Here is a 54,336-nt window from a genome sequence, read left to right as displayed (position 1 = left end):
GAAGCGCCATGGCACCGCAATGGATCTGGCAGCAACCGGATTGGCCCAATACCCTGTTGTTGGGCCATCCTTCTCGCGATGTCGGTGTGTCAGTCAACATTGAGCTGCAAGACACTCCGCTATCGCGAGCAAGCTCGCTCCTACAGGGGAAGGGTCGCGATTCACACCCGTCAATTTGCCCATAACCCCCCTATCTGCTAGTGTCCCGCCGGTTTAACGTCAACCGGAATTAGCCGCCATGGCCCGCAAAAAAGCTGCACTGGATTTCGAACAATCCCTCGCCGACCTGCAAACGCTGGTGGAGCGACTGGAGAACGGCGAATTGTCGCTGGAAGACTCGCTGACGGCTTTCGAGCAAGGCATCGGTCTGACCCGTGATTGCCAGGCGGCGCTGGCCCAGGCCGAGCAGAAAGTGCAAGTGCTGCTCGAGCGAGACGGCGAGCTGGCCGAAGAACCTTTCGACGCGGACCAGCCAGAATGATTGCTGCGTACTCCGCGACCAGCCAGGCCCGCGTCGACGCGGCACTGGAAAGACTGTTCACCGCGCCGAGCCCTGAGCTGGCACGGCTTTACGAAGCCATGCGCTACAGCGTGATGAACGGCGGCAAGCGCGTTCGTCCATTGCTGGCCTATGCCGCTTGCGAAGCGCTGGGTGGCGAGGCCGAGCAAGCCAACGGCGCCGCTTGCGCAGTTGAACTGATCCACGCCTATTCCCTGGTGCACGACGACCTGCCGGCTATGGACGACGACGATCTGCGTCGCGGCCAGCCGACCACCCACAAGAAATTCGACGAAGCCTGCGCGATTCTCGCCGGCGACGGCTTGCAGAGCCTGGCCTTCAGCGCTTTGTTGGATCCGGACCTTAGCTCGGTCAATGCCCAAATCCGCCTGCAAATGGTCAGCGCGCTGGCATTGGCCGCAGGTCCCGCGGGCATGGTTGGCGGTCAAGCCATCGACCTCGGTTCGGTGGGTTTGAAACTTGACCAGAAAGCCCTCGAATACATGCACCGGCACAAGACCGGCGCGCTGATCGAGGTCAGCGTCAAACTCGGTGCCCTGGCCAGCGGCCGTGCCGAAAAAGACGAACTGAAGTCGCTGAAGACTTATGCACAGGCCATCGGCCTGGCGTTCCAGGTGCAGGACGACATTCTCGACGTCGAAAGCGATACCGAGACCCTGGGCAAACGCCAGGGTGCCGACATCGCCCGCGACAAGCCGACCTACCCGGCCTTGCTGGGGCTCGACGCGGCCAAGGCCTACGCCTTGGAACTGCGCGATCAGGCGCTGCACGCGCTGCGACCGTTTGACGCGGACGCAGAACCATTGCGCGACTTGGCCCGGTATATCGTCGGCCGCCGCAGCTGACGGCGTATCGGCCAAAAAAGACCAACGCGTGGGCAGGGGGCGATGCATCAGGTAAACTGCCGCATCTTTTATACCTATAACGATTCGCCTGATGCCCACGACGTTTCATGAGATTCCCCGCAAGCGCCCGACCACGCCCCTGCTCGACCGCGCCAACACGCCGGACGGCCTGCGCCGGCTAGGTGAAGCCGAGCTGGAAACCCTGGCCGATGAGTTGCGCCTGGAATTGCTCTACACGGTCGGCCAGACCGGTGGGCATTTCGGTGCCGGCCTGGGCGTCATCGAGCTGACCATCGCGCTGCATTACGTCTTCGACACCCCGGACGACCGGCTGGTGTGGGACGTCGGTCATCAGGCCTATCCGCACAAGATCCTCACTGGCCGTCGCGAGCGCATGGGCACGCTTCGCCAGAAGGACGGCGTAGCCGCCTTTCCGCGCCGCTCCGAGAGCGAGTACGACACCTTTGGCGTCGGTCACTCCAGCACCTCGATCAGCGCCGCGCTGGGCATGGCCATTGCCGCTCGCCTGCAAAACAGCGAGCGCAAGGCGATTGCGGTGATCGGCGACGGCGCGTTGACCGCCGGCATGGCCTTCGAGGCGCTGAACCACGCGCCGGAAGTGGACGCCAACATGCTGGTGATCCTCAACGACAACGACATGTCGATTTCGCGCAATGTCGGTGGCCTCTCGAACTACCTGGCGAAAATCCTTTCCAGCCGCACCTACGCCAGCATGCGCGAGGGCAGCAAAAAGGTCCTGTCGCGCCTGCCGGGCGCCTGGGAAATCGCCCGCCGCACCGAAGAATACGCCAAGGGCATGCTGGTCCCCGGCACCCTGTTCGAAGAGTTGGGCTGGAACTACATCGGTCCTATCGACGGCCACGACCTGCCGACGCTGATCGCCACCCTGCGCAACATGCGTGACCTCAAGGGCCCGCAGTTCCTGCACGTGGTCACCAAGAAAGGCAAAGGCTTCGCCCCGGCGGAAGTCGACCCGATCGGTTACCACGCGATCACCAAGCTTGAGCCGGTCGATGCCCCGGCCACCGCGCCGAAAAAGGCCGGCGGGCCAAAGTATTCCGGTGTGTTCGGCGAATGGCTGTGCGACATGGCCGCCGCCGACCCTCGCCTGGTGGGCATTACCCCGGCGATGAAGGAAGGCTCCGACCTGGTGGCGTTCAGCGAACGTTTCCCGCTGCGTTATTTCGATGTGGCGATTGCCGAGCAACACGCCGTGACCCTCGCCGCCGGCATGGCTTGCGAAGGCGCCAAACCGGTGGTGGCGATTTACTCGACGTTCCTGCAACGCGGTTACGACCAGTTGGTGCATGACGTCGCGGTGCAAAACCTCGATGTGCTGTTTGCCATTGACCGCGCCGGCCTGGTAGGCGAAGACGGCCCGACCCACGCAGGCAGTTTTGACCTGTCGTTCCTGCGCTGCATTCCCGGCATGCTGGTGATGACCCCAAGCGACGAAAACGAACTGCGCAAGATGTTGACGACCGGCCATCTGTACAACGGCCCGGCGGCGGTGCGCTATCCGCGCGGCACCGGTCCGAACGCAACCATCGAGAAAGACCTGCAACCGATCGAGATCGGCAAGGGGGTGGTTCGTCGCCGCGGTCAAAAAGTCGCGCTGCTGGTGTTCGGCGTACAACTGGCCGAAGCCCTGAAAGTCGCCGAGACGCTGGACGCGACCGTGGTCGACATGCGTTTCGTCAAACCGCTGGATGAAGCCCTCGTGCGCGAAATCGCCGGCAACCACGATCTGCTGGTGACCATCGAGGAAAACGCGATCATGGGTGGCGCCGGTGGCGCGGTCAGCGAATTCCTCGCCCAGGAAAACATCCTCAAGTCGATCCTGCACCTGGGCCTGCCGGACACGTATGTCGAGCACGCCAAACCGGCGCAGATGCTGGCTGAGTGCGGCCTGGACGAAGCGGGGATCGAGGCGTCGGTGCGCAAGCGCCTCGCATTGTTGAACACTTAAATTTCACACCCAATGCAAAACCTGTGGGAGCGGCGGTGCGACGGTTCGACATTTGTTTTTAGTGCCAAATGGATTACCCATGAACCTCCCCCGCCTCGCCCTGGCGTTGACCCTCGTGCCATCCGCCCCGCTGCTGGCCGACACCTTCGAACGCGACCAGGCCCTCAAGCTGCCAGACGTGTTGATCAGCGCCAATCGCCAGGTCGAGGCACGCAATGACAGCAGCGCCGCCAATACCGTATTTACCCGCGAAGACATCGACCGCCTGCAACCGAGTAGCGTGACTGATCTGCTGCGACGCGTGCCGGGCGTGCAGGTAGGGCAAACCGGCGGTCGCGGCAGCCTGCCGGGCGTCTACATTCGCGGCACCAAATCGGCACAGAGCCTGGTATTGGTTGATGGCCAACGCATCGGCAACTCGACCTCCGGCGACAGCAACCTGCAACACATCAACATTGAGCAGGTCGAGCGCGTCGAAGTGCTGCGCGGCTCGCGCTCGGTGATCTATGGCAGTGACGCGATTGGCGGGGTGATTCAGATATTCACCCGGCGCGGTGGCGAGCAGGGCCTGCAGCCGCGCCTTCACGTGGGTTGGGGCAGCAACCAGACCTGGGAACGCAGCGTGGGCTTGTCCGGAGGTGACGAGCAAACCCGTTTTAATCTCGGCGCCAGTCTCGATGAAACCGCCGGGATCGATCGCACCCGGGAGTCCTATCCCAACGATGGCGATCATGATGAGTACCGCAACAAATCCATCAGCCTTTCCTTGAGCCATGCGGTCAACGAAGACCTGGAAGTGGGCGCCAACCTCCTGGATAACCGCGGTAAAAGCGCGTTCGACAGCCCCTTTGTCCAGCAGCAACCCTACAACCGCTTCACCGTCAGCAGCCTGAGCAGTTACATCGATGGGCGTGTCAACGAAAGGTGGAAAACCCGAGTCGAATTCGGCCACAGCGAAAACCGTGAAAAAACCTTCGATGAGCTCAGCGACGAACGCAGCGTATTCAACACTTACCGCGATTCGGTGACCTGGCAGAACGATCTCACGCTCGACGCCCGCAACAGCCTGATCCTGGGCGGGGACTGGTACGAGGACCGCATCAATAGCAGTACTGCCTTCGATGAAGACAGTCGCTGGAACCGTGCTGCGTTTGTGCAACATCGCTTCGAGGCCGACAGTTTTTCCACGGAATTGGGACTGCGCCGCGACCAGAACCAGCAGTTCGGTAGCCAGAACAGTTGGAGCGGCACCTTCACCCTGCCGCTGAACGCGGACAATGACCTGCTGCTGACCTACAGCGAGGGCTTCCGCGCCCCGACCTTCAACGACCTGTACTACCCGGATTTCAGCAACCCGGACCTCAAGCCGGAAACCTCGAAAAGCTACGAGCTGCAATGGCGCAGCCAACTGACCGATACCAGCCGGCTCGAAGCCTCGCTGTACCGCACCGACCTCAAGGACGCGATCATCTTCGGCAGTAACAATCGCCCGCAGAACGTCGCCTCGGCGCGGATCAACGGCTTTGAGGCGGGATTAAAGCAAGAACTGTTCGGTTGGCAGAGTAATCTCGGGGTCGCGATCATCGACCCGCGCGACCGCGACAGCGGCCACACCCTGGCCCGGCGTGCGCGACGCACCTTAAGCCTGGACCTGGACCGTCAGTTCGGTCGCCTGGGTCTCGGTGCCAGCTGGCAAGCGGTGAGCAGCAGTTTTGACGATGAGAACAATCGGCAGCCGCTGGGAGGCTACGCGCTGCTGGGACTGCGCAGCAGTTGGGCGCTCAATCGCGAAGTCACGCTGGAGCTGAAGGTGGATAACCTGCTGGACAAGGGTTACAGCCGGGCGCTTTACAGCCATGACGGCGGTGAGTACGGGTATCGTGAGGAAGGTCGGGCGTGGATGTTTGGGGTGACCTGGACGCCGCAGCTCTGATCCGGATTGTTCGGTGTATTGACTGGCCTCATCGCGGGCAAGCCCGCTCCTACAGATTTCAAGAGCGCCACAACCCCCTGTAGGAGCGAGCTTGCTCGCGATAGCCGCACCTCGGTTCAACGGTCAGGCGCAATCACCCGGCACAACCTGGCCGTCGCCTCAACCATCTGCCCACTCGGCCGCTCCAGGCCTTTGTCAGTCACCAGCAGCAACCTGTCACCCGCCACCGCAGCCACCTGCGGCCAGGCCCGCCACGCATTGAGCTGCGCCTGATCACCGGCCAGGATCACCTCGGGATTACGCTGCAACACGGCCTCGACACTGACCTGCGGCGCCGGCAGCGTCAGGTCGGCGAACACGTTGCGTGCCCCGCAAACCTGAAGCGCATCACTGATGATCTGTCCGCCGCCGACGGTATACAGCGGGCGATCCCAGACCTGATAAAACACTCGCAGTGGCTCATCACGCCGATACCGCTGGCGCAGCGATGCCAGGCGTTCGCGCAAGCCGCTGGCCAATGAAGCGCCACGCTCGGGTCGACCCAGTTGCACGGCAATGGATTCGATTTGCGCGGTCATTTGCTCAAGGTCGTGCGGTTCGGCGACGTAGGTGGGGATACCCAGGCGCTTGAGCTGGTCAAGTTGGGCCGGACCCACGCTGCCAGGCCAAAGCAGCAGCAAGTCGGGTTGCAGGCTGAGCAGGCGCTCGATGTTCAATTGGCCATAACGACCCACGGACGGCAGCGACCTGATTTCAACCGGGCGCTCTCCAGCATCCAGCACACCAACGAGAAGGTCGGCGGAGCCCAGTTCAATCACGATTTCGGATAATGACGGCGCAAGGCTGACGACACGCTCGGCAGCGCTGGCCAAACCGCTGGCAGCCAGTAACAGAACCGCCAGCCAGGCACGCGGCATCAGCTGAGTTGACGCGGGATGCGGTAGAGGTAAAACAGCACGGCAGTCGAAATGGCCAACAGCACCAGGGGCACCGCCTCCAACCCCACGAACACGGCCAGGGCGCCGATCCAGGCGGGCAGGCCAGCCGCGAGAAAGGCCGCGCGACGTCGGGCGGCCAGGATGATCCAGGCAGCGGGCTCTTCAGGCGTATCGAGGGCTTTCCCGGTGGCAATCAATGCATGTTTGTAGCGATTGAAAAACTTCAAGCTGACAAACATCGATGCCATGCCGGCGATGAACATTGGCATCGCCAGCACCGGCAGAAATGGCTCACTGGTGCCAAACACGCCATTGATCACGAACAGTGGCAACAGACCCAGCGCCAGGTATTGCCACCAACTGACGGCCAGTCGCCGTCGCACTTGGCCACGGGTCACGCCCGATCTACCTCGCCTTGGTGCTCGTTCCCCATCATATGGTCGAGCTTTGTCGCCTTGGTCGCCAGATAGAGTTTGTTGTGCGGGTTATGGCCGGTGTGCAGCGGCACACGCTCGGCGACCACGATGCCCATGTCGGTCAGGGCTTTGACCTTGCGCGGGTTGTTGGTCATCAGGCGCAGGGACTTCACCCCCATGTGTTCAAGCATCGGCAGGCACATGGCGTAGTCACGCTGGTCGGCGGCGAAACCCAGGCGCTCGTTGGCTTCCACGGTATCGGCGCCGCCATCCTGCAATTCATAGGCGCGGATCTTGTTCAAAAGACCGATGCCACGGCCTTCCTGGCGCAGATACAGCAATACGCCACGGCCTTCACGGGCGATGGCCCGCAGCGCGGCTTCGAGTTGCGAGCCGCAGTCGCAGCGCTGGCTGAACAGAGCGTCACCGGTCAGGCATTCGGAGTGCAAACGCCCGAGTACCGGCGTGCCGTCGTCGAACTCACCCAGGCTCAGCACGACGTGCTCTCGCCCACTTTCCTCATCGAGGAAACCATGCATGGTGAATTGCGCAAAGGGCATTGGCAGCTTGCAAGCGGCGACAAAAACGACGGACACCGGGGTGCTCCTGATCTAGGTACTGGAGTTTCACAGAGGCGGCATTGTAACAGCACGTTCCGAGAGACGCTTAGGCTGAATTATGGGGCATAACGATCCAAATGTTTGATCGCTGCTCGCTCATCGCTCCTACAGGGATGGCGGGCTATTCAAAGGGGTATGGCTGCTTCCAGCGCTCGAAGATCGGCTTCAACTGGCCGTTTTTCACCAACAAGTCCATACGTTGGTCGAACAGCGCCATCAATTTTCGCGCCTTGGGGTTGTCGGCAAAGCACAAGTACAGCGGCAGCTCGGCAACGTGCGTACGCCGGAAAAGCGACGGGTCCTTGGCCCGGCGGATCACGTAATCCACCTCTGTCAGCGCGTCGATGTAGTAGTCCACGCGGTTGTGCAGGAGCATCGAAAGAATGCCGGTACGGCGCACGACTTCGTTATAACGAGTCACGTTGGGCAAGCGATCCTGGTAATCGTAGCCACGAACCCAGGCCAGTCGATAATTGCCCAGGGTCTGCGCTGTTGGCACCGGACTGCTCGCCAGGCCCAGGGCATAGATGTGATCGGTATCGAAGTTCCAGCGTGGGTACAGCAGGTCGCTGACTTCCTTATGGTAGGAACCCACGCACGCGTCCACTTCGCCGTGCTGAGCCAGGCCGATGGAGCGGGTGTAGGGTTCGGTGCGGATGTCCAGTTTGACCCCGGCCGGTTCGAACACCTCGCGCAGAACGTCCCAGCCCAGGCCATGGCCGTCGGCGGCGGTGTAGTCCTCCCAGTCTTCGCTGGCCAGATGAATGACCGTGGGCGTCGTCATGTCCTCTCCCGCCTGGGCGAGAGCGCCGAACACCGCAAATACCATCACCGCCAACCAGCGCCGAGCCATCCCAGCCCTCCTTTTCTCGCCAATCAGGCGAAGATCCATACCAACCCTTGCATCGCCAGCCATGCAAACACCCCGGCCAGTACGTCGTCGAGCATGATCCCGACGCCGCCATGCACATGCCGGTCGACCCAGTGTATCGGCCACGGTTTGAGGATGTCGAAGAAACGGAACACGACAAAACCCGCGAGCAACCAGTACCAGCCTTCAGGCACCAGCCAAAGGGTGATCCACATACCGACCATTTCGTCCCAGACGATGCCTTCGTGGTCGTGCACTCGTAAATCGTCGGCCACCTTGCCGCACAGCCAGAAGCCGAACAGCATGGTGATGCCCAACATCAGCCAGTAACCCCAGTCTGGCAACATTTGCCACAACGGGATGAAGGGTAGCGCAACTAGCGACCCCCAAGTGCCTGGCGCCTTGGGCAAGGTGCCCGAACCGAAGCCAAACGCGAGAAAATGCCAGGGATTGCGCCAGACCGACGGCGGAACGAACTCTGCCGGCACCTGTTTGGGATGATCTGTCACGTTGTCTCCCGAAAATGTTGATAACCCCGTGTCTGCGGGGTGATGTCTTGTCCATCGGTATCGAGCAGCACAACGCCCTGCCCCGCTATGACTTGCCCGATCACATGGATTGGCCAGCCATCTGCCAACAGGCGCGGCAACTCGACGGACGGCAAGGTGAAGGCCAGCACGTAATCGTCGCCACCGCTCAGTGCCGCCTCTTGCGCACCAGACGCGCCGAGAAAGGCCACCAAGGCTTTCGACAACGGCAATCGGTCCCGTTCAACCTGAATGCCGACCTCCGACGCAAGCGCGATATGCCCGCAGTCGGCGAGCAGGCCATCGGAGATGTCCAGCGCTGAAGTGGCTTTGCCACGCAGTGCCTGCCCCAGCGCCAGTTGCGGACTTGGCGACCAGTAATGTGCCAGCAGGGCATCGGCTACCTCAGCGGGCGCCATGCGTTGGCCGAGCACCAGTGGCAACGCGCCTGCGGCATTACCCAGATCGCCGCCAACGCACAACAGATCGCCCACCCGGGCGCCGCTGCGGGTCAACGCCTGGCCGGCAGGCACGCGACCGAACACGGTCACGGTCAGGCTCAACGGCCCGCATGTGGTATCGCCGCCCACCAGCGCCACGCTGCATTGCTGCGCCATCACGTTCAAACCACGGGCATAGGCTTGCAGCCAATCGGCGGTCACCGTCGGCAAGGTCAGGGCAAGGGTAAAGGCAACGGGCGCGGCGCCCATGGCCGCCAGGTCGCTGACGGCCACGGCCAGCGAGCGCTGGCCGAGCAGAAACGGATCGCAAGGATCGGCAAAATGCACACCGGCCACCAGGGTGTCGGTGGAAATCGCCAGTTGTTCCCCGGCGGGAACAGCCAGCAGGGCGCAGTCATCGCCGATCCCGAGGGCAACACCTTCGCCGCCCTGCGCACAAGGCGCGGCGGCGAAGAAGTTGCGAATCAGCTCAAACTCACCCATCGCAGATGCAAGCGCGGATCAGCGCTTGAACGCCTTCACTTCAGCTTCACGCAGGCTTGGGGCCAGCTTGTCGAGTACGCCGTTGACGAATTTGTGGCCGTCGGTGGAACCGAAGACTTTCGCCAGCTCGATACCTTCGTTGATGACAACGCGGTACGGCACGTCGACGCGCTTGAGCAGCTCCCAGGTGGACAGGCGCAGAACGGCCAGTTCAACCGGGTCCAGCTCTTCGATGGTCAGGTCCAGGCAAGGCTTGAGCGCGGTGTCGATTTCAGTCTTGAACTGCGGAACCCCGTGGAGGATTTCGCGGAAATACGCGCCATCGACATCGGTGAAATCGTTATCGACCCGGAACTGAGCTTCGATCTCGTTCAACGACTGCTTGGCCATGTGCCATTGATACAGCGCCTGGGTCGCGAGCTGACGAGCTTCGCGACGCTTGGCGCTTTTCGATGGTTTGCCAGCATCCGCAGGCTTGGGATCGCGCGGGTTGAAACGATCGCTATCGTCGCTAATCACTTGGCCTCCAACTGCGCCAGCAGGCTGACCATTTCCAGAGCGGACAGGGCAGCTTCAGCACCTTTGTTACCGGCCTTGGTGCCGGAACGTTCGATGGCTTGCTCGATGGAATCAACGGTCAGTACGCCGAAAGCGACCGGTACACCGAACTCCATGGACACCTGGGCCAGGCCCTTGGTGCATTCGCCAGCCACATATTCGAAGTGCGGAGTACCGCCACGAATGACCGCACCCAGGGCGATGATTGCCGAGAATTCGCCCTTCTGAGCGACTTTCTGCGCAACCAGCGGAATTTCGAAGGCGCCAGGGGCACGGATGATGGTGATGTCGCTTTCGCTCACGCCATGGCGAACCAGGGCGTCAACGGCACCGCTGACCAGGCTTTCAACGACGAAGCTGTTGAAACGGCCTACTACCAGAGCGTAGCGGCCTTTAGGGGCGATGAACGTACCTTCGATGGTCTTCAGGGTCATTCGATAGATCTCTTAAAGAGCCGGGACGCGTCTAATGCGCGTCCCTCAGTGATATTTGAACCGCGAATACAGGGCCGGGAACAACCGGTCCTTATTCGGAGGGCACGTATTCTACAACTTCCAGGTCGAAACCGGATATCGCATTAAACTTCATCGGCGCACTCATCAGGCGCATTTTGCGCACACCCAGGTCCCGCAGGATCTGAGAACCGGCACCGACGATGCTGTAGGTGGTCGGTTTTTTCACGACGGCCTGATCGGTGCTTTCGCGAATATGCGCCAGCAACACGTCACCATCGAGCGGGTGACCGAGCAGCAGTACCACGCCACTGCCGGCTTCGGCTACCGCGGCCATGGCGGCACGCAGGCTCCAGCGGCCGGGTTGCTTGACCATCAACAGGTCGCGCAGCGGGTCCATGTTGTGCACCCGCACCAGGGTTGGCTCCTCGGCGCAGACATTGCCCAGGGTCAGGGCCATGTGCACGTCGCCTTCCACGGAATCACGATAGGTCACCAGGTTGAATTGGCCCAGTTCGCTGTCCAGCGGCTGCTCGGCAATCCGCTGAACGGTACGTTCATGGATCATCCGGTAGTGAATCAGGTCGGCGATGGTGCCAATCTTGATGTTGTGCTCGGCGGCAAAGGTTTCCAGTTCAGCGCGACGGGACATGGTGCCGTCGTCGTTCATCACTTCGCAGATCACGCCGCTTGGCTCGAAACCGGCCATGCGCGCCAGGTCGCAGGCCGCTTCGGTGTGGCCGGCGCGAGCCAGCGTGCCACCGGCCTGGGCCATCAGCGGGAAGATGTGACCTGGGCTGACAATGTCTTCAGCCTTGGCATCCTTCGCAGCGGCAGCCTGCACGGTGCGCGCGCGGTCGGCGGCGGAGATGCCAGTGGTCACGCCGGTGGCGGCCTCGATCGACACGGTGAACTTGGTGCCAAAACCGGAACCGTTGCGCGGCGCCATCAGCGGCAGCTTGAGCAACTCGCAACGCTCGCGGCTCATCGGCATGCAGATCAGGCCACGGGCGTGCTTGGCCATGAAGTTGATGTGCTCGGGCTGGCAGCACTCGGCGGCCATGATCAGGTCGCCTTCGTTCTCGCGGTCTTCGTCATCCATGAGGATGACCATCTTGCCTTGGCGGATGTCTTCAACCAGTTCTTCGATGCTATTGAGCGCCACAGGGCACCCCCTTCTTTCAGGATTTGAGGTAGCCGTTGGCGGCCAGAAAGCTTTCGGTAATGGTGCTTGAAGCGTTTGGCTCGGCGGCCTTGTCGCCCAGCAGCAGACGCTCCAGGTAACGGGCCAGCAAGTCGACTTCCAGATTCACCCGGCGACCCGGCTGGTAAGACGCCATGATCGTTTCGCTGAGGGTGTGCGGGATGATGGTCAGCAGGAACTCGGCGCCATCGACTGCGTTTACCGTCAGGCTGGTGCCGTCGACGGTGATCGAGCCTTTGTGGGCGATGTATTTGGCCAGTTCTTTCGGTGCGCGGATGCGGAACTCCACGGCGCGCGCGTTCTCGGTGCGGGCAACCACTTCACCCACGCCATCGACGTGACCGCTGACCAGATGCCCGCCGAGGCGAGTGGTGGGTGTCAGGGCTTTTTCCAGATTGACGGGGCTTCCGCTTTTCAGATCGTTCATGGCGGTACAGTCGAGGGTTTCGCGGCTGACGTCTGCTGCAAAACCATTGCCCGGCAGTTCGACTGCGGTCAGGCACACACCGTTTACCGCAATGCTGTCTCCCAGTTTGACGTCGCTCAGATCGAGCTTGCCGGTTTCTACATGTACCCGCACATCTCCGCCTTTTGGGGTCAATGCACGAATACTGCCGATGGATTCGATGATGCCGGTAAACATGGAGTTCTCCTCGAGAACAGGGCCGTCGTGTGGCGCAGCCGGGGATTATACGCTCGCCTTGGGTGCAGGAATGGCAGTGACTCGCCAGTCATCGCCCACCGCGCGAATGTCAGTGATTTTGAGCTCGGGTGCATCCTTCATGTGCACCAGTGGCCAGTCCAGCAGCGGCCTGGCCGTGGACCCGAGAAACTTGCCGGCAATGAATATCTGGAATTCGTCCACCAGGCCTTGTTGAGCGAAGGCACCGGCCAGGCGCGGGCCGGCCTCGACCAACACTTCGTTGACACCTCGACGGGCCAGTTCGACCAGCAACTGATGCAAGTCGACCAAGCCATCGCCGCCGGCCACGATCAGGCACTCCGGACCGTTGGCGTACTGTTCCTCAACGGCCATGCAGGTAGCGACCAGCGCCGGGCCGGCCTTGAAAAACGGCGCATCCAGCGGCACCCGCAGACGGCCATCGATCAACACCCGCAGCGGCGGACGACTCATGACCTGCGCGGTTTGCCCGGCATCGAGGCCCAGCTCATCGGCGCGCACGGTCAAGCGGGCGTTATCGGCCAGCACGGTATCGGCGCCAGTCAGGACGACGCTGGCCTGGGCACGCAGGCGTTGCACCGCCGAACGTGCGGCTGCGCCCGTGATCCATTGGCTCTCGCCGTTTTCCATCGCCGTGCGGCCATCCAGGCTCATGGCCAACTTGACCCGCACAAAAGGCAGTCCGTGCTCCATGCGCTTGAGGAAACCTTGATTGAGGTGTCGTGCCTCGCTTTCCAGCACGCCGCTTTCGACAGCGATCCCGCCCTCTGCCAGGCGCTGCAGGCCGCGTCCGGCGACCGACGGGTTCGGGTCCTGCATCGCTGCCACCACGCGGGCGACGCCGGCATTCACCAGCGCATCGGCGCAAGGCGGCGTGCGACCGTGGTGGCTGCACGGCTCAAGGGTCACATAGGCGGTGGCGCCTTTGGCCTTGTCACCCGCCGCGCGCAGGGCGTGAACCTCGGCATGGGGTTCGCCAGCGCGCTCGTGCCAGCCTTCGCCGACAATCTGCCCATCACGCACCACCACACAGCCGACCCTTGGGTTGGGGTGAGTGGTGTAATGACCCTTGCGCGCCAGTTCGAGGGCGCGAGCCATGTAATGGGCATCGAGGATGGCTTGCTCGGCAGACGCGCTCATTCTTTCTCCGGCTCACTGGCCAGGCGATCGATCTCTTCGCGGAACTCGTTGAGGTCCTGGAAGCGGCGATACACCGAGGCGAAACGGATGTAGGCGACTTCATCGAGCTTTTTCAGCTCGGTCATCACCAGTTCGCCGACTACGAGGGATTTGACCTCGCGCTCGCCGGTGGCGCGCAGTTTGTGCTTGATGTGCACCAATGACGATTCAAGGCGTTCGACACTCACCGGGCGCTTTTCCAGCGCCCGCTGCATGCCCGCACGCAGTTTATCTTCGTCGAATGGCTGACGGCTGCCGTCAGTTTTGATCAGGCGCGGCAACACCAGCTCAGCGGTTTCGAACGTCGTGAAACGCTCGCCGCAGGCCAGGCATTCGCGCCGGCGGCGCACCTGTTCGCCCTCGGCGACCAGACGCGAGTCGATGACCTTGGTGTCGTTGGCACCGCAGAAGGGACAGTGCATGGTGGCAGGCAACAAAAAAAGGGAGGGCCATGGTAGCGCATCCCCGTGGCAAGACAAGCCATAGGGTTTGCGGTATACAGACTGGCAATCGTGTCAATTCATGGATTTCATCTTGCTGGAGCACCTAATGCCCCTAAAACCGCTCGTACTGCTCAGTGTTTTCAGCTTGCTGGTGGCCTGCGGCAGTGACGCCCCCAAGCCCCAGCCGCCCACTCCCGGCCCTGCCCCCCAGGCGGCACAGAAGAAAGCCCGACAGGCAACAGAGCTCGGCCCGCTGCCCGCTTACCAACGCGAACTGAGCGGCACGCTGCAAGGCGTCCCGGAGGGCGCCGAGGTAGAACTGGCCCTGCTGGTGATCGACGAAAAGGACCGTCCGCAACAATTGCTCGCCAGTTCCAGCCTGATCGGCACCAACCAGGTGCTGCCCTTTCACCTGCGCTTCAACCCGGATGCCTTTCCCGTCGGAGCCCGGGTTGAACTGCGCGGTCGCGCCAGCCAATCTGGCCAATTGATTCTGCATCTGCCCTCGCAGCTCATTACCCAGCCGACGACCCAGGCCCTGGGCGAACTGCAATTTGTCAAAGCACCATGACGGCACCGCAGGACCTGCAACAGGCATTGAGTGAACTGTTGGGCGATGCCCGACTGGTGACGTGTGAGTTGCCGGACACCGAGCTCAAGCTTTGGCTGATCGACGGCGACCGCATGGACCGCGCCTTCAGTCCCGAAGAAACGCGACGGATTCTGCATGAACCGCCGTACTGGAGTTTCTGTTGGGCCAGCGGGCTGGCGGTGGCCCGTTACCTCGCCGAGTTCCCCCATTGGGTCAAGGGCAAGCGCGTGCTGGATTTCGGCGCAGGCTCCGGGGTCGCGGCGATAGCGGCGGTGAAAGCGGGTGCGCTGGAAGTGGTGGCCTGCGACCTCGACCCGCTGGCACTGGCCGCTTGCCGGGCGAACGCCGAACTCAACAACGTGCAGCTGGAATATTCGGCGGACTTTTTCGCCGAAACCGACCGCTTCGACCTGATCCTGGTGGCCGACGTGCTGTATGACCGAGCCAACCTGCCGCTGCTCGATCAGTTCCTGAGTCGCGGCAAGGAAGCACTGGTGGCTGATTCGCGCGTCCGGGACTTTCGTCACCCGATGTATCAGCGCATCGAGATGTTGCAGGCATTAACCCTGCCGGACCTGGCCGAACCCGAGGAGTTTCGGCATGTGAGCCTGTATCACGCACGCCGGCGTTAAAATCCCCCTGCAGGAGCGGACTTGTCCGCGATGGATTCAGCACCACCGCTGGGCATCAGGTACCCCGCGTCATCGTTGGCCACCATCGCGGACAAGTCCGCTCCTACAGGGGCGCTTCCGGCCACCCCCCGCCAAGCCGTATAGTGAACCCAATCTAGCTTGCCAAGAGATCCCCCATGAGTCAGGAAACGCCCTACATCTTCGACGCCACGACCGCCGACTTCGAGCAGTCGGTGATCGAGAACTCCTTTCACAAGCCGGTGCTGGTGGACTTCTGGGCCGAGTGGTGTGCGCCCTGCAAAGTGCTGATGCCGATGCTGCAGACCATTGCCGAGAGCTATCAGGGCGAGTTGCTGCTGGCCAAGGTGAACTGCGATGTCGAACAGGACATCGTGGCCCGCTTCGGTATTCGCAGCCTGCCGACCGTGGTGCTGTTCAAGGATGGCCAGCCTGTAGACGGTTTTGCCGGTGCTCAACCGGAGTCGGCCGTGCGGGCGATGCTCGAGCCGCATGTGCAGATGCCGCCTCCGGCCGCAGCCGACCCGCTCGAACAGGCCCAGGCGCTGTTCGACGAGAGCCGTTTCGCTGATGCCGAAGCCGTGCTCACCGTGCTGCTGGGTGAAGACAATACCAACGCCAGGGCGCTGATTCTCTACGCCCGCTGCCTGACCGAGCGCGGTGAGCTGGGCGAGGCTCAAACCGTGCTCGACGCGGTCAAGACCGATGAGCACAAAGCGGCCCTGGCAGGTGCAAAGGCGCAGATCAAGTTCCTCGGCCAGGCCAGGGATCTGCCGGACGCCGCGGTCCTGAAGGCGCGCCTGGCGAAAAATCCGCAGGACGATGAAGCGGTGTATCAACTGGCGATCCAGCAACTGGCGCGCCAGCAGTACGACGCGGCCCTGGATGCGCTGCTCAAGTTGTTCATCCGTAACCGCAGCTACAGCGAGGGCTTGCCACACAAGACCTTGCTGCAAGTGTTCGAACTGCTGGGCAATGATCACCCACTGGTGACCACTTATCGCCGCAAACTGTTCGCTGCCTTGTATTAAGCCTGACCGATCCAGCTATAGAGCGGCGTGTCCCCGCCGCTCGACACTTTCACCTCGGCACAATGGCGCAGGCGCACCAGCAGGCGTTTGCCTGACGCCCCGTTGCCGGTCAGCCCTTGCAACTGATCGAGCAAATCCGGCCCGGTCAATTGCCCTGCCTTGCGCAGCAGATCCTTCGCGATTTGCCATTGCGTGTCGTCCTGGCTTTGCGCTCGGGTCGGCGCCGCACTGGCTTCAGGTTTGTCCACCTGAACCTGTGCTCCGAGCCGTGCCCAGTCGGCGTCGTCCATCTCCAGGGTCAAATCCACCGGCCAGTCGCCGATGGTTCCGCGTATCCGCACCATAAGTCTGCTCCCGCACATTTCTGGCTCACATGCTCCCATGGGACTTGTGCAACGCCAAGCAGACAGTCAAACTCTGCGCACCAACGTTATAAGATTACATAACAAATTATTCATCTCAGGTTCCGGAGACTTCCCCATGCGTCGTTTGCTCCTCGCTTTGCCGTTCGCCCTGTTGCCACTTGCTGTCGCTCAGGCGGCGCAAGAACATGACCACGACCATGAGCACGGCAGCCTCGGTGCCCACGAACATGGCGTCGGCCGCCTGAATGCCGCGCTCGATGGTCAGACCCTGGAGCTTGAGCTGGAAAGCCCTGCGATGAACCTGGTGGGGTTCGAACACGCCGCCACGACCGACGCCGACAAGGCCAAGGTCGCTGCTGTCCGCGCACAGCTTGAAAAGCCATTGGCCCTGTTCAGTCTGCCGAAAGCTGCCGGTTGTGTGGTCGCGAGCCAGGCACTGGAAAGCCCGTTGTTCGGTGACAAACCCGAGGCCGACGATGATCACGACCACGACGAGGACGCCAAGGGCGAGCACCACCACGAGCACAGCGAAATCCACGCTCACTACCAGTTCACCTGCGCCACGCCTGGCGCGCTGAACACCCTGGATCTGGCAAACATCTTCAATACCTTTCCAGCCACCCAGAAAATTCAGGTACAACTGATCAGCCCGAGCGGCCAGCAAGGTGTTGAAGTGACGTCCAAGGCAGCGGCGCTGAAGTTCTAACTCCTGACGCTTGAATGCTCCCGATGGAGGTCAACGATAACGCGGGCTGGAATGATGCCCTGCGCAAGTCTTGAGTCCATCGCGAGCAAGCTCGCTCCTACAGGGTAAGTAACGAGTCATTCACCCAATCGGTTTCACATGACCCAAGCACTCATCGAACTGTCAGACCTGGGCTTCAGCTGGCCCGGTCACCCGCCACTGCTGGACATCCCGGCGTTTCGCCTGGAGCCCGGAGAAACCCTGTTCCTCAAGGGCCCCAGTGGCAGTGGCAAGACCACCCTGCTCGGGCTGCTTGGCGGCGTGCAGAAGCCGGATCGCGGCAGCATCCGCCTGCTCGGCCAGGAACTCACTGAACTGGGCGCCGGAGCCCGTGATCGCTTCCGTGTCGACCACACCGGCTACATCTTCCAGCAGTTCAACCTGCTGCCGTTTCTTTCGGTGCGCGAGAACGTCGAGTTGCCCTGCCACTTTTCCAGGCTGCGCGCCGAACGCGCGAAGCAGCGCCACGGCAGCGTCGACCAGGCCGCAGCGACGCTGCTCGCGCATCTGGGCTTGAAGGATGAAAGCATCCTGGGTCGGCGCGCCGACTCGCTGTCCATCGGCCAGCAACAACGGGTGGCTGCCGCTCGCGCGTTGATTGGTCAACCGGAACTGGTGATCGCGGACGAACCCACTTCGGCCCTGGACTACGACGCGCGGGAAAATTTCATCCGCCTGCTGTTTGCCGAGTGCCGTGAAGCGGGATCGAGCCTGCTGTTCGTCAGCCATGACCAGAGCCTCGCGCCGCTGTTCGATCGCAACCTGTCGCTGGCCGAACTCAATCGCGCCGCCACGCCCGCAGAGGTCTGAGATGTATTTGTTTCGTCTAGCGATGGCCAGCCTGGCTAACCGCCGTTTCACCGCGATCCTCACCGCCTTCGCCATCGCCCTGTCGGTCTGCCTGCTACTGGCAGTGGAGCGTGTGCGAACCGAGGCCAAGGCCAGCTTCGCCAGCACCATCAGCGGCACCGACCTGATTGTCGGCGCCCGCTCGGGCTCGGTGAACCTGCTGCTGTATTCGGTGTTCCGCATCGGCAACGCCACCAACAACATTCGCTGGGACAGCTTCGAACACTTCGCCAACAACCCGAAAGTGAAGTGGGCGATCCCGATGTCCCTGGGCGATTCCCACCGCGGCTATCGCGTCATGGGCACCACCGAGGCGTACTTCGAGCATTATCAATATGGGCGCCAGCAGCATCTGGAGCTAGCGGACGGACGCGCCTTCGCCACCGATCCGTTTGAAGTGGTACTGGGCGCCGAAGTGGCCGAGGCACTGCATTACAAACTCGGTGACAAACTGGTGCTGGCCCACGGTGTTGCCGCGATCAGCCTGGTCAAGCACGACGATAAACCCTTCACCGTGGTGGGCGTTCTCAAACGCACCGGCACCCCGGTAGACCGCACGTTGCACATCAGCCTCGGTGGCATGGAGGCGATTCACATCGACTGGCACAACGGTGTCCCGGCACGGGGCAACGGACGGATCAGCGCCGATCAGGCACGCAACATGGACCTGACGCCCCAGGCGATCACAGCGTTCATGCTGGGCCTCAACAGCAAGATTTCCACCTTCGCCCTGCAACGCGAGATCAACGAATTTCGCGGCGAGCCGATGCTGGCGATCCTGCCGGGCGTGGCGCTGCAAGAGCTGTGGAGTTTGATGAGCACCGCGGAAAAAGCCTTGTTCGTGGTGTCGTTGTTCGTGGTGCTGACCGGGTTGATCGGCATGCTGACGGCAATTCTCACCAGTCTCAATGAGCGCCGTCGCGAGATGGCGATTTTGCGCTCGGTTGGCGCCCGGCCATGGCACGTCGCGACATTGCTGGTGCTGGAGGCGTTCGCCCTGGCGCTGTCGGGGGTGATTGCCGGCGTGGCATTGCTGTACGTGGGCATCGCCGCTGCACAGGGTTACGTGCAGGCCAATTACGGTTTGTATCTGCCGCTGGCCTGGCCAAGCGAATATGAATGGACGCTGCTCGGTGGCATCCTGATCGCTGCTCTGCTGATGGGCAGCGTGCCGGCCTGGCGCGCGTATCGCCAATCCCTGGCCGATGGCCTGTCGATCCGTTTATGAGGAAGTTGAACATGCCCCGCGCTTTGCTTGCGCTGTTGATGCTGGTCGCCCTGCCGCTCTGGGCCGCCGAGCCGAAAGAACTGACCTGGTCGGAAATGATCCCGCCGGATGCCATGCCCGAAGTGCCGGACATGAGACCCCTGCACGACCTTTCGCAGATGAGCAATGCGCTGTCCGCCGAGTCGGCGCCAGCGGCCAAACAGGCGATGCCCAACGCACCGGTGGTGATGAGTCTGGATGGACAGAACATTCGACTACCGGGCTACATCGTGCCGCTGGAAGTCAGCGAGGAGGGCCGCACCACGGAGTTCCTGCTGGTGCCGTATTTCGGCGCCTGCATCCACGTGCCGCCACCGCCGTCGAACCAGATCGTGCACGTGAAAAGCGAAGTGGGGGTCAAGGTCGACGAGCTGTATCAGCCGTACTGGGTGGAAGGAGCGATGCAAGTGAAAGCGTCCACCAGTGAACTGGCCGATGCTGGATATCAGATGGAGGCGGACAAGATTTACATGTATGAGTTGCCGGAGTGAATCGAGGCGCCGGTATCCTCTGTAGATGCGGGCTTGCCCGCGATGGGGCCCTCGAAGTTCCGCAAAAATTTCACCCATCACTGTTTCATTGAGCTGAATCAAAAGACCGTATCAGGCGGCTCCGTACCATTGGGACATCAAACATTTAAAACGTCCTTTGGGAGCCTCCATGCACAAGTCTTTGCTCAGCGCTTCGTTGTTCGCCCTCGCACTCGCCGCCCCGATCGCACACGCCCACGAAGCGGGCGACATCCTGATCCGGGCCGGTGCCATCACCGTCAACCCGAAAGCCGACAGTTCCAGCGTCAAGGTCGATCAGGGCCCGCTCAAAGGTGCTGACCTGGGCGGCAAGGCAACCATGGACAGCGACACCCAACTGGGTCTGAACTTCGCTTACATGCTCGACAGCCACTGGGGTATCGAGCTGCTGGCCGCTACCCCGTTCCAGCATGACGTGAAACTCAAGAACACCGCGCTGGACGCAGCCAACGGCAAACTCGGCAGCCTGAAACACCTGCCGCCTACCCTGAGTGTCGTGTACTACCCTCTGGATTCGAAGTCGGCGTTCCAGCCTTATGTCGGCGCCGGCATCAACTACACCTGGATCTTCGATGAAGAGCTGAGCAGCGATGCCAAGTCCAGTGGCTTCAGCAACTTCAAGGCGAAAAACTCCTGGGGCATGGCGTTCCAGGTCGGTGCCGACTACATGATCACCGACAACATCCTGGTGAACGCCCAAGTGCGTTACATCGACATCGATACCCAGGCGACCGTTGAAAACAATGCCGTCGCACCGGGTACTCGGGCGAAGGTCAACGTGGATGTCGACCCGTTCATCTACATGGTCGGCCTGGGCTACAAGTTCTAAAATCGTTCACGTGGTGGGAACGAGCTGCAAAAAAAGGCGCCTGTGAAGGCGCCTTTTTCTATTGACGCGGCGGCCGTTCAACGTCCGAGCAAACGCGCCAAACCGACACTCATCAACGTGCGGGCAGGCAAGACAAAACGCGCCTGCAAGCGTTGGTTATTCGCCCGTGAGTGGCGGATATCGCCAGAACGCGCCGGACCGTAATTCACCGGTGGCAGTTCGCCGACCACTTCTTTCAGGGCATCGAGCATCTGCTTGAGACTGGTGGCCTGGTTCCAGCCAACATTGACCGCTCCCGCCTCGGGCTGCGGTTGCTCGATCGCCTGCACCAACACGTCGACAAGGTCAGCGACGTAGACAAAATCCCGCGTCTGCTCACCGTCGCCGAACACGCTGATCGGCAAGCCCTTCTGCGCACGCTCGCTGAAAATGCTGATGACCCCGGAGTACGGCGAGGACGGATCCTGGCGCGGGCCGAAAATGTTGAAGAAGCGGAAAATCACCGGTTCCAGTTTGTGCGCGCGGCGGTAGAAATCGAAGTAATGTTCGCTGGACAGTTTGTCCGAAGCGTAGGGCGTCAACGGCGCCTTGGGCGTGTCCTCGTCAATCGACTCCCCTTCACCGTTGTTGCCATAGACCGCTGCGCTCGAGGCAAACAGCACACGCTTGACCCCGGTCTGGCGCATGGCCTCGCAGACGTTGAGCGAGCCGATGAAATTGCTTTGGTGGGTCCTCACCGGATCGTCCACCGAAGCTTGCACCGACGCGACCGCTGCCAGGTGCGCCACCGCGCTGCAACCACTCATCGCCTGCGCAACCAGCGTCGCATCAGCGACATCGCCGACGATCAGTTCGACCCTGGGGTTATCCAGCGGCAGATTGCTGCGCTTGCCCGTGGACAGGTCATCGACAATCCGCACCGAGTAGCCCTTGGCGAGCAAGGCATCGGTCAGGTGCGAGCCGATGAAACCGGCACCACCGGTAATGAGAACGGGGCCGTCAGCCATGGCGATAAAACCTGTCCAGTAAACCCGGGAGTGCCGCACGCCAGGCGCGTGGTTTGATCCCGAAGGTGTGAAGAATTTTCTTGCAGGCCAGCACCGCGTGTTGCGGCTCTTCGGCAGCGTCCGGGCGCGCGGCGTGAGCCTGGGCGGTGGGCTCTTCGATGGCCAGCGGATGCAGCGCGCGGGCTTCGGTGAGAATCGCCTGACCGAGTGCCAGCGGCGTGGTCGCCTCGTGCCCGGCGTAGTGATAGGTGCCCCACAGCGGCGCCGCACAGTCGAGTTGCTTGAGCACCGAAATGATCACCCGGGCCGCATCGTCCACCGGTGTCGGATTGCCCCGACGGTCATCGGCCATCAAGAGCTCTTCGGGGTTTTCGGCACGAGCCAGGAATCGTCCGAGTGTACCTTCGGGGCTGTCATCGAGCAGCCAGCCGAAACGCAGCAACACATGTTGCGGGCACGTGGCACGCACGCTCTGCTCGATTCGCCATAACGCCTGGCCGCGCAGGCCAAGCGGTACGGGTTCGTCTTTTTCGCTGTAGGCGGTGGCGCGAGAGCCGTCGAATACGCGATAGCTCGACGGTTGCAGCAGGACGATGTCGTGATGCTGGCACAATTCGGCCAGGCGCTCGACGGCCCGCTCCTGCCCGGCCAGACGCAGCTCGCTGACGGCCTCCGCCTGAAACCAGTCGAAGTAGTAGGCAAGGTTGATCACCGCATCCGGGCGGGTATCGTCAAGCAGTTGCGTCAGGCTCGCGGCATCCCAGCCGTCTTGGGGAGGGCGGGGGGCGAGGAAGCCGATGTCTTCCTCCGCACCGAGGCGAATCAGCGCCTGCCCAAGGGCATTTCCGCCGCCCAGTAACATAAGGCGCATTCGCATAGAGTCAGCAGGCCCAGTCTTGGTGGAAAAAAATGAAAGTTGTCGGAATCGTTGCATTTTGCGGCTTTAGTGCGCAACCGTCATCCGTAAAGTGTCGATGTCCGGGTCTTGCATCTTCCCGCCCACACCCGCATAACTGCCCCATGAACCTGCCCATCCCCTCAGACAGTGCCCTGAACGGCTTCCACCCTGCCGTCAGCGCCTGGTTCAGCAGCACCTTCCCAACGGTCACAGCCGCCCAGGCCCGGGCGTGGCCGCTGATCCGCCAGCACCGTTCGACCTTGATCGCCGCGCCCACCGGTTCGGGCAAGACGTTGACCGCGTTTCTCGCCGTGCTCGATGACCTGGTCCATCGCGGGCTGGAGAGCGGCGAAGGGTTGCCCGACGAAACGCTGGTGGTCTACGTGTCGCCGCTCAAGGCCCTGTCCAACGACATCCAGATCAACCTGCAAACCCCGCTGGCCGGCATCTCCGCGCAACTGCGCGCCATGGGTTTGCCCGAGCTGCGCATCAACACCGCCGTACGTACCGGTGACACGCCGCAAAAAGAGCGCTCGGCCATGCGCAAGACCGCGCCGCACATTCTGGTGACCACCCCGGAATCGCTATACGTGCTGCTCGGCTCCGATTCCGGCCGGCACATGCTCAAATCCACGCGCACGGTCATCGTCGACGAAATCCATGCGATCGCCGCCAGCAAACGCGGCAGTCACCTGGCCCTGAGCCTGGAACGTATGCAGGCGTTGAGTTCGACCCCGTTGATGCGCATCGGTCTGTCGGCCACGCAAAAACCCATCGAGGCGGTGTCACGCTTCCTGGTCGGACGCGACCGCCCCTGCGAGATCATCGACATCGGCCACGCCCGTCCCCGAGACCTGGCCATCGAAGTGCCGCCGGTGCCGTTGTCGGCGGTGATGGCCAATGACGTGTGGGAGCTGGTCTACGACCGCCTCGCCACGCTCGCCCGGGAGCACCGCACCACGCTGATATTCGTCAACACCCGGCGCCTGGCCGAACGCCTGAGCCGGCATCTGAGCGAGCGTCTGGGCAAACAGGCCGTCGCGGCCCACCACGGCAGCCTGGCCAAGGAGTTTCGCCTGGACGCCGAACAACGGCTCAAGCGCGGCGAACTGCAAGTGCTGATCGCCACCGCTTCGCTGGAATTGGGTATCGACATTGGCGACGTTGACCTGGTGTGCCAGATTGCGTCGCCACGGTCGATTGCAGGCTTTCTGCAACGGGTCGGCCGTTCCGGCCACCAGGTGGGTGGCACGCCCAAGGGCCGCTTGTTCGCCACCACCCGCGACGACCTGATCGAATGCACCGCCCTGCTCGACTGCGTGCGGCGTGGCGAGCTCGACATCCTGCACATTCCACTCGCGCCGCTGGATGTGCTGGCCCAGCAGATCATCGCCGAGGTCAGTTGCCAGGAATGGCACGAACAGGCGTTGCTGGACATGTTCCGGCAGGCTTCGCCCTACGCCGGACTCGATGACAAGCACTATCAGGCGCTGCTGCAAATGCTCGCCGAAGGCTACAACGGGCGCCAGGGTATCCGCAGCGCGTTCCTGCACCGCGACGCCGTGACCCGTACACTGCGCGCCCGTCGCGGCAGTCGGCTGACCGCCGTGACCAGCGGCGGCACGATCCCCGACAATGCCGACTACAGCGTGCTGCTCGAACCCCAGGGCCTGAACATTGGCAGCGTCAATGAAGATTTCGCCGTGGAAAGCATTGCTGGCGACGTCTTCCAGCTGGGCAACACCTCGTACCGCATCCTGCGGGTCGAGACGGGCAAGGTCAGGGTCGAGGACGCACAGGGTCAGCCACCGACCATTCCGTTCTGGCTCGGTGAAGCGCCGGGACGCAGTAGCGAGTTGTCGTTTGCCGTGGCGCGCCTGCAAGGGCACATCGATGAGTTGCTGAGCGCCACCCCCGGCAACTTGCAACCCACCGTCGACTGGCTGACCGGCACCCTCGGCCTGGACCTCGCCAGCGCCGAGCAATTGGTCGACTACCTGGCCCGGGCGCGCCTGACACTGGGTGCCCTGCCCTCGCAGGATACGCTCGTGATGGAGCGTTTTTTCGACGAGTCCGGTGGGACTCAATTGATCATCCACACGCCCTTCGGCAGCCGCGTCAACCGCGCGTGGGGCCTGGCCTTGCGCAAGCGCTTCTGCCGCACCTTCAACTTCGAACTGCAGGCCGCCGCCAGTGAAGATGCCATCGTGCTGTCACTGTCCACCAGCCACAGTTTTGAACTGGACGAAGTCTGGCGCTATCTGCACAGCAACAGCGCCCAACACCTGCTGATTCAAGCCGTGCTCGAGGCGCCACTGTTTGGTGTGCGTTGGCGTTGGAACGCCGGGGTCGCACTGGCGCTGCCGCGTTTTACCGGCGGGCGCAAGGTTGCGCCACAGATCCAGCGGATGAAAAGCGAAGACCTGATCGCCAGCGTATTTCCCGACCAGATCGCCTGCGTTGAAAACCTCGCTGGCGAGCGCGAGGTGCCCGAGCATCCTTTGGTGGAGCAGACTCTCGACGACTGTCTGCACGAAGCCATGGACTGCGAAGGCTGGCTCACGCTGTTGCGGCGCATGGAACGCGGCGAGATTCGACTGATCAGCCGCGATCTGCCGGCGCCCTCGCCACTGGCGGCAGAAATCCTCAGTGCACGGCCTTACACCTTTCTCGACGACGCACCGCTGGAAGAGCGGCGCACTCAAGCGGTGATCAACCGCCGCTGGACCGATGCGCAATCCACCGACGACCTCGGGGCCCTGGATGCCAAGGCGATTCAAGCGGTGTGCGACGAAGCCTGGCCGACACCGGCCAGTGTCGATGAAATGCACGAAACGCTGATGAGCCTGGCCTGCATCAGCGCAGTGGAGGCGCAGGCCAATCTCCAATGGCACGACTGGCTGGCCACCCTCGCGGAACGTGGTCGCGCCAGCCTTTTGCAATTGGATGACGGGCAATCGTTGTGGTTACCCGTGGAGCGGCTGACGTGCCTGCAAGCGATTTATCCACAGGCGATTCTAAGACCGCCGCTACAGGCGCTGCCGGGGTTCGATGAAGCCTGGGACGCAGACGACGCAGTGGTGGAAGTCATCCGCGCGCGGCTCGGTGCTTTTGGTCCGTTGCCGTTGCAGGCGATTGCCGATCCTCTGCAATTGCCATCGGCGCAAGTCGCCCAGGCATTGGCGCAACTGGAGCGCGAAGGTTATGTGCTGCGCGGATTTTTCACTCCGGGCGCGGACCAGGAACAATGGTGCGAGCGGCATCTGCTTGCCCGAATTCATCGTTACACGGTCAAGCGTCTGCGCCGTGAAATCGAACCGGTGGCGTTGCAGGACTTCATGCGTTTTCTGTTCGACTGGCAGCATGCGTCCGCGAGCGCTCAAGGCAAGGGCAGCGCGGTCTTGCCGGCGATTATCGGCCAGTTCGAAGGCTACCCCGCCGCTGCTTCAGCCTGGGACAGCGACATCCTGCCGGCGCGCATCAAAGACTATTCGCCGAGCTGGCTGGATGAGCTGTGCCGCAGCGGCAAACTGGTGTGGACGCGCCTGACCGCGCACAGCGCCAGCAGCGCCTTACGCAGCACTCCGATTGTGCTGCTGCCGCGCAGCCAGGTCGGGTTGTGGAGCGGCCTGACGGAACAAACGCCGGTGAGTGAACTGTCGCCTAAAGCGCAGAAGGTCTACGACGCCTTCAACCAGCACGGCGCACTGTTTTTCGATGAGCTGATGCATGAGGCCCATCTGCTGCGTACCGAGCTGGAAATCGCCTTGCAGGAACTGGTGGGTGCCGGGTTGGTGAATGCTGACAGTTTTGCCGGGTTGCGCGCCCTGATCACACCCGCCAGCAAACGCCAAACCCGCAGCAGTCGACGCGGACGGGGGGCATTCATCGGCGGCATGGACGATGCCGGGCGTTGGGCTTTACTGCGACGCGGGCCGACAGCCGGCGCGCGGGATAAAAACCAGCCCATCCCCAGTGACACTCTCGAACACATCGCCATGACCTTGCTTCGGCGTTACGGCGTGGTGTTTTGGCGTCTGCTGGAGCGCGAGGCGGATTGGCTGCCGAGTTGGCGTGAGTTGCTACGCACCTTTCATCGCCTGGAAGCCAGGGGCGAGATTCGCGGCGGACGGTTTGTCAGTGGCCTGGCCGGTGAGCAGTTCGCCTTGCCGGAGGCGATTCCCTTACTACGCGAAGTCCGCCGGCGTGGACATGACGGCAGTCTGATCGTGGTGTGCGGCGTTGACCCGCTGAACCTGGCTGGCACATTGCTGCCGGGGGCGAAAGTGCCAGCATTGGCAAGTAATCGGTTGGTGTACCGCGATGGGTTGCCGGTCGCGGCGGTGGTTGCCGGCAAGCCCGTTTATTGGGTGGAGGCAGATGTGGCGTTGCAGGACAAGCTGATCCGACCGTTTTGAGGGCCATGCCCGCTCCTACACAAGCCCCCTGTAGGAGCGAGTTTACTCGCGATGGTCGTCAATGATGACGCTGGCTGTCTGGAGCCCCGCGGTGTCCGGACCTTCATCGCGAGCGTGCTCGCTCCTACAGAGGGCGTTCGTACACTAAAAAACCCTGCCTAAGTCCTCGAAGGATCCGGCAACACCACCCCCGCACTCTCCTCCTGCACATCCTCCTGCGCCGCCTGCCGCTTCGGCATGAAAACCTGCTGTGGATAAGTCTGCGCGAAATGCACCGATGGGTTGTTATCCACAAGCTTTTTCAAGCGCTGGTTGAACGCCCGGCTCACTGCATATTGCCCGCCGGACACCGTGCGAAATTGCGCCGTCAGCACTACGCCGTTGAGGTCCATCTTGTCGACACCGAATACATCCAGCGGGCCTTGCAGGTTGTACTTGAGAAACGCGTCCTCGCGAATCGAATCCCCGGCCTCTCGGATAAGCGCGATGGCCTGGTCGACATCGGTGTCATAGGTGAACTGCACGGAGAAAAACGCAAAGGCGAATTGCCGCGACTGGTTGGTAACGGCCTTGATCTGGCCAAACGGCACGGAGTGGACAAAACCCTTGCCGTCACGCAGGCGCAAGGTACGGATGGTCAGGCCTTCGACCGTACCGGCGTGACCGGAATCGAGCACCACCCAATCACCCACCGACAGCGTGTCCTCGATGATGATAAACAGACCGGTGATCACGTCCTGCACCAGTTGTTGCGAACCAAAACCGATGGCCAGGCCGACCACACCGGCACCCGCCAGCAGCGGCGCGACATTGATGCCCAGATTGGCCATGGTGGTAATCGCGCAGATCACCACCAGAATGATTTTGATCGCGTTGCGCAGCAGCGGCAGGATGGTCTTGACCCGCGTGCTCGGCTGTCGCGCCGAGCGCTTGTTGACCGGTGGTTTCAAGGCTTCCTGGATCGCCGTGTCGAGCACCACCCACAGCAGCCAGGTCACCAGCAGGATCAGGCCGATGCTGCTCAGCGAATCACTGATCGCCCGTCCCACTGAGTTGCGCTCGGCGAATTCAAACAGCGAGACACCCCAGATGCGTCCGAGAATTTCGATGAACGCCACGGCCATGACGATCCGCAGCAAGGCATGCAGCAAACTGAGAAAACGTTCCTTGTAGGCGCTGCTGCGCTGGATCGCTTCGGCTTTGCGGGATTTGAACAGGTGTTGGAACACCGTGCTGAGGAACACGGTGGCGATCAGCAAGATGGTCGTGAACAGCGCGCAGCGCAGGGCTTTTTGATTGTCTTCGCCAACACCGATCAGGTTGATCACCGAGACCAGCACCATCAGCAGGATCGGCAGATACCAGAGTCCGGAAAATATTCGCAGTGACTCCTGCAATGAGGGCTGTTTCAAGCGCTGCGCCAGCGAGCGGTTACGAATCAGGTGTGCCACCGGCCGGCGCAGGCGAATCACCAGCAGTCCGAAGATGACCGAGGCGAACAGGCCGGTGAACACCGCAATACTGCTGGTGAGATTGCCACCGATTTGCCGGGCGATTTGCGGGCTGGTCAAGGCATCGCTGAGGGCAGCGAGGAAGCCGATGAGGAACAGCGGTCTGGGGCAGTAATCACGGATAATCTGCACGGCCGGGCGCTTGTGGCCAGTCTTGAACAACACCACCACGCACAAGAACATCGACGTAGAGAAAATGCCGCTGCTGGTGGCGTAGGCAAAACACAGCGCCAGCGCCCTGCCTACCGAGACGGGCATGAAATGACTGGCATAGAGGGTCAACGGCAGGCAGACCAGCGCGGGTAACGTGTACGGCAACACGTAGCCAAGCAGATCCTGCGCACGATGACGCTCGCGCAGCCAACGTCCCTGACTCAAGCGCCGCGCCAGCAAGCCGCCGAGCACCGTGAGCAAGGCGAACACGCCGAGCCAAACACCGGACAAGAGCATGAAGTCGCCCGCCACGCTCATGGGTGATCGCGACGACGGCTGGTTCACCAGCTTACCGACCTCGTCCGCCGCCCGGTCCGCGCGCAGGCGCCAGGCGTCGACCAGGTTTTCGTTGAGGTCGAGTTTGTCCTGCACGTCATCGATGCTGGAACTGATGGCGCCCAGCAGGCCACCCTGGACCAGCGGCTCGGGTTTCGCCGGTTCCTCGGCAGCTGCGGGAACGCCCGGCAGCGCAGCGGCTTGCAACCCGTTGCTGCCCAAACACAGCAACGCCCCCAGTAACATCATGATCCTGAACTTGAGCAAAACGGAGAGCTCCTCGACAAGGGTCTGTAAGGAACTGATCAGCATTTGCCCGGCAAGTTCGGTTTTTGCTAAGCAGCCTGTAGGAGCGAGCATGCTCGCGATGGTCTTGAACGATGACGCTGGCGGCCTGATGCCCCGCGGTGATCTTGCGTCCATCGCGAGCATGCTCGCTCCTACAGGTCATGCGTCACTCGCTCGAAACTTTCGCCGCCCTCGCGCAGTCAGCCTGTAATTGGGGCACTCGGACAGGAGGCGACATGGCGGCGATTCACATCGGAATTTCAGGCTGGCGTTATACGCCCTGGCGGGGGGATTTCTACCCAAAGGGGCTTACCCAGAAGCGTGAATTGCAGTTCGCCTCACGGGCCGTCAACAGTATCGAGATCAATGGATCGTTTTACGCCCTGCAACGCCCGGAGCGTTATGCCCAGTGGTATGACGAAACTCCGCGAGGCTTCATCTTCAGCGTCAAGGCCCCACGTTTCATCACGCACATCAAGCGTCTGCGTGACATCCACCTGCCCCTGGCCAACTTCTTCGCCTCCGGGGTACTGGAGCTCAAGGAAAAACTCGGCCCGTTCCTTTGGCAGTTTCCACCCAACTTCAAGTTCGACCCCGAACTGTTTGAGCATTTTCTTGAACAACTGCCCCGCGACACCTCCGAGGCTGCGGCCCTCGCCCGCCAGCATGACGACCACCTGCACGGCCAGGCCAGCACCCGGGCGTACAGGAAGAAGCCGCTACGCCATGCCGTGGAGATCCGCAACGACAGCTTCATCGACCCACAGTTCGTACGCTTGCTCAAGCGCTACAACGTCGCCCTGGTGGTCGCCGACACGGCCGGCAAATGGCCTCACCGTGAAGACATTACCAGCGACTTCGTCTATGTGCGCCTGCACGGAGCCGAGGAGCTCTATGCCAGTGGCTACACGCCAGAGGCCCTAAAACGCTGGGGCGATCGGATCGAGGCCTGGCACCACGGCCAGCAACCCTCGGACCCGCACCTGATCGCGCCCCGACAGAAACCAAAACCGCGCAAATCTCGCGACGTGTTCTGCTTTTTCGACAACGACGTCAAAGTGCATGCGCCTTACGACGCCCGCCATTTGCTCAAGCGGTTCGGCCTGGACAAGAACCTTGAGACCACGCCGGGCGAACCGGTGGCCGATGGGGTGCTTTCATGAGTGAATCCTTGCCGTTGAGCCCCCCCGTACAGGGAACGCCAACCCCGCCGCCGGTGCATCGTTTCACGGTGCTGACCGTGAACACGCACAAGGGCTTCACGGCGCTCAATCGGCGTTTCATTCTGCCTGAGTTGCGTGAGGCCGTGCGCAGCGTGTCGGCCGACGTGGTGTTCCTGCAGGAGGTCCACGGCGCCCACGAACATCACCCCCAGCGCTACAGCAATTGGCCGGCGATGCCGCAATACGAGTTCCTCGCCGACACGCTCTGGCCGCAGTTTGCCTACGGGCGCAATGCGGTGTACCCGGCAGGCGATCACGGCAATGCGCTGCTGTCGAAATTCCAGATCATCCAGCATGACAACCTCGACGTGTCCATCAGCGGCCACGAGAACCGCGGCCTGCTGCATTGCGTGTTGCGCCTGCCGGGCGATGGTCCGCAGGTGCATGCGATCTGCGTTCACCTGGGACTGCGCGAAACCCATCGCAACGAACAGCTGAAACTGCTGGCCCGACTTCTCGACAAATTGCCCGCCGATGCGCCGGTGATCGTCGCCGGTGACTTCAATGACTGGCGCCAGCGTGCCGACGCATTACTCAAGCCGTGCGGCCTGCGCGAAGTATTCGCCGAGCACCACGGCAAACCGGCACGCAGTTTCCCGGCGCGCTTGCCTGCTTTGCGCCTGGACCGCATCTATGTGCGCAACCTCAAGGCCAGCCGCCCGCAAGTATTGTCAACGCGCCCCTGGTCGCACCTTTCCGACCACGCCCCCCTTTCGGTGGAGATCGAGTTATGAGCAGCGCCCCGTTGGAAGAGACCCGCGTGGAGCATGTGGCCATGGAGCCGGGCGTCAGAGCCCCCGGCGTGGTCGATGTCGAGTACGGTTGGCAAGGCAACAACCTGGTGAGGCTGCTGGAAAATGGCGAAGCCTATTTTCCACGGGTGTTCGAGGCGATGCGTGAAGCCAAGACCGAAATCCTCCTGGAAACCTTCATCGTGTTCGAGGACAAGGTCGGACACGAACTGCAGCAAGTGCTGATCGAGGCGGCGCAACGCGGCGTGCGCGTCACCGCAAACTTCGATGGTTTCGGCTGCGGAGAGTTGACCACCGGCTACCTGACCGCGTTGAGCCAGGCCGGCGTACACATCCAGATGTTCGACCCCGCACCCAAGCACCTGGGCTTTCGCACCAACTGGTTCCGCCGCCTGCATCGCAAGATCGTGGTAGTGGACGGCACGATTGCATTCATCGGCGGCATCAACTTTTCCGCTGACCACCTCGCTGATTTCGGGCCGGAGGCCAAGCAGGATTACTCCGTCGAAATCCAGGGACCGGCCGTGGCGGATATTCATCATTTCGCCCTGTTGCAAAGCGGCCGGCCGGCGCGCGCCAAATACTGGTGGCAACGGCGCCGGCAGCGGCGCTCAGAGTTGGCGATCAGCGACCACGATGGCCAGGTACGCCTCGTCTATCGCGATAACGGCGATCACAACACCGACATCGAAGAGGTTTACCGGCAGGTGCTGCGCACGGCCCAGCGCCGGGTGGTGATTGCCAACGCGTACTTTTTCCCCGGATACCGTTTGCTGCGCGAAATCCGCAATGCCGCCCGACGGGGCGTTGAGGTACGCCTGATCCTGCAAGGCCAGCCGGACATGCTGGTGGCCAAACTGGCGGCGCGCATGACCTATGACTACCTACTCAAGGCCGGTGTGCAGATCCACGAATACTGTGAGCGCCCGCTGCACGGCAAAGTCGCGCTGGTCGACGAGGATTGGGCCACCGTCGGTTCGAGCAACCTCGACCCGCTGAGCCTGTCGATGAACCTGGAAGCCAACGTGCTGATCCGTGATCGTGTGTTCAACCAGGAATTGTTCGATCGCCTGGAAATCCTCAGTGAAAACCATTGCAAAGCCATGGATCCGGACAAGGCGCCGCGCGGACGAATCTGGCACATGACCGTGGGTTTCCTGGTGTTTCACTTCCTTCGCCATTTCCCGTCCTGGGCGGGGTGGCTGCCGGCGCACAAGCCACGTTTGAAACTGTTTACTCACGCCACCGGGGGCGATCGCCATGGAACGCACTGATACTCAATCGCCCACGCGCACTGACGGCCAACATTCATCACGCTGGGCCAAGTGGAAAAAACCGCTGACGATGTTGTTCTTTCTGGCGCTGATCGTGCTGTTGACGATGCTGGCCCAGCGCATCGAATGGAACGAGGTGTTCGACACCCTCGCCGACTTCAAGGTGCGCACCCTGGTCATCGCTGCCGGTCTGACTCTGCTGAGTTTCCTGACCTACGCCAGCTATGACCTGATCGGCCGCACCTACATCCGACAGGACCTGACCTGGAAGCAGATCCTGCCCGTGGGCATCATCAGCTACGCCTTCAACCTCAACCTCAGTGCCTGGGTCGGCGGCATCGCTATGCGTTTTCGCCTGTACTCGCGGCTTGGCGTGAGCAAGGGCAACATCGCGAAGATCCTCGGGCTTAGCCTGACGACAAACTGGTTCGGCTACATGCTCATCGCCGGTGCGGTGTTCAGCAGCGGCTTGGTACGCATGCCGCCAGGCTGGAAACTCAGCAGCGATGCATTGCAGGGTGTGGGCTTTTTACTGTTGCTGGTGAGCGCGGGTTATCTGGCCGCATGCCGGTTTTCCAAGCGGCGGGAGTGGTCGATACGCGGCGTGGAGATCAACCTGCCATCGGTGCGCATGGCGATTCTGCAATTGGCGTTGGGAGCGCTCAACTGGTCGCTGATGGCGGCGGTGATCTTTACTCTGCTGCCGAGCAAACTGGATTACCCATTGGTGCTCGGGGTGTTGTTGATCAGTGCAATCGCCGGGGTCATTACGCACATTCCGGCGGGGCTTGGGGTGCTGGAGGCGGTGTTTGTCGCGCTGCTGCAACACGAAGCCTCGCGTGGCAGTCTGGTAGCGGGTTTGCTGGCGTATCGGGCGATTTACTTCATCCTGCCGTTGTTGATTACGTTGGTGATGTATCTGGTGGTGGAGGCCAAGGCGAAGTCGTTGCGCATTGCCAAGAAGCCTCAGTAATGGGTGTGACGGCAAGGACGCCTTCGCGGGCAAGCCCGCTCCCACAAGGTTCTTCGGCGTTCCACAAATACAAGAACACTGGAGAACACTGTGGGAGCGGGCTTGCCCGCGAAGGCGCCAGTAAGGCCACCCCATCACTTCGACTGAATGATGCTCAACCGCTCCCCCACCACCATCTCGGTAATCCAGTCCACCAGGATCGAGGTGTAGGCCTGCTGAGAAACCGGTTCGCTCAGCGCATGGTCGGCGCCGTCGATGATCCGGTGGGTCAACGAATGCGTCTGCTGGCACGCCGCGCGGTAACTCATGATTGTCGCGTGAGGCACGAAATCGTCGGTTTCGGATTCAACCAGTAAAACGTCCCCGGTGAACTGCGAACAGGCGTGCAATGCGCGGTTGCTGTCGGCGCGGACCAGGGTGCTGCGGTAATCACGCAGATCCTGTTTGTCCAGTTCACGCTTGGGCGTATGCCACTGCTCGTCGCGGTACAGCGCCGGCACCCGCAGCGCCAACCAGCGCACCGGACGCAATGACGTCAGGATCGACGCCAGATAACCGCCGTAACTGGTACCGACCACGGCAATCGCTGAAGTGTCCAGCGCCGGGTGCGCGAGCAACCGATCATACGCCGCCAGAAGATCGCGCAGATTATCCTCACGGGTGACCCGCGTCAGTGGAATGCCGGTGCCGCCGGTGTGCCCGCGCAAATCGAAGGTCAGGCACACACAGCCCAGGCCGGCAATGCCCTTGGCCCGTTCAAGATCACGCTCCTGGCTGCCGCCCCAACCGTGCACGAACAACACGCCGGGTACCTTGGACTTGGGACTCAGAAACGTCCCGCTCATCTGTTCGTCATCGATGTCGATTTGAATGCTTTCGCTTCTAGCCGTCATAGGATTGGACCGTTACATATTTGAGTAGGAACTCACTGTTCTGGGCCGGCCCGCGGTACACCTCGATGGCGTCCGCCGGCAGCGCGGTGTCGGTGTAGGTTTCCACCGAGGACACACGGATCGCACGCATTTGCGGGTCATTGATGAAACTCTGCAACGCCGCCACTTCCGCGCTGCTGGCACCGCCCATGCGCCAGGATTGTTCGAGCACACCACTGCGGCGCCTGCCGTTGGTGTCCAGGCCCTGGGCGATGTCGTAATTGCGTCGCGAAGCATAGAACGCGGGATACGCTTGATCCGCAGCACAGTCGAACACCTGGGCCTGATGGATGGCCAGCCGCACGTCGTCGGGCAGCTTCAGTTCCAGTAAATCATCGTAATCACCGCGCACCACGATCAGGTTCGAACCGCCGTAGACCTCTTCGCCTTGAGCATCGCGGGTCAGGTATTGATCGCCGCAGTAGCTCAGCACGATGTCACCGAAAAAACTCTGCCCGACGCTATGAGTGACCACCTCAGACAGATCCTGCTCCAGCACCACGCCTTCAGTGAATAACGCCCGGGCCTCGGACCGAGTGAGGACCGCGTCGAACTCGTCCAGGCTCTTGATCACCTCTTGGCCACGTCCGGCGCAGGCATGAATGGGCTTCAGGCGAATCGGGCCGGCGTAGAGCAAGTGCTCCGCCGCTGATCGTGCATCGTCGAACGAAAACACGCTGAGCCCGTCGAGCACCACGCCGCGCACCCGCTCGGAAAACAACGGCGACCAACCCGGCGGGGCCAAGGCGTTCTTGTCGCGCAGGCCGTGGCTGATGGCCTTGGTGCAGATGAAATCATGTTCGACATAACCACCCCAGAGATCCTGGGGTCCCATGACCCCCAGTTGTCGGGCAATTGCAGCGCCCACCAGAGTCTGGGTCGGCAACAGGTAGAGGTCTCGCCCCTGATGGCGCTCGGGGTCGTAACTGCCGCCGTACTTGTAACCGAGGATCTGCGCCAGCCATCGAGCCAGTGCACGATTGGTCTCGACTTCGTGCTGTGGAGCATCGGGTCGCACGGAATGGGCGACTACCAGTTTCTTGCGGCTTGTTGGGGTCATGCGTCCCCCTTCAATCGGCGCTGGATGAATGTCATTGAAGGGGTGCAGAGATCAGGCCAATTGACCTTGTGAGGAAACGCCGTTGTAGATCAGGAGCTTTCGGGTGTGCTCCAGGACAGGCGCCGTTTTATTCTGCACGACGCCCCGTGCAAATTGCACGATTCTTGCCAGGTGCAATGCCCCCTGCAGGAGCGAGCTTGCTCGCGATTGCGTCGTGTCAGTCGGAAGATTTGCAGCTGACACACTGCTATCGCGAGCAAGCTCGCTCCTACAGTTCATCGGTTAGCGACTGCCAAACCTCGACCGGTAATCACTCGGCGCCAAGCCGGTGATTTTCCTGAATGTGGCGCGAAATGCACTGGGGTCCTGATAGCCCACGGTCCAGGCAATGTGGTCGATGGTGCCGTTAGTGAACTCAAGCATCTCCCGGGCCTTGCCGACCCGCAGGTGTTGGCAGTATTCGGTGGGTTTGAGGCCGGTGGCCGCACGGAAACGACGCAGGAACGTGCGCTCTTCCAACCCCGCCCGCTCGGCCATCGCCGTCAGCGAGACATCAGTGGCACCGGTGCTCTGCAACCAATGCTGAACCTTCAGAATCGAGGCATCGCCATGGCTGAGGATCGGTGCAAAGTTACTGCCGCACTCACTGGCACTGTCGCTGTGCTCCACCACCAGGAAACGCGCGGTAGCGGTGGCAATGCTTGGCCCCATCAGACGGTCGACCAGGCGCAGCCCCAACTCGGACCACGCCATCAAGCCAGCAGTAGTAATCAGGTCGCCATCGTCGACAATGGGTGTATCGGCTTTGAGTTTGATGTCGGGGTAACGCTCGGCGAAGGACTTGGCGGAAGTCCAATGAGTGGTGGCACTACGCCCGTCGAGCAAGCCGCTTTCGGCCAACAGAATCGAGCCCACACACACGCCGCCGATGGTCGCGCCCCGGGCGTGTTGCTGACAAATCCAGTCCAGTAACGCCTGGGACGCCTGACCTTCGGAAAATCCGGCAATCGACGGCGGAATGAGCAATGCCACCAAACCGTCATCTGCCGCTGGATGGCTGTCGTAGCCCCGCCGAGGCGCCTGGTGCTCGTCAACCTGCCAATGGCTGACCCTCAATAGCGGTAGCTGCGCCGCCTGTTGGTCGGCTGCAATCCGGTTGGCGACGCCAAACAGGTCCGTCAACCCATGCACCGCCGCCATCTGCGCGCCAGGGTAAATCAGCACACCGAGTTCGGCGACTGGCCTTTGTACGTCCATTGTCAGTTTTCCCCTTTCTATTGTCGGTGCCGCCAATCCTCGGAGGGTCGGCCCGAGCCGATACTTCATTCCACACCCAATCCGCACTTAGAGGAAACAGCCATGGCCAAGCAAGCACTCATCGTAGTCGATATCCAAAACGACTACTTCCCACAAGGCAAGTGGCCGCTGGCCGGAGCAGACGCGGCGGCAGACAACGCAGCACGATTGATCGAGACGTTTCGCAGTGTTGGCGATTCGGTGGTACACATCCGCCACGAATTTACGTCCCATGAGGCCCCCTTCTTCACCCCCGGCTCCGAAGGCGCCCAGTTGCACCCCAAAGTCCTCAATCGCACCGACGAACCCGTCGTGCTCAAGCACTTCGTCAACTCGTTCCGCGAAACTGAACTCAAATCGATCCTCGACGAGCAGGGCATCAAGGAGCTGGTAGTGGTCGGCAGCATGAGCCACATGTGCATCGACGGCATCACCCGCGCCGCCGCCGACATGGGTTATGCAGTTACCGTGATTCACGATGCCTGCGCCTCCCGGGACCTGGAGTTCAACGGTTTGACGGTACCCGCCTCGCACGTGCACGCCGCCTTCATGGCTGCGCTGGGTTTTGCCTATGCCAAGGTCGTGTCTACAGACGAGTTCATCGCGGCCTGAACCCACCGCCCATAAAAAAACCCGCACCCTCTGTCCAGGTGCGGGTTTTTGATTCAGCTTGCCGCTTGAAGCTTGCGGCTTATCGCTGCCTCAGAACGGAATATCGTCATCGAAGCTGTCGAAATCCGGAGCCGGTTGCGGGGCGGCCTGCTGAGGCGCAGGGCGCTGCTGCGGTGCCGACTGCTGCGGACGCGGAGCCTGCTGGCGTGGGGCCGATTGCTGGTAGTTGTTGCCACCGCCTTGTTGGTCGCCCTGTTGTGGACGGCCGCCCAGCAGTTGCATGGTGCCTTGCATGTCGACCACGATTTCGGTGGTGTAACGCTTGATGCCGTCTTTTTCCCACTCGCGGGTTTGCAACTTGCCTTCGATGTAGACCTGCGAACCCTTGCGCAGGTATTCGCCGGCGATTTCAGCCACCTTGCCGAACATCGAAACACGGTGCCATTCAGTCTTTTCGACTTTCTGGCCGGTTTGCTTGTCGGTCCACTGTTCGCTGGTCGCCAGACTCAGGTTGGTCACGGCGTTACCGTTAGGCAGGTAGCGAACTTCGGGATCCTGGCCGCAAGTGCCGACCAATATGACTTTGTTAACCCCACGGGCCATAACGTTCTCCTAGGCTTCGCACGCTGTCGCGGCCGGGTTGTTCACCAGACGCTCGAGGGTAGTGCGATCCAATAGTTCGGTGTCCAATTTGATGTAAATCGCCGCCTCATCTGCAACGATCACTGCATCTGTTACCCCTACAACGGCCATCAGGCGCTCGACCAGACCCGCTTCGCGGATCGCCTCGGGCGACAACGGCAAGCGCAGGCTCGTCACGTAGGGAGGTTCGCGCATGGTAACAGCAAAGGCCAGCCAGATGGCAGCCAGGGCGGCGCATCCAAGGAACACAACCGACAGACCGCCGTGCTGGAACATCCAGCCGCCGAGTATCCCGCCCAGTGCCGATCCGAGGAACTGACTGGTGGAATAAACGCCCATCGCCGTACCCTTGCCACCCGCTGGTGAAACCTTGCTGATCAGCGATGGCAGCGAAGCTTCCAGCAAATTGAACGCGGTAAAGAACACCACCGTCCCGATCACAAGGGCTCGCAGGCTATCGCCGAACTGCCAGAAGAATAGCTCAGTGAGCATCAGCGTCAGCACCGCGCCCAACAAAACTCGTTTCATTTTGCGTTTCTTCTCGCCATAGATGATGAACGGGATCATGGCGAAGAATGAAATCAACAGCGCAGTCAGGTAGACCCACCAGTGCTGCTCCTTGGGCAGCCCGGCTTTTTCGACCAGGGCCAGGGGCAATGCGACGAAGCTCGACATCAACATCGCGTGCAACACAAAGATGCCCAGGTCCAGTCGCAGCAGGTCCGGGTGCTTGAGCGTCGGTATCAAGGCCTGGCGCGCGACGCCGGACTCCCGGTGCTGCAACGGCCCACTGGCGCGCGGCACCATGAACGCGACGATCAGAATGCCCACCAGGGCCATGCCGCCGGTGGCGAGAAAAAGTCCGGACAAGCCGAATGCGCGGGTCAGCAACGGACCGACCACCATCGCGACGGCGAACGACAGGCCGATCGTCATCCCGATCATGGCCATGGCCTTGGTACGATGCTGTTCTCGGGTCAGGTCGGACAGCAGCGCCATCACGGCAGCGGAAATCGCCCCGGCACCCTGCAGGATGCGACCGGCGATCACGCCCCAGATCGAGTCGGCACTGGCGGCCAGCACGCTGCCCAGGGCAAAGACGATCAGGCCCAGGTAAATCACCGGGCGGCGACCGATGCGGTCGGATATGACCCCGAAAGGAATCTGAAAAATCGCCTGGGTCAGGCCGTAAGCGCCAATCGCCAGCCCGATAAGGGCCGGGGTCGCTCCCGCCAGATCCATGCCATAGGTCGCCAATACCGGCAACACCATGAACATGCCAAGCATACGGAAGGCGAACACGAGGGCCAGACCGCTTGCCGCGCGGGTCTCACTGCCACTCATGCGTTCGCTGTGGGGATCGTGCATGGAAAAACCTCGTGTGAACCGGCCGCGATTCTACCAGTCCCATCGAATGACAGGGTAAATCGCGACGCTTTGACGCGTTCCGCTGACAGACTCTTCATGAACGCGCATTATCCACTCGCTCCATAGTGTTTATCCATCCAGTATTTGCCCGTATACTCCACGTTTTCGACGCCCGCCGAGCGAGGCCACTTTGGACAAGATCCTGATTCGTGGGGCCCGAACCCACAACCTGAAGAACATCGACCTGACCCTGCCACGGGACAAACTGATCGTCATCACCGGCCTGTCCGGGTCCGGCAAGTCTTCCCTGGCATTCGACACGCTGTATGCCGAAGGCCAGCGCCGCTACGTCGAGTCGCTGTCGGCCTATGCCCGGCAGTTTTTGTCGATGATGGAAAAACCCGACGTTGACACCATCGAAGGCCTGTCACCGGCCATCTCCATCGAACAGAAGTCGACCTCGCACAACCCGCGCTCGACCGTCGGCACCATCACCGAAATTTACGACTACCTGCGCCTGCTCTATGCGCGGGTGGGCATTCCGCGTTGCCCGGACCACGATATTCCGCTCGAAGCGCAAACCGTCAGCCAAATGGTCGACCTGGTGCTCGCCCAGCCGGAAGGTAGCAAGCTGATGCTGCTGGCCCCGGTGATTCGCGAGCGTAAAGGCGAACACATGTCGGTCTTCGAAGAGCTGCGCGCCCAGGGTTTCGTGCGTGCCCGGATCAACGGTAAGCTTTACGAGCTGGACGAAGCGCCAAAGCTCGACAAGCAGAAAAAACACACCATCGACGTGGTGGTCGACCGCTTCAAGGTCCGCGCCGACCTGCAGCAACGCCTGGCCGAATCCTTCGAGACGGCGCTGAAACTGGCGGACGGCATCGCACTGGTGGCACCGATGGATGACGAACCGGGCGAGGAGATCATCTTTTCCGCACGTTTCGCCTGCCCGATCTGCGGCCATGCCATCAGCGAGCTGGAACCCAAGCTGTTCTCCTTCAACAACCCGGCCGGCGCCTGCCCGACATGCGATGGTCTGGGGGTGAAGCAATTCTTCGACATCAAGCGACTGGTCAATGGTGATTTGACCCTGGCTGAAGGCGCTATTCGCGGCTGGGACAGGCGTAACGTTTACTATTTCCAGATGCTCGGCTCGCTGGCTTCACACTACAAGTTCAGCCTGGAAGTGCCGTTCAACGAACTGCCGGCCGAGCAACAGAAAGTCATCCTCCACGGCAGCGGCTCGCAAAGCGTCGACTTCAAGTACCTGAACGACCGTGGCGACATCGTCAAACGCTCGCACCCGTTCGAAGGCATCGTTCCCAACCTGGAACGTCGCTACCGAGAAACCGAGTCGGCTTCCGTGCGCGAGGAACTGGCGAAGTTCCTCAGCACCCAGCCTTGCCCGGATTGCCGTGGCACCCGCCTGCGTCGCGAGGCGCGGCATGTATGGGTTGGCGAGAAGAACCTGCCGGCGGTCACCAATCTGCCAATCGGTGATGCCTGCGACTACTTCGGCGTACTGAAGCTCAGCGGGCGCCGTGGCGAGATTGCCGACAAGATCCTCAAGGAAATCCGCGAGCGCCTGCAATTCCTGGTCAACGTCGGCTTGGACTACCTGTCCCTGGACCGCAGCGCGGACACCCTGTCGGGCGGTGAAGCCCAGCGCATTCGCCTGGCGAGCCAGATAGGCGCCGGGCTTGTGGGTGTGTTGTACATCCTCGATGAACCATCGATCGGCCTGCATCAGCGCGACAACGACCGTTTGCTCGGTACGCTCAAGCACCTGCGCGACATCGGCAACACGGTGATCGTGGTCGAGCACGATGAAGATGCCATCCGCCTGGCGGACTATGTCGTGGATATCGGCCCGGGCGCTGGCGTACATGGCGGCAACATCGTTGCCGAAGGTACACCGAAGGAAGTGATGGCCCACCCGGATTCGCTGACGGGCAAGTACCTCTCGGGCCGGGTGAAAATCGAAGTACCGGCCAAGCGCACGCCGCGCAACAAGAAGCTGTCGCTTTCTCTGAAAGGGGCTCGCGGCAACAACTTGCGTAACGTCGACCTGGATATCCCGATTGGCCTGCTGACCTGCGTTACCGGGGTTTCCGGCTCCGGCAAGTCAACGTTGATCAACAACACGTTGTTCCCGTTGAGCGCCACCGCCCTTAACGGCGCCACCACGCTTGAAGCGGCCGCGCACGACAGCATCAAAGGACTGGAGCACCTGGACAAGGTCGTCGACATCGACCAAAGCCCAATCGGCCGCACGCCGCGCTCCAACCCGGCGACCTACACCGGGCTGTTCACACCGATTCGCGAGCTGTTCGCCGGGGTTCCGGAGTCCCGTTCGCGTGGTTACGGCCCGGGGCGCTTCTCCTTCAACGTCAAGGGGGGGCGCTGCGAAGCTTGTCAGGGAGATGGCCTGATCAAGGTTGAGATGCACTTCCTGCCGGACATCTACGTTCCGTGTGATGTCTGCAAGAGCAAGCGTTACAACCGCGAAACGCTGGAGATCAAATACAAAGGCAAGAGCATTCACGAAACCCTCGAGATGACCATCGAGGAAGCGCGGGAGTTCTTCGATGCCGTCCCTGCCCTGGCGCGCAAGCTCCAGACGCTGATGGACGTCGGCCTGTCGTACATCAAGCTGGGGCAGTCAGCGACCACGCTGTCCGGTGGTGAAGCGCAGCGAGTGAAGCTGTCCCGCGAGCTGTCCAAGCGCGATACCGGCAAGACCCTGTACATCCTCGACGAGCCGACCACCGGTTTGCACTTCGCGGATATTCAGCAACTGCTGGACGTGCTGCACCGTTTGCGCGACCACGGCAACACGGTGGTGGTAATCGAGCACAACCTGGACGTGATCAAGACCGCCGATTGGCTGGTGGACCTCGGGCCGGAAGGTGGTTCCAAAGGGGGGCAGATCATCGCCGTGGGTACCCCGGAAGAGGTTGCCGAGATGAAGCAGTCACACACCGGTTTCTACCTCAAGCCGTTGCTGGAACGCGACAGGGCTTAAGTCCTGCGCATGAAAAAGCCCCTGTCACGTTATCGGTGACAGGGGCTTTTTTGTAGCCGCTGCAAATCAGGCGTGGGATTGCAGGTAGTTCTCGATACCGATGAGTTTGATCAGGCCCAACTGCTTTTCCAGCCAGTAGGTGTGATCTTCTTCGGTATCGTTCAATTGAACGCGCAGGATCTCGCGGCTGACATAGTCCTGGTGCTTTTCGCACAACTCGATGCCTTTGCAGAGTGCAGCGCGGACTTTGTATTCCAGTTGCAGGTCCGCAGCAAGCATGTCGGACACCGTCACTCCAACGATTACATCATCCGGACGCATACGTGGCGTGCCTTCGAGCATCAGAATGCGGCGCATCAGGGCGTCAGCGTGGCCGGCTTCCTCTTCCATCTCATGGTTGATTCGCTCGTAGAGCTTGGTGAAACCCCAGTCTTCATACATGCGCGAATGAACGAAATATTGGTCACGCGCTGCCAGTTCTCCGGTCAGCAACGTGTTGAGGTAATCGATTACGTCTGGGTGGCCTTGCATCGCCCTACATCTCCCTGCTTGAAAGTCTGTAGTTTGAACCAACCTGACCGGGAGGTCACTCACTTGACGCAACAAAAGCGAAGATATTCTGAGAAAAGCAGCTGAAATAACGCAAAAACCGCCCGAATGAGGGCGGTTCTGCTTCTCGTTTAGACTTCGTTAAGCTGTACACCCAACGCCTTCGCGATTGCTTCTCCATACGCCGGGTCGGCTTTGTAGAAATGCTGCAATTGGCGGTCTACCACATCCCCGGACACACCACCCATGGCGCCGGCGATGTTGTTGACCAGCAGGGATTTCTGCTCATCACTCATCAGGCGGAAAAGCGCACCGGCGTGGCTGTAGTAGTCGGTGTCTTCGCGGTGATCGTAGCGATCAGCCACGTCACTCAATTTCAGTGCTGGTTCGGCATAACGAGGCGCTTGCTTCGGCGATTCTACGTAGCTGTTCGGCTCGTAGTTCGGTGCGGCGCCGCCATTGCTGCCAAACGCCATCGAACCATCACGTTGATAGCTGTTGACCGGGCTACGCGGTGCATTCACTGGCAACTGCTGGTGATTGGTACCGACACGGTAGCGGTGCGCATCCGCATAGGCGAATACCCGACCTTGCAACATGCGATCCGGCGACAAGCCTACACCCGGCACCATGTTGCTCGGCCCGAACGCCGCCTGTTCAACCTCGGCGAAGTAGTTCAGCGGGTTGCGGTTAAGCTCCAGTTCGCCGACTTCAATCAGCGGAAACTCTTTCTGCGACCAGGTCTTGGTCACGTCGAACGGGTTTTCGTAGTGCCCTTCAGCCTGGGCTTCGGTCATGACCTGGATGCAGACACTCCATTTAGGAAAGTCGCCACGCTCGATCGCTTCGAACAGATCACGCTGTGCGTAATCTGGATCGGTACCGGCCAGCCGAGCAGCCTCTGCCGGCGCCAGGTTCTTGATCCCCTGCTTGGTCTTGTAGTGCCACTTCACCCACCGGCGCTCGCCGCTGGCATTGATCAGGCTATAAGTGTGACTCCCGAAGCCGTGCATGTGACGGTAGCCGTCAGGGATGCCGCGATCCGAAAACAGAATAGTGACCTGGTGCAGCGCCTCAGGAGAGTGCGACCAGAAATCCCACATGACCTGAGCACTTTTCAGATTGCTCTGCGGCAGACGTTTCTGGGTGTGGATAAAGTCCGGAAATTTGAGGGGGTCACGGATGAAGAACACGGGCGTATTGTTGCCCACGATGTCCCAGTTACCTTCCTCAGTGTAGAACTTCAACGCGAAGCCCCGTGGATCTCGCTCGGTATCAGCCGAGCCGCGCTCGCCGCCAACGGTAGAAAAACGCAGGAAGGTTGGAGTTTGCTTACCCACCGATTCAAACAGTTTGGCGCTGGTGTATTCAGTGATGTCGCGCGTCACCGTGAACGTACCGTAGGCGCCCGAACCCTTTGCGTGCACACGGCGCTCAGGAATGTTTTCCCGGTTGAAGTGGGCCAGTTTTTCCAGCAAGTGGAAGTCGTCGAGAAGCAGCGGACCGCGAGGGCCGGCGGAGCGAGAATTCTGGTTATCAGCGACAGGAGCGCCACTGGCGGTGGTGAGTATTTTATTTTGGCTCATGCGATCTCTTCCTCTTCGGTCTGCCGGCTAATCGGCTTGGTGGAGAGTATTGACCACAAATGTTACACGTACAAATTCATTAACTTTTGATATTCGATAGAAATATCTAATCCATCACTTCAGACGCAAAACTTTTTGAGCGCCAACAAAAAACCGGGCACAAGGCCCGGTTTTTCGTTTCAGACTGACGTCTTACTCAGCGGATACAGCTTCACCGCCGACAGCACGATCAACCAACTCGACGTACGCCATAGGCGCATTGTCGCCAGCGCGGAAACCGCACTTGAGGATGCGCAGGTAGCCACCCTCACGGGTAGCGTAACGCTTGCCCAGGTCGTTGAAGAGCTTACCAACGATAGCTTTCGAACGAGTACGGTCGAAAGCCAGACGACGGTTAGCAACGCTGTCTGTCTTGGCCAGAGTGATCAGCGGCTCGGCAACGCGGCGCAGTTCTTTGGCTTTTGGCAGAGTAGTTTTGATCAGCTCGTGCTCGAACAGCGACACCGCCATGTTTTGGAACATGGCCTTGCGGTGCGAGCTGGTGCGGCTCAGGTGACGACCACTTTTACGATGACGCATGGTTCATTCCTTACCAAACACAACGTTCGGTGATTACGACGATCAGGCAGTCGCCTTGTCGTCCTTCTTAAGACTTGCAGGCGGCCAGTTGTCGAGGCGCATGCCGAGGGACAGACCGCGGGAGGCCAGAACGTCCTTGATTTCAGTCAAGGATTTCTTGCCCAGGTTCGGAGTCTTCAACAGCTCTACTTCGGTGCGCTGAATCAGGTCGCCGATGTAGTAGATGTTTTCCGCCTTAAGGCAGTTAGCCGAACGTACAGTCAGTTCCAGATCGTCAACCGGGCGAAGCAGGATCGGATCGATCTCGTCTTCCTGCTCGACAACCACTGGTTCACTGTCACCTTTGAGGTCGACGAACGCAGCCAACTGCTGTTGCAGGATGGTTGCAGCACGGCGGATAGCCTCTTCAGGATCCAGGGTACCGTTGGTTTCCAGATCAATAACCAGCTTGTCCAGGTTAGTACGCTGTTCGACACGGGCGTTTTCCACCACGTATGCGATACGGCGAACCGGGCTGAACGAAGAGTCGAGCTGCAAGCGACCAATGCTGCGGCTTTCGTCTTCATCGCTCTGACGCGAGTCTGCCGGTTCATAACCACGACCACGAGCTACGGTGAGCTTCATGTTCAGGGCGCCGTTAGACGCCAGGTTAGCGATTACGTGATCGGGGTTAACGATCTCGACATCATGATCCAGCTGAATATCGGCAGCGGTAACCACCCCCGAACCCTTCTTCGACAAGGTCAGCGTAACTTCGTCACGACCGTGCAGCTTGATAGCCAGACCTTTAAGGTTCAACAGGATTTCAATTACGTCTTCCTGTACGCCTTCGATGGCGCTGTACTCGTGGAGTACACCGTCAATCTCGGCCTCGACTACTGCACAGCCGGGCATTGAGGACAACAGGATGCGGCGCAGCGCGTTGCCCAGGGTGTGGCCGAAACCACGCTCGAGAGGCTCGAGCGTGATCTTGGCGCGGGTTGGACTGACAACCTGCACATCAATATGGCGTGGTGCCAGGAACTCATTTACCGAAATCTGCATGGATGCACCTATTTTCTAGCCCTTACTTGGAGTAGAGCTCGACAATCAGGCTTTCGTTGATGTCGGCGGACAGATCACTGCGAGCTGGAACGTTCTTGAAAACGCCCGACTTCTTCTCAGTGTCTACTTCTACCCATTCTACGCGGCCACGTTGGGCACACAGATCGAGAGCTTGGACAATGCGAAGTTGGTTTTTTGCTTTCTCGCGAACAGCAACCACGTCACCAGCACGAACCTGGTAAGACGGAACGTTAACGGTTTTGCCGTTTACGCTGATCGACTTGTGCGATACCAGCTGACGGGATTCGGCACGAGTCGAACCAAAGCCCATACGGTATACAACGTTGTCCAGACGGCATTCGAGCAGTTGCAGCAGGTTTTCGCCTGTTGCACCTTTCTTGCCAGCAGCTTCTTTGTAGTAGCCGCTGAATTGACGCTCGAGAACGCCGTAGATACGACGGACTTTCTGCTTTTCACGCAGTTGGGTGCCGTAGTCGGACTGGCGACCGCGGCGTTGGCCGTGGATACCAGGTGCTGCTTCAATGTTGCACTTCGATTCGATCGCGCGCACGCCGCTCTTCAGGAAGAGATCGGTGCCTTCGCGACGAGCGAGTTTGCATTTTGGACCAATGTAACGAGCCATTCTTCACAATCTCCTGGATTACACGCGGCGCTTCTTCGGCGGACGGCACCCGTTGTGCGGGATTGGCGTCACGTCGGTGATGCTGGCGATCTTGTAGCCACAGCCGTTCAAAGCACGGACTGCAGATTCACGACCTGGGCCTGGACCTTTGACGTTAACGTCGAGGTTTTTCAGACCGTATTCCAGCGCAGCTTGACCAGCACGCTCAGCAGCTACTTGAGCAGCGAACGGGGTGGACTTACGGGAACCGCGGAAACCCGAACCACCGGAGGTAGCCCAGGAAAGAGCGTTACCTTGACGGTCGGTGATGGTCACGATGGTGTTGTTAAAAGAAGCATGGATGTGGGCGATGCCATCAACCACTGTCTTTTTAACTTTTTTACGAGGACGAGCAGCAGGTTTTGCCATGATTAAATTCCTGTCGATTCGCTGGGGCGATTACTTGCGGATCGGCTTACGCGGACCTTTACGGGTACGCGCGTTGGTCTTGGTACGCTGACCGCGTACTGGAAGACCGCGACGATGACGCAGACCGCGATAGCAACCGAGGTCCATCAAGCGCTTGATTTTCATGTTGATTTCGCGACGCAGGTCACCTTCAGTGGTGAACTTCGCCACTTCGCCACGCAGCTGTTCAATTTGCTCGTCGCTCAGATCCTTGATCTTAGCGGCTGGGTTTACCCCAGTCTCTGCACAGATTTTCTGCGCAGTTGTGCGACCAACACCATAGATGTAGGTCAGCGAGATAACAGTATGCTTGTTATCTGGAATGTTAACGCCTGCAATACGGGCCATTCAGTGGGACTCCAATTGACAGCTACCTACGCCCCGGAAGCCAAGAAATAGGGCGCGAGATAATATCGCTGTAATAACAAATAATCAACCCGGTAGCACACTAGCTACCGGGTTTGAAGCACAATCACACTCAGCCTTGGCGCTGTTTGTGACGCGGTTCCGCGCTGCAAATTACTCGAACAACACCTTCGCGGCGAATAATCTTGCAGTTACGGCACAGCTTTTTCACCGATGCACGAACTTTCATCACCAACTCCTCGAACCTTATGGGTACTCAGCGCAACATGCCGCTGCCGTAACCCTTCAGGTTGGCTTTCTTCATCAGGGATTCGTACTGGTGCGAAACGAGGTGCGATTGTACTTGGGACATGAAGTCCATCACAACCACGACGACGATCAGCAACGAGGTCCCGCCAAGGTAGAACGGAACGTTTGCCGCAACCACCAGGAACTGGGGCAACAGGCACACGGCCGTCATGTATAGAGCACCGAACATGGTCAAGCGAGTCAGAACACCATCAATGTAGCGCGCAGACTGCTCACCTGGACGGATGCCCGGAATAAAGGCACCGGACTTCTTCAGGTTTTCCGCTACGTCTTTCGGATTGAACATCAACGCCGTATAGAAGAAGCAGAAGAAAATAATCCCTGCACTAAACAGCAGAATATTCAACGGCTGACCAGGAGCGATCGACTGCGAGATGTCCTGCAACCAGCCCATACCCTCAGACTGACCAAACCAGGCACCCAGCGAAGCCGGGAACAGCAGAATGCTGCTCGCGAAAATGGCCGGAATAACACCGGCCATGTTCACCTTCAGCGGCAGGTGGCTGGTCTGCGCAGCAAAAACCTTGCGGCCCTGCTGACGCTTGGCGTAGTGAACAGCAATACGACGCTGACCACGCTCAATGAACACCACGAAACCGATAATCGCTACTGCCAGCAAACCGATGGCAACCAGGGCGAAGATATTGATATCACCCTGACGCGCAGACTCGAAAGACTGCCCGATTGCTCTCGGAAGACCGGCGACGATACCCGAAAAAATCAACATCGAGATACCGTTGCCAACACCACGCTCAGTAATCTGCTCACCCAGCCACATCATGAACATCGCACCAGCCACAAAAGTGGATACCGCGACGAAATGGAAGCCAAAGTCACCAGTGAACGCAACGCCCTGCCCTGCCAGACCAATGGACATGCCAATTGCCTGAACGAGAGCGAGGACGACAGTGCCGTAGCGGGTGTACTGGCTGATCTTGCGACGGCCAGCTTCACCTTCCTTCTTCAACTGCTCCAGCTGCGGGCTGACGGCGGTCATCAATTGCATGATGATCGATGCCGAAATGTACGGCATGATCCCCAGTGCAAAAATGCTCATCCGCTCCAGCGCGCCGCCGGAAAACATGTTGAACAAGCTAAGAATGGTCCCCTCATTCTGTCGAAACAGGTCCGCGAGTCGGTCCGGGTTGATACCTGGAACCGGGATGTGTGCGCCTATTCGGTAGACGATAATCGCCAGGAACAGAAAACGCAGACGAGCCCAGAGTTCAGACATACCGCCTTTGCCGAGCGCAGAGAGAGCACCTTGCTTAGCCATTTATTCCTCGAACTTGCCGCCAGCTGCTTCGATAGCCGCACGCGCACCTTTGGTGGCGCCGATTCCCTTCCCGATGGTTACAGCGCGAGTCACTTCACCGGACAGCATGATTTTCACACGCTGTACGTTGACGTTGATCACGTTGGCATCTTTCAAGGACTGCACGGTGACGATGTCGCCTTCCACTTTGGCCAGCTCGGACAGACGCACTTCTGCGCGGTCCATGGCTTTCAGGGAAACGAAACCGAACTTCGGCAGGCGACGATGCAGCGGCTGTTGACCGCCTTCAAAGCCTGGAGCAATGGTGCCACCGGAGCGGGAGGTCTGACCTTTGTGGCCACGGCCACCGGTCTTGCCCAAACCACTACCGATACCACGGCCCGGACGATGCTTTTCGCGACGGGAACCCGGCGCTGGACTCAGATCATTGAGTTTCATCGATTAACCCTCGACACGCAGCATGTAGTAAGCCTTGTTGATCATCCCGCGATTCTCGGGAGTATCCTGGACTTCTACAGTGTGACCGATGCGACGCAGACCCAGACCCTTAACGCACAGTTTGTGGTTAGGGATGCGGCCGGTCATGCTTTTGATCAGCGTTACTTTAACGGTAGCCATGATCAGAAGATCTCCTTGACGCTTTTGCCACGCTTGGCGGCAATGGATTCAGGAGATTGCATGGCTTTCAGACCCTTGAAAGTGGCGTGAACCACGTTTACCGGGTTAGTCGAGCCGTAGCACTTGGCCAGAACGTTCTGAACGCCAGCAACTTCGAGAACGGCACGCATAGCGCCGCCAGCGATGATACCGGTACCTTCAGAAGCAGGCTGCATGTATACCTTCGAAGCGCCATGGGCGGACTTCGTTGCGTACTGCAGGGTGGTGCCGTTCAGATCAACCTGGATCATGTTGCGGCGAGCAGCTTCCATTGCCTTCTGGATCGCAGCAGGCACTTCACGCGACTTGCCACGGCCGAAGCCAACACGCCCTTTACCATCACCTACCACGGTCAACGCGGTGAAGGTGAAGATACGGCCGCCTTTAACGGTTTTGGCTACGCGGTTAACTTGAACCAGCTTCTCGATGTAGCCTTCGTCGCGCTTTTGGTCGTTATTTGACATAACTTAGAACTCCAGCCCAGCTTCACGAGCAGCATCAGCCAGCGCCTTGACGCGACCGTGGTACTTGAAGCCAGAGCGGTCGAAAGCCACCTGCGAGACGCCAGCGGCTTTAGCACGCGTAGCGACCAGCTGGCCAACCTTAGTGGCCGCGTCGATGTTGCCGGTAGCACCATCACGCAGTTCTTTATCCAAAGTCGAAGCACTTGCCAGGACTTTGTTGCCGTCGGCCGAAATGACCTGGGCGTAGATGTGCTGCGACGAGCGGAACACGCAGAGACGCACGACTTCGAGTTCGTGCATTTTCAGGCGTGCTTTGCGAGCGCGACGCAGTCGAGTAACTTTTTTGTCGGTCATTTGCTATGCCCTACTTCTTCTTGGCTTCTTTACGACGGACGACTTCGTCCGCGTAGCGCACACCTTTGCCTTTGTACGGCTCTGGTGGACGGAAGTCGCGGATCTCGGCGGCCACTTGACCTACCAGCTGCTTGTCGATGCCCTTGATCAGGATATCGGTCTGGCTAGGAGTCTCAGCGGTGATGCCTTCCGGCAGTTCATAATCCACTGGGTGCGAGAAGCCAAGAGCCAGGTTCAGCACTGTGCCTTTTGCTTGCGCTTTGTAACCAACACCGACCAGCTGGAGCTTGCGCTCGAAGCCTTGGCTTACGCCTTGGACCATGTTGTTTACCAACGCACGAGTGGTACCGGCCATTGCGCGAGTCTGTTGATCGCCATTGCGAGCAGCAAAACGCAGCTCACCAGCTTCTTCAACAATCTCAACGGACGAATGGACGTTCAGTTCGAGAGTGCCCTTGGCACCCTTCACCGAAAGCTGTTGACCTGCGAATTTGACTTCGACACCGGCTGGCAGCTTAACGGGGTTCTTAGCGACGCGAGACATGCTTATCCCCCCTTAGAACACAGTGCAAAGAACTTCGCCGCCGACACCGGCAGCGCGCGCAGCACGATCCGTCATCACACCTTTGTTGGTGGAGACGATAGACACACCGAGACCGCCACGAACTTTTGGCAGATCCTCGACGGACTTGTACTGACGCAGGCCTGGGCGGCTGACGCGCTTCACTTCCTCGATGACCGGACGGCCTTCGAAGTACTTCAGCTCGATGGACAGCAGTGGCTTGATTTCGCTGCTGATCTGATAACCCGCAATGTAACCCTCGTCCTTCAGGACTTTGGCAACAGCTACCTTCAAAGTAGAAGATGGCATGCTTACGACGGACTTTTCAGCCATCTGGGCATTACGGATTCGAGTTAGCATGTCCGCTAACGGGTCCTGCATACTCATGGGCTAGACGCTCCTAATACACAAAAAATTAGCCTTTCGACTACTACGTGTCGCCGAATACATCCGTACAAAAAAGCACGGGCTCAGGCGAGCCGGGTATTCTAGACACACCCCAGAAATGAATCAAGCCCCAATAGGGGCTTGATTCAAGTACAAGGTCACCGGCGGTCAGGTTCTTGCAACCCTGAACGCCGAGACTTTGACAGTGCTTACCAGCTGGCTTTAACCAGACCTGGAACGTCACCACGCATTGCCGCTTCACGCAGTTTGTTACGGCCCAGGCCGAACTTGCGGTAAACGCCGTGCGGACGACCAGTCAGGCGGCAACGGTTACGCATGCGCGAAGCGCTTGCGTCACGTGGTTGCTTCTGCAGAGCTACGGTAGCTTCCCAACGTGCTTCTGGACTTGCGTTCAGATCCACGATGATCGCTTTGAGCGCTGCACGCTTGGTGGCGTACTTGGCAACGGTGAGCTGACGCTTCAGCTCACGGTTTTTCATGCTCTTCTTGGCCATTTTCCTACTCCAATCAGTTGCGGAACGGGAATTTGAAAGCACGCAGCAGAGCGCGGCCTTCGTCATCGTTCTTGGCAGTGGTGGTCAGGGTAATGTCCAGACCGCGGAGAGCATCGATCTTGTCGTAGTCGATTTCCGGGAAAATGATCTGCTCTTTAACGCCCATGCTGTAGTTACCACGACCATCGAAGGACTTGGCATTCAGACCGCGGAAGTCGCGGACCCGAGGCAGGGAGATCGACAGCAGACGATCCAGGAACTCGTACATACGCTCACGGCGCAGGGTCACTTTGACGCCGATCGGCCATCCTTCGCGGACTTTGAAGCCAGCGATGGATTTACGAGCGTAGGTCACAACGACTTTCTGGCCGGTGATCTTTTCCAGGTCAGCAACAGCGTGCTCGATGACTTTTTTGTCGCCGATCGCTTCGCCCAGACCCATGTTCAGGGTGATCTTGGTAACGCGCGGAACTTCCATCACGTTCGAAAGCTTAAGTTCTTCCTTAAGTTTCGGAGCGATTTCCTTCCGGTAAATCTCTTTTAGTCGTGCCATGGTCTTCTACCTAGCAGTGTTCAAGCATCAACCGCTTTTTGGGTCGACTTGAAGACACGAATTTTCTTACCGTCTTCTACTTTGAAACCAACGCGGTCAGCCTTGTTGGTTTCGCCGTTGAAGATGGCGACGTTGGAAGCGTGCAGTGGCGCTTCTTTCTCGACGATACCGCCCTGTACGCCCGACATCGGGTTAGGCTTGGTATGACGCTTGACCAGGTTCAGACCACCAACAACCAGACGGTTGTCAGCAAGAACCTTCAGCACCTTACCGCGCTTACCTTTGTCTTTGCCGGCGATCACGATGATCTCGTCGTCACGACGAATCTTTTGCATGTCGGATCTCCTTACAGCACTTCTGGGGCGAGCGAGACGATCTTCATGAACTTCTCAGTACGAAGTTCACGGGTCACTGGCCCAAAGATACGGGTGCCGATCGGCTCTTGCTTGTTGTTCAGAAGAACAGCAGCGTTGCCATCAAAGCGGATAATGGAGCCATCAGCACGACGTACGCCGTGACGAGTGCGGACTACAACAGCAGTCATCACTTGGCCTTTTTTCACTTTACCGCGAGGAATTGCTTCCTTGACGGTAACTTTGATGATGTCACCGATACCAGCGTAACGACGATGGGAGCCACCCAGCACCTTGATGCACATAACACGGCGAGCGCCGCTGTTATCGGCCACATCGAGCATGGATTGAGTCTGAATCATATAATTTCTCCGACCCCTAGTCCTTAGACTTCCACAGCGCGTTCGAGAACATCAACCAGCGCCCAAGACTTGGTCTTGGCCAAAGGACGAGTTTCACGAATAGTGACTTTGTCGCCAATGTGGCACTGATTGGTTTCGTCGTGCGCGTGCAGCTTAGTCGAACGCTTAACGTATTTACCGTAGATCGGGTGCTTAACGCGACGCTCGATCAGTACGGTGATGGTTTTGTCCATCTTGTCGCTGACAACACGGCCAGTCAGCGTACGGACAGTCTTTTCGGCTTCAGCCATGATCACTTACCTGCCTGCTGGTTGAGCACAGTCTTCACGCGAGCGATGTCACGCTTAACTTGCGAGAGCAGATGCGACTGCCCCAACTGGCCAGTTGCTTTCTGCATGCGCAGATTGAACTGGTCGCGCAGCAAGCCGAGCAGTTGCTCGTTCAGCTGCTGTGCGGATTTTTCACGAAGTTCATTCGCTTTCATCACATCACCGTCCGTTTAACAAAGGAGGTGGCGAGCGGCAGCTTTGCAGCAGCCAGGGCGAAAGCCTCACGCGCCAGCTCTTCAGAAACACCCTCGAT

62 protein-coding genes (1 of these 62 only partly in view) are annotated in these 54,336 nt (G+C 60.2%); 19 read left to right on the top strand and 43 right to left on the bottom strand.

Going from position 1 to position 54,336, the window contains the following annotated elements; translation table 11 throughout:
- Positions 1-238 precede the first annotated feature (238 nt).
- The 4 genes from AB4O36_RS29305 (at position 239) to AB4O36_RS29290 (ending at position 5,288) form a co-directional block, all read left to right on the top strand.
- The gene (locus AB4O36_RS29305; RefSeq protein WP_007894317.1) at positions 239-481 is read left to right on the top strand and encodes an exodeoxyribonuclease VII small subunit; all 243 of its coding nucleotides are present in this window, start codon (positions 239-241) and stop codon (positions 479-481) included.
- Positions 478-1,365, top strand: a complete 888-nt coding sequence (gene ispA, locus AB4O36_RS29300; protein ID WP_460120499.1) for a (2E,6E)-farnesyl diphosphate synthase — start codon at positions 478-480, stop codon at positions 1,363-1,365. Before AB4O36_RS29305 ends, ispA begins: the two co-directional genes overlap by 4 nt.
- Before the next feature lie 91 nt (positions 1,366-1,456).
- Positions 1,457-3,355, top strand: coding sequence for a 1-deoxy-D-xylulose-5-phosphate synthase (dxs, locus tag AB4O36_RS29295; protein ID WP_460120497.1), 1,899 nt, complete (start codon positions 1,457-1,459; stop codon positions 3,353-3,355).
- Between the two features lie 79 nt (positions 3,356-3,434).
- Entirely contained in the window at positions 3,435-5,288 is a 1,854-nt protein-coding gene (locus AB4O36_RS29290) for a TonB-dependent receptor domain-containing protein (RefSeq protein ID WP_460140841.1), read from the top strand.
- A 116-nt stretch (positions 5,289-5,404) separates the two neighbouring features.
- Here AB4O36_RS29290 and AB4O36_RS29285 read toward each other — a convergent pair whose 3' ends face one another.
- From AB4O36_RS29285 to nrdR, 12 genes are all read right to left on the bottom strand, one after another.
- Positions 5,405-6,205: a cobalamin-binding protein gene (locus AB4O36_RS29285; protein WP_460140840.1), complete on the bottom strand. Its 801-nt coding sequence runs from the start codon at positions 6,203-6,205 to the stop codon at positions 5,405-5,407.
- Complete coding sequence (locus tag AB4O36_RS29280; RefSeq protein WP_460120491.1) at positions 6,205-6,624, bottom strand: MFS transporter; 420 nt, start codon at positions 6,622-6,624, stop codon at positions 6,205-6,207. Before AB4O36_RS29280 ends, AB4O36_RS29285 begins: the two co-directional genes overlap by 1 nt.
- The gene (ribA, locus tag AB4O36_RS29275) at positions 6,621-7,238 is read right to left on the bottom strand and encodes a GTP cyclohydrolase II (RefSeq protein ID WP_460120489.1); all 618 of its coding nucleotides are present in this window, start codon (positions 7,236-7,238) and stop codon (positions 6,621-6,623) included. Before ribA ends, AB4O36_RS29280 begins: the two co-directional genes overlap by 4 nt.
- A 145-nt stretch (positions 7,239-7,383) precedes the next feature.
- On the bottom strand, positions 7,384-8,115 hold the full coding sequence (locus AB4O36_RS29270; protein WP_460120487.1) for a substrate-binding periplasmic protein: 732 nt from the start codon (positions 8,113-8,115) through the stop codon (positions 7,384-7,386).
- A 23-nt stretch (positions 8,116-8,138) separates the two neighbouring features.
- On the bottom strand, positions 8,139-8,642 hold the full coding sequence (locus tag AB4O36_RS29265; RefSeq protein ID WP_368555575.1) for a phosphatidylglycerophosphatase A: 504 nt from the start codon (positions 8,640-8,642) through the stop codon (positions 8,139-8,141).
- Positions 8,639-9,604 (bottom strand): thiamine-phosphate kinase, encoded by a 966-nt coding sequence (gene thiL / locus AB4O36_RS29260; protein ID WP_460140839.1) that lies wholly within the window; start codon positions 9,602-9,604, stop codon positions 8,639-8,641. The genes AB4O36_RS29265 and thiL overlap by 4 nt, the downstream gene beginning before the upstream one ends.
- 18 nt (positions 9,605-9,622) lie before the next feature.
- Positions 9,623-10,123 (bottom strand): transcription antitermination factor NusB, encoded by a 501-nt coding sequence (nusB, locus tag AB4O36_RS29255; protein ID WP_460140838.1) that lies wholly within the window; start codon positions 10,121-10,123, stop codon positions 9,623-9,625.
- The gene (ribH, locus tag AB4O36_RS29250; protein WP_224541369.1) at positions 10,120-10,596 is read right to left on the bottom strand and encodes a 6,7-dimethyl-8-ribityllumazine synthase; all 477 of its coding nucleotides are present in this window, start codon (positions 10,594-10,596) and stop codon (positions 10,120-10,122) included. Before ribH ends, nusB begins: the two co-directional genes overlap by 4 nt.
- A 91-nt stretch (positions 10,597-10,687) precedes the next feature.
- Positions 10,688-11,779 carry a bifunctional 3,4-dihydroxy-2-butanone-4-phosphate synthase/GTP cyclohydrolase II gene (gene ribBA / locus AB4O36_RS29245; RefSeq protein ID WP_460120481.1) on the bottom strand — a complete coding sequence of 364 codons (1,092 nt, stop codon included), beginning with the start codon at positions 11,777-11,779 and terminating at the stop codon, positions 10,688-10,690.
- 16 nt (positions 11,780-11,795) lie between these two features.
- Positions 11,796-12,461, bottom strand: coding sequence for a riboflavin synthase (locus AB4O36_RS29240; protein WP_460120480.1), 666 nt, complete (start codon positions 12,459-12,461; stop codon positions 11,796-11,798).
- A 45-nt stretch (positions 12,462-12,506) separates the two neighbouring features.
- A complete protein-coding gene (gene ribD, locus AB4O36_RS29235) occupies positions 12,507-13,640 on the bottom strand; it encodes a bifunctional diaminohydroxyphosphoribosylaminopyrimidine deaminase/5-amino-6-(5-phosphoribosylamino)uracil reductase RibD (RefSeq protein ID WP_460140837.1) in 1,134 nt (377 codons plus the stop codon).
- Positions 13,637-14,101, bottom strand: a complete 465-nt coding sequence (gene nrdR / locus AB4O36_RS29230) for a transcriptional regulator NrdR (RefSeq protein ID WP_460120476.1) — start codon at positions 14,099-14,101, stop codon at positions 13,637-13,639. The genes ribD and nrdR overlap by 4 nt, the downstream gene beginning before the upstream one ends.
- Before the next feature lie 127 nt (positions 14,102-14,228).
- On the opposite strand from nrdR, the gene AB4O36_RS29225 reads away from it, so the two are divergent.
- From AB4O36_RS29225 to trxA, 3 genes are all read left to right on the top strand, one after another.
- Positions 14,229-14,693, top strand: a complete 465-nt coding sequence (locus AB4O36_RS29225; RefSeq protein ID WP_460120475.1) for a YbaY family lipoprotein — start codon at positions 14,229-14,231, stop codon at positions 14,691-14,693.
- A complete protein-coding gene (locus AB4O36_RS29220; RefSeq protein ID WP_460140836.1) occupies positions 14,690-15,346 on the top strand; it encodes a class I SAM-dependent methyltransferase in 657 nt (218 codons plus the stop codon). The genes AB4O36_RS29225 and AB4O36_RS29220 overlap by 4 nt, the downstream gene beginning before the upstream one ends.
- Before the next feature lie 176 nt (positions 15,347-15,522).
- Entirely contained in the window at positions 15,523-16,395 is an 873-nt protein-coding gene (gene trxA / locus AB4O36_RS29215) for a thioredoxin (RefSeq protein WP_460140835.1), read from the top strand.
- Here trxA and AB4O36_RS29210 read toward each other — a convergent pair.
- Positions 16,392-16,739, bottom strand: a complete 348-nt coding sequence (locus AB4O36_RS29210) for a hypothetical protein (RefSeq protein ID WP_460120469.1) — start codon at positions 16,737-16,739, stop codon at positions 16,392-16,394. The genes trxA and AB4O36_RS29210 overlap by 4 nt on opposite strands.
- A 136-nt stretch (positions 16,740-16,875) precedes the next feature.
- On the opposite strand from AB4O36_RS29210, the gene AB4O36_RS29205 reads away from it, so the two are divergent.
- The 5 genes from AB4O36_RS29205 to AB4O36_RS29185 all read left to right on the top strand — a co-directional run bounded on the left by AB4O36_RS29205 (position 16,876) and on the right by AB4O36_RS29185 (position 20,980).
- On the top strand, positions 16,876-17,466 hold the full coding sequence (locus AB4O36_RS29205; protein WP_460140834.1) for a DUF2796 domain-containing protein: 591 nt from the start codon (positions 16,876-16,878) through the stop codon (positions 17,464-17,466).
- Positions 17,467-17,604: 138 nt separating this feature from the next.
- The gene (locus AB4O36_RS29200; protein WP_460120465.1) at positions 17,605-18,315 is read left to right on the top strand and encodes an ABC transporter ATP-binding protein; all 711 of its coding nucleotides are present in this window, start codon (positions 17,605-17,607) and stop codon (positions 18,313-18,315) included.
- Position 18,316: 1 nt separating this feature from the next.
- The gene (locus AB4O36_RS29195; protein ID WP_460140833.1) at positions 18,317-19,582 is read left to right on the top strand and encodes an ABC transporter permease; all 1,266 of its coding nucleotides are present in this window, start codon (positions 18,317-18,319) and stop codon (positions 19,580-19,582) included.
- A gap of 11 nt (positions 19,583-19,593) precedes the next feature.
- A complete protein-coding gene (locus AB4O36_RS29190) occupies positions 19,594-20,112 on the top strand; it encodes a DUF3299 domain-containing protein (protein ID WP_460120461.1) in 519 nt (172 codons plus the stop codon).
- A gap of 169 nt (positions 20,113-20,281) precedes the next feature.
- Entirely contained in the window at positions 20,282-20,980 is a 699-nt protein-coding gene (locus AB4O36_RS29185) for an OmpW/AlkL family protein (protein WP_460140832.1), read from the top strand.
- A gap of 77 nt (positions 20,981-21,057) precedes the next feature.
- On the opposite strand, the gene AB4O36_RS29180 is transcribed toward AB4O36_RS29185, so the two are convergent.
- Both AB4O36_RS29180 and AB4O36_RS29175 read right to left on the bottom strand, forming a co-directional pair.
- On the bottom strand, positions 21,058-21,987 hold the full coding sequence (locus AB4O36_RS29180; RefSeq protein WP_460140831.1) for an NAD-dependent epimerase/dehydratase family protein: 930 nt from the start codon (positions 21,985-21,987) through the stop codon (positions 21,058-21,060).
- Positions 21,980-22,864, bottom strand: coding sequence for a sugar nucleotide-binding protein (locus AB4O36_RS29175; protein WP_460120456.1), 885 nt, complete (start codon positions 22,862-22,864; stop codon positions 21,980-21,982). Before AB4O36_RS29175 ends, AB4O36_RS29180 begins: the two co-directional genes overlap by 8 nt.
- Positions 22,865-23,007: 143 nt before the next feature.
- Here AB4O36_RS29175 and AB4O36_RS29170 point away from each other — a divergent pair, with 143 nt between their 5' ends.
- Entirely contained in the window at positions 23,008-27,303 is a 4,296-nt protein-coding gene (locus AB4O36_RS29170) for a DEAD/DEAH box helicase (RefSeq protein WP_460140830.1), read from the top strand.
- A gap of 158 nt (positions 27,304-27,461) precedes the next feature.
- On the opposite strand, the gene AB4O36_RS29165 is transcribed toward AB4O36_RS29170, so the two are convergent.
- Positions 27,462-29,570 carry a mechanosensitive ion channel family protein gene (locus tag AB4O36_RS29165; RefSeq protein ID WP_460140829.1) on the bottom strand — a complete coding sequence of 703 codons (2,109 nt, stop codon included), beginning with the start codon at positions 29,568-29,570 and terminating at the stop codon, positions 27,462-27,464.
- Positions 29,571-29,827: 257 nt separating this feature from the next.
- On the opposite strand from AB4O36_RS29165, the gene AB4O36_RS29160 reads away from it, so the two are divergent.
- Genes AB4O36_RS29160 through AB4O36_RS29145 form a run of 4 tightly spaced genes read left to right on the top strand, consistent with a single transcriptional unit; the run spans position 29,828 to position 33,813 of the window.
- On the top strand, positions 29,828-30,754 hold the full coding sequence (locus AB4O36_RS29160) for a DUF72 domain-containing protein (RefSeq protein WP_460140828.1): 927 nt from the start codon (positions 29,828-29,830) through the stop codon (positions 30,752-30,754).
- Positions 30,751-31,548: an endonuclease/exonuclease/phosphatase family protein gene (locus AB4O36_RS29155; RefSeq protein ID WP_460140827.1), complete on the top strand. Its 798-nt coding sequence runs from the start codon at positions 30,751-30,753 to the stop codon at positions 31,546-31,548. Before AB4O36_RS29160 ends, AB4O36_RS29155 begins: the two co-directional genes overlap by 4 nt.
- The gene (clsB, locus tag AB4O36_RS29150) at positions 31,545-32,840 is read left to right on the top strand and encodes a cardiolipin synthase ClsB (protein ID WP_460140826.1); all 1,296 of its coding nucleotides are present in this window, start codon (positions 31,545-31,547) and stop codon (positions 32,838-32,840) included. Before AB4O36_RS29155 ends, clsB begins: the two co-directional genes overlap by 4 nt.
- The gene (locus AB4O36_RS29145; RefSeq protein ID WP_460140825.1) at positions 32,827-33,813 is read left to right on the top strand and encodes a lysylphosphatidylglycerol synthase domain-containing protein; all 987 of its coding nucleotides are present in this window, start codon (positions 32,827-32,829) and stop codon (positions 33,811-33,813) included. Before clsB ends, AB4O36_RS29145 begins: the two co-directional genes overlap by 14 nt.
- Positions 33,814-33,947: 134 nt before the next feature.
- On the opposite strand, the gene AB4O36_RS29140 is transcribed toward AB4O36_RS29145, so the two are convergent.
- From AB4O36_RS29140 to AB4O36_RS29130, 3 genes are all read right to left on the bottom strand, one after another.
- Positions 33,948-34,706 carry an alpha/beta hydrolase family protein gene (locus AB4O36_RS29140; protein WP_460120443.1) on the bottom strand — a complete coding sequence of 253 codons (759 nt, stop codon included), beginning with the start codon at positions 34,704-34,706 and terminating at the stop codon, positions 33,948-33,950.
- Positions 34,696-35,805: a DUF3182 family protein gene (locus AB4O36_RS29135; RefSeq protein WP_460140824.1), complete on the bottom strand. Its 1,110-nt coding sequence runs from the start codon at positions 35,803-35,805 to the stop codon at positions 34,696-34,698. The genes AB4O36_RS29140 and AB4O36_RS29135 overlap by 11 nt, the downstream gene beginning before the upstream one ends.
- A 282-nt stretch (positions 35,806-36,087) precedes the next feature.
- Positions 36,088-37,062, bottom strand: a complete 975-nt coding sequence (locus tag AB4O36_RS29130) for a GlxA family transcriptional regulator (protein WP_460140823.1) — start codon at positions 37,060-37,062, stop codon at positions 36,088-36,090.
- A gap of 102 nt (positions 37,063-37,164) precedes the next feature.
- Here AB4O36_RS29130 and AB4O36_RS29125 point away from each other — a divergent pair, with 102 nt between their 5' ends.
- On the top strand, positions 37,165-37,713 hold the full coding sequence (locus tag AB4O36_RS29125) for a cysteine hydrolase family protein (protein ID WP_460140822.1): 549 nt from the start codon (positions 37,165-37,167) through the stop codon (positions 37,711-37,713).
- Between the two features lie 90 nt (positions 37,714-37,803).
- Here AB4O36_RS29125 and AB4O36_RS29120 read toward each other — a convergent pair whose 3' ends face one another.
- Positions 37,804-38,316 (bottom strand): single-stranded DNA-binding protein, encoded by a 513-nt coding sequence (locus AB4O36_RS29120; RefSeq protein WP_110965122.1) that lies wholly within the window; start codon positions 38,314-38,316, stop codon positions 37,804-37,806.
- 9 nt (positions 38,317-38,325) lie between these two features.
- On the bottom strand, positions 38,326-39,723 hold the full coding sequence (locus AB4O36_RS29115) for an MFS transporter (RefSeq protein WP_460120435.1): 1,398 nt from the start codon (positions 39,721-39,723) through the stop codon (positions 38,326-38,328).
- 190 nt (positions 39,724-39,913) lie between these two features.
- On the opposite strand from AB4O36_RS29115, the gene uvrA reads away from it, so the two are divergent.
- Positions 39,914-42,748: an excinuclease ABC subunit UvrA gene (gene uvrA / locus AB4O36_RS29110; protein WP_460140821.1), complete on the top strand. Its 2,835-nt coding sequence runs from the start codon at positions 39,914-39,916 to the stop codon at positions 42,746-42,748.
- Positions 42,749-42,814: 66 nt separating this feature from the next.
- On the opposite strand, the gene bfr is transcribed toward uvrA, so the two are convergent.
- The 22 genes from bfr to rplP form a co-directional block, all read right to left on the bottom strand.
- Positions 42,815-43,279 (bottom strand): bacterioferritin, encoded by a 465-nt coding sequence (gene bfr / locus AB4O36_RS29105; RefSeq protein WP_460120430.1) that lies wholly within the window; start codon positions 43,277-43,279, stop codon positions 42,815-42,817.
- A gap of 149 nt (positions 43,280-43,428) precedes the next feature.
- Positions 43,429-44,883: a catalase gene (locus AB4O36_RS29100; protein ID WP_460140820.1), complete on the bottom strand. Its 1,455-nt coding sequence runs from the start codon at positions 44,881-44,883 to the stop codon at positions 43,429-43,431.
- 192 nt (positions 44,884-45,075) lie between these two features.
- On the bottom strand, positions 45,076-45,462 hold the full coding sequence (rplQ, locus tag AB4O36_RS29095; RefSeq protein WP_007955635.1) for a 50S ribosomal protein L17: 387 nt from the start codon (positions 45,460-45,462) through the stop codon (positions 45,076-45,078).
- Positions 45,463-45,504: 42 nt separating this feature from the next.
- The gene (locus AB4O36_RS29090; protein WP_460140819.1) at positions 45,505-46,506 is read right to left on the bottom strand and encodes a DNA-directed RNA polymerase subunit alpha; all 1,002 of its coding nucleotides are present in this window, start codon (positions 46,504-46,506) and stop codon (positions 45,505-45,507) included.
- A gap of 22 nt (positions 46,507-46,528) precedes the next feature.
- Positions 46,529-47,149: a 30S ribosomal protein S4 gene (gene rpsD / locus AB4O36_RS29085; RefSeq protein ID WP_122852423.1), complete on the bottom strand. Its 621-nt coding sequence runs from the start codon at positions 47,147-47,149 to the stop codon at positions 46,529-46,531.
- Between the two features lie 18 nt (positions 47,150-47,167).
- Positions 47,168-47,557, bottom strand: coding sequence for a 30S ribosomal protein S11 (rpsK, locus tag AB4O36_RS29080; RefSeq protein WP_002555466.1), 390 nt, complete (start codon positions 47,555-47,557; stop codon positions 47,168-47,170).
- A 30-nt stretch (positions 47,558-47,587) separates the two neighbouring features.
- A complete protein-coding gene (gene rpsM / locus AB4O36_RS29075) occupies positions 47,588-47,944 on the bottom strand; it encodes a 30S ribosomal protein S13 (RefSeq protein ID WP_009045849.1) in 357 nt (118 codons plus the stop codon).
- Positions 47,945-48,074: 130 nt separating this feature from the next.
- Positions 48,075-48,191, bottom strand: coding sequence for a 50S ribosomal protein L36 (gene rpmJ, locus AB4O36_RS29070; protein WP_002555468.1), 117 nt, complete (start codon positions 48,189-48,191; stop codon positions 48,075-48,077).
- A gap of 27 nt (positions 48,192-48,218) precedes the next feature.
- On the bottom strand, positions 48,219-49,547 hold the full coding sequence (secY, locus tag AB4O36_RS29065) for a preprotein translocase subunit SecY (RefSeq protein WP_003228718.1): 1,329 nt from the start codon (positions 49,545-49,547) through the stop codon (positions 48,219-48,221).
- Positions 49,548-49,985 carry a 50S ribosomal protein L15 gene (rplO, locus tag AB4O36_RS29060; RefSeq protein ID WP_003228720.1) on the bottom strand — a complete coding sequence of 146 codons (438 nt, stop codon included), beginning with the start codon at positions 49,983-49,985 and terminating at the stop codon, positions 49,548-49,550.
- A 3-nt stretch (positions 49,986-49,988) separates the two neighbouring features.
- Positions 49,989-50,165 (bottom strand): 50S ribosomal protein L30, encoded by a 177-nt coding sequence (gene rpmD, locus AB4O36_RS29055; RefSeq protein WP_003176408.1) that lies wholly within the window; start codon positions 50,163-50,165, stop codon positions 49,989-49,991.
- 2 nt (positions 50,166-50,167) lie between these two features.
- Complete coding sequence (gene rpsE / locus AB4O36_RS29050) at positions 50,168-50,668, bottom strand: 30S ribosomal protein S5 (RefSeq protein ID WP_460120424.1); 501 nt, start codon at positions 50,666-50,668, stop codon at positions 50,168-50,170.
- A gap of 3 nt (positions 50,669-50,671) precedes the next feature.
- Positions 50,672-51,022, bottom strand: coding sequence for a 50S ribosomal protein L18 (gene rplR / locus AB4O36_RS29045; protein ID WP_003186037.1), 351 nt, complete (start codon positions 51,020-51,022; stop codon positions 50,672-50,674).
- Between the two features lie 10 nt (positions 51,023-51,032).
- Complete coding sequence (rplF, locus tag AB4O36_RS29040; RefSeq protein WP_025129400.1) at positions 51,033-51,566, bottom strand: 50S ribosomal protein L6; 534 nt, start codon at positions 51,564-51,566, stop codon at positions 51,033-51,035.
- Positions 51,567-51,578: 12 nt separating this feature from the next.
- Entirely contained in the window at positions 51,579-51,971 is a 393-nt protein-coding gene (gene rpsH / locus AB4O36_RS29035) for a 30S ribosomal protein S8 (protein ID WP_017848802.1), read from the bottom strand.
- A gap of 209 nt (positions 51,972-52,180) precedes the next feature.
- Entirely contained in the window at positions 52,181-52,486 is a 306-nt protein-coding gene (gene rpsN / locus AB4O36_RS29030; RefSeq protein WP_003228726.1) for a 30S ribosomal protein S14, read from the bottom strand.
- 13 nt (positions 52,487-52,499) lie between these two features.
- The gene (rplE, locus tag AB4O36_RS29025; RefSeq protein ID WP_003210069.1) at positions 52,500-53,039 is read right to left on the bottom strand and encodes a 50S ribosomal protein L5; all 540 of its coding nucleotides are present in this window, start codon (positions 53,037-53,039) and stop codon (positions 52,500-52,502) included.
- A gap of 20 nt (positions 53,040-53,059) precedes the next feature.
- Positions 53,060-53,374: a 50S ribosomal protein L24 gene (gene rplX / locus AB4O36_RS29020; RefSeq protein WP_003186046.1), complete on the bottom strand. Its 315-nt coding sequence runs from the start codon at positions 53,372-53,374 to the stop codon at positions 53,060-53,062.
- An 11-nt stretch (positions 53,375-53,385) separates the two neighbouring features.
- Positions 53,386-53,754, bottom strand: a complete 369-nt coding sequence (rplN, locus tag AB4O36_RS29015) for a 50S ribosomal protein L14 (RefSeq protein ID WP_002555479.1) — start codon at positions 53,752-53,754, stop codon at positions 53,386-53,388.
- 23 nt (positions 53,755-53,777) lie between these two features.
- Positions 53,778-54,044, bottom strand: coding sequence for a 30S ribosomal protein S17 (gene rpsQ / locus AB4O36_RS29010; protein ID WP_003176419.1), 267 nt, complete (start codon positions 54,042-54,044; stop codon positions 53,778-53,780).
- Positions 54,045-54,046: 2 nt separating this feature from the next.
- The gene (rpmC, locus tag AB4O36_RS29005; protein ID WP_002555481.1) at positions 54,047-54,238 is read right to left on the bottom strand and encodes a 50S ribosomal protein L29; all 192 of its coding nucleotides are present in this window, start codon (positions 54,236-54,238) and stop codon (positions 54,047-54,049) included.
- Positions 54,238-54,336: the final stretch of a 50S ribosomal protein L16 gene (rplP, locus tag AB4O36_RS29000; protein ID WP_003228729.1), read on the bottom strand. 315 nt of this gene lie beyond the right edge of the window; 99 of the gene's 414 nt are visible here — the last part of the coding sequence; its start codon lies off the right edge, out of view; the stop codon is at positions 54,238-54,240. The genes rpmC and rplP overlap by 1 nt, the downstream gene beginning before the upstream one ends.

The organism is Pseudomonas sp. S2_E01, from assembly GCF_054668365.1.
The sequence above is the reverse complement of the archived record's forward strand: the minus strand, read 5'-3'. Positions and strand labels throughout refer to the sequence as shown.

What these genes read in the sequence shown, in the direction of transcription:
- AB4O36_RS29305 (WP_007894317.1), top strand. Translation starts at nt 239, where the DNA reads ATGGCCCGCAAAAAAGCTGCACTGGATTTCGAACAATCCCTCGCCGAC.
- ispA (WP_460120499.1), top strand. Translation starts at nt 478, where the DNA reads ATGATTGCTGCGTACTCCGCGACCAGCCAGGCCCGCGTCGACGCGGCA.
- dxs (WP_460120497.1), top strand. Translation starts at nt 1,457, where the DNA reads ATGCCCACGACGTTTCATGAGATTCCCCGCAAGCGCCCGACCACGCCC.
- AB4O36_RS29290 (WP_460140841.1), top strand. Translation starts at nt 3,435, where the DNA reads ATGAACCTCCCCCGCCTCGCCCTGGCGTTGACCCTCGTGCCATCCGCC.
- AB4O36_RS29285 (WP_460140840.1), bottom strand. Translation starts at nt 6,205, where the DNA reads ATGCCGCGTGCCTGGCTGGCGGTTCTGTTACTGGCTGCCAGCGGTTTG.
- AB4O36_RS29270 (WP_460120487.1), bottom strand. Translation starts at nt 8,115, where the DNA reads ATGGCTCGGCGCTGGTTGGCGGTGATGGTATTTGCGGTGTTCGGCGCT.
- thiL (WP_460140839.1), bottom strand. Translation starts at nt 9,604, where the DNA reads ATGGGTGAGTTTGAGCTGATTCGCAACTTCTTCGCCGCCGCGCCTTGT.
- ribH (WP_224541369.1), bottom strand. Translation starts at nt 10,596, where the DNA reads ATGACCCTGAAGACCATCGAAGGTACGTTCATCGCCCCTAAAGGCCGC.
- AB4O36_RS29240 (WP_460120480.1), bottom strand. Translation starts at nt 12,461, where the DNA reads ATGTTTACCGGCATCATCGAATCCATCGGCAGTATTCGTGCATTGACC.
- ribD (WP_460140837.1), bottom strand. Translation starts at nt 13,640, where the DNA reads ATGAGCGCGTCTGCCGAGCAAGCCATCCTCGATGCCCATTACATGGCT.
- nrdR (WP_460120476.1), bottom strand. Translation starts at nt 14,101, where the DNA reads ATGCACTGTCCCTTCTGCGGTGCCAACGACACCAAGGTCATCGACTCG.
- AB4O36_RS29225 (WP_460120475.1), top strand. Translation starts at nt 14,229, where the DNA reads ATGCCCCTAAAACCGCTCGTACTGCTCAGTGTTTTCAGCTTGCTGGTG.
- AB4O36_RS29220 (WP_460140836.1), top strand. Translation starts at nt 14,690, where the DNA reads ATGACGGCACCGCAGGACCTGCAACAGGCATTGAGTGAACTGTTGGGC.
- trxA (WP_460140835.1), top strand. Translation starts at nt 15,523, where the DNA reads ATGAGTCAGGAAACGCCCTACATCTTCGACGCCACGACCGCCGACTTC.
- AB4O36_RS29210 (WP_460120469.1), bottom strand. Translation starts at nt 16,739, where the DNA reads ATGGTGCGGATACGCGGAACCATCGGCGACTGGCCGGTGGATTTGACC.
- AB4O36_RS29205 (WP_460140834.1), top strand. Translation starts at nt 16,876, where the DNA reads ATGCGTCGTTTGCTCCTCGCTTTGCCGTTCGCCCTGTTGCCACTTGCT.
- AB4O36_RS29200 (WP_460120465.1), top strand. Translation starts at nt 17,605, where the DNA reads ATGACCCAAGCACTCATCGAACTGTCAGACCTGGGCTTCAGCTGGCCC.
- AB4O36_RS29195 (WP_460140833.1), top strand. Translation starts at nt 18,317, where the DNA reads ATGTATTTGTTTCGTCTAGCGATGGCCAGCCTGGCTAACCGCCGTTTC.
- AB4O36_RS29190 (WP_460120461.1), top strand. Translation starts at nt 19,594, where the DNA reads ATGCCCCGCGCTTTGCTTGCGCTGTTGATGCTGGTCGCCCTGCCGCTC.
- AB4O36_RS29185 (WP_460140832.1), top strand. Translation starts at nt 20,282, where the DNA reads ATGCACAAGTCTTTGCTCAGCGCTTCGTTGTTCGCCCTCGCACTCGCC.
- AB4O36_RS29180 (WP_460140831.1), bottom strand. Translation starts at nt 21,987, where the DNA reads ATGGCTGACGGCCCCGTTCTCATTACCGGTGGTGCCGGTTTCATCGGC.
- AB4O36_RS29175 (WP_460120456.1), bottom strand. Translation starts at nt 22,864, where the DNA reads ATGCGAATGCGCCTTATGTTACTGGGCGGCGGAAATGCCCTTGGGCAG.
- AB4O36_RS29170 (WP_460140830.1), top strand. Translation starts at nt 23,008, where the DNA reads ATGAACCTGCCCATCCCCTCAGACAGTGCCCTGAACGGCTTCCACCCT.
- AB4O36_RS29160 (WP_460140828.1), top strand. Translation starts at nt 29,828, where the DNA reads ATGGCGGCGATTCACATCGGAATTTCAGGCTGGCGTTATACGCCCTGG.
- AB4O36_RS29155 (WP_460140827.1), top strand. Translation starts at nt 30,751, where the DNA reads ATGAGTGAATCCTTGCCGTTGAGCCCCCCCGTACAGGGAACGCCAACC.
- clsB (WP_460140826.1), top strand. Translation starts at nt 31,545, where the DNA reads ATGAGCAGCGCCCCGTTGGAAGAGACCCGCGTGGAGCATGTGGCCATG.
- AB4O36_RS29145 (WP_460140825.1), top strand. Translation starts at nt 32,827, where the DNA reads ATGGAACGCACTGATACTCAATCGCCCACGCGCACTGACGGCCAACAT.
- AB4O36_RS29140 (WP_460120443.1), bottom strand. Translation starts at nt 34,706, where the DNA reads ATGACGGCTAGAAGCGAAAGCATTCAAATCGACATCGATGACGAACAG.
- AB4O36_RS29135 (WP_460140824.1), bottom strand. Translation starts at nt 35,805, where the DNA reads ATGACCCCAACAAGCCGCAAGAAACTGGTAGTCGCCCATTCCGTGCGA.
- AB4O36_RS29130 (WP_460140823.1), bottom strand. Translation starts at nt 37,062, where the DNA reads ATGGACGTACAAAGGCCAGTCGCCGAACTCGGTGTGCTGATTTACCCT.
- AB4O36_RS29125 (WP_460140822.1), top strand. Translation starts at nt 37,165, where the DNA reads ATGGCCAAGCAAGCACTCATCGTAGTCGATATCCAAAACGACTACTTC.
- AB4O36_RS29120 (WP_110965122.1), bottom strand. Translation starts at nt 38,316, where the DNA reads ATGGCCCGTGGGGTTAACAAAGTCATATTGGTCGGCACTTGCGGCCAG.
- AB4O36_RS29115 (WP_460120435.1), bottom strand. Translation starts at nt 39,723, where the DNA reads ATGCACGATCCCCACAGCGAACGCATGAGTGGCAGTGAGACCCGCGCG.
- bfr (WP_460120430.1), bottom strand. Translation starts at nt 43,279, where the DNA reads ATGCAAGGCCACCCAGACGTAATCGATTACCTCAACACGTTGCTGACC.
- AB4O36_RS29100 (WP_460140820.1), bottom strand. Translation starts at nt 44,883, where the DNA reads ATGAGCCAAAATAAAATACTCACCACCGCCAGTGGCGCTCCTGTCGCT.
- rplQ (WP_007955635.1), bottom strand. Translation starts at nt 45,462, where the DNA reads ATGCGTCATCGTAAAAGTGGTCGTCACCTGAGCCGCACCAGCTCGCAC.
- AB4O36_RS29090 (WP_460140819.1), bottom strand. Translation starts at nt 46,506, where the DNA reads ATGCAGATTTCGGTAAATGAGTTCCTGGCACCACGCCATATTGATGTG.
- rpsD (WP_122852423.1), bottom strand. Translation starts at nt 47,149, where the DNA reads ATGGCTCGTTACATTGGTCCAAAATGCAAACTCGCTCGTCGCGAAGGC.
- rpsK (WP_002555466.1), bottom strand. Translation starts at nt 47,557, where the DNA reads ATGGCAAAACCTGCTGCTCGTCCTCGTAAAAAAGTTAAAAAGACAGTG.
- rpsM (WP_009045849.1), bottom strand. Translation starts at nt 47,944, where the DNA reads ATGGCCCGTATTGCAGGCGTTAACATTCCAGATAACAAGCATACTGTT.
- rpmJ (WP_002555468.1), bottom strand. Translation starts at nt 48,191, where the DNA reads ATGAAAGTTCGTGCATCGGTGAAAAAGCTGTGCCGTAACTGCAAGATT.
- secY (WP_003228718.1), bottom strand. Translation starts at nt 49,547, where the DNA reads ATGGCTAAGCAAGGTGCTCTCTCTGCGCTCGGCAAAGGCGGTATGTCT.
- rplO (WP_003228720.1), bottom strand. Translation starts at nt 49,985, where the DNA reads ATGAAACTCAATGATCTGAGTCCAGCGCCGGGTTCCCGTCGCGAAAAG.
- rpmD (WP_003176408.1), bottom strand. Translation starts at nt 50,165, where the DNA reads ATGGCTACCGTTAAAGTAACGCTGATCAAAAGCATGACCGGCCGCATC.
- rpsE (WP_460120424.1), bottom strand. Translation starts at nt 50,668, where the DNA reads ATGTCAAATAACGACCAAAAGCGCGACGAAGGCTACATCGAGAAGCTG.
- rplR (WP_003186037.1), bottom strand. Translation starts at nt 51,022, where the DNA reads ATGACCGACAAAAAAGTTACTCGACTGCGTCGCGCTCGCAAAGCACGC.
- rplF (WP_025129400.1), bottom strand. Translation starts at nt 51,566, where the DNA reads ATGTCTCGCGTCGCTAAGAACCCCGTTAAGCTGCCAGCCGGTGTCGAA.
- rpsH (WP_017848802.1), bottom strand. Translation starts at nt 51,971, where the DNA reads ATGAGTATGCAGGACCCGTTAGCGGACATGCTAACTCGAATCCGTAAT.
- rpsN (WP_003228726.1), bottom strand. Translation starts at nt 52,486, where the DNA reads ATGGCCAAGAAGAGCATGAAAAACCGTGAGCTGAAGCGTCAGCTCACC.
- rplE (WP_003210069.1), bottom strand. Translation starts at nt 53,039, where the DNA reads ATGGCACGACTAAAAGAGATTTACCGGAAGGAAATCGCTCCGAAACTT.
- rplX (WP_003186046.1), bottom strand. Translation starts at nt 53,374, where the DNA reads ATGCAAAAGATTCGTCGTGACGACGAGATCATCGTGATCGCCGGCAAA.
- rplN (WP_002555479.1), bottom strand. Translation starts at nt 53,754, where the DNA reads ATGATTCAGACTCAATCCATGCTCGATGTGGCCGATAACAGCGGCGCT.
- rpsQ (WP_003176419.1), bottom strand. Translation starts at nt 54,044, where the DNA reads ATGGCTGAAGCCGAAAAGACTGTCCGTACGCTGACTGGCCGTGTTGTC.
- rpmC (WP_002555481.1), bottom strand. Translation starts at nt 54,238, where the DNA reads ATGAAAGCGAATGAACTTCGTGAAAAATCCGCACAGCAGCTGAACGAG.